54 protein-coding genes (1 of these 54 running past the window's edge) are annotated in these 57,671 nt (G+C 58.8%); 49 read left to right on the top strand and 5 right to left on the bottom strand.

What is annotated here, in order from left to right; all coding sequences use genetic code 11:
- The 23 genes from VFQ24_16475 to VFQ24_16365 all read left to right on the top strand — a co-directional run.
- Window positions 1-111, top strand: partial view of a dihydrodipicolinate reductase C-terminal domain-containing protein gene (locus VFQ24_16475; protein HET9179952.1) — the 3' portion only. Its footprint begins 618 nt before the window's first position; only the last 111 of its 729 coding nucleotides appear in the window; its start codon lies off the left edge, out of view; the stop codon is at window positions 109-111.
- A gap of 195 nt (window positions 112-306) precedes the next feature.
- The gene (dapA, locus tag VFQ24_16470; protein HET9179951.1) at window positions 307-1,206 is read left to right on the top strand and encodes a 4-hydroxy-tetrahydrodipicolinate synthase; all 900 of its coding nucleotides are present in this window, start codon (window positions 307-309) and stop codon (window positions 1,204-1,206) included.
- Window positions 1,203-1,439: a ChpI protein gene (locus tag VFQ24_16465; protein ID HET9179950.1), complete on the top strand. Its 237-nt coding sequence runs from the start codon at window positions 1,203-1,205 to the stop codon at window positions 1,437-1,439. The genes dapA and VFQ24_16465 overlap by 4 nt, the downstream gene beginning before the upstream one ends.
- On the top strand, window positions 1,439-2,311 hold the full coding sequence (locus tag VFQ24_16460) for a 2,3,4,5-tetrahydropyridine-2,6-dicarboxylate N-succinyltransferase (GenBank protein HET9179949.1): 873 nt from the start codon (window positions 1,439-1,441) through the stop codon (window positions 2,309-2,311). Before VFQ24_16465 ends, VFQ24_16460 begins: the two co-directional genes overlap by 1 nt.
- Window positions 2,312-2,479: 168 nt before the next feature.
- Window positions 2,480-3,454 carry a hypothetical protein gene (locus VFQ24_16455; GenBank protein HET9179948.1) on the top strand — a complete coding sequence of 325 codons (975 nt, stop codon included), beginning with the start codon at window positions 2,480-2,482 and terminating at the stop codon, window positions 3,452-3,454.
- Between the two features lie 157 nt (window positions 3,455-3,611).
- A complete protein-coding gene (locus VFQ24_16450; GenBank protein HET9179947.1) occupies window positions 3,612-4,250 on the top strand; it encodes a class I SAM-dependent methyltransferase in 639 nt (212 codons plus the stop codon).
- 194 nt (window positions 4,251-4,444) lie between these two features.
- On the top strand, window positions 4,445-6,382 hold the full coding sequence (gene thrS / locus VFQ24_16445) for a threonine--tRNA ligase (GenBank protein HET9179946.1): 1,938 nt from the start codon (window positions 4,445-4,447) through the stop codon (window positions 6,380-6,382).
- 71 nt (window positions 6,383-6,453) lie between these two features.
- The gene (infC, locus tag VFQ24_16440) at window positions 6,454-7,104 is read left to right on the top strand and encodes a translation initiation factor IF-3 (GenBank protein ID HET9179945.1); all 651 of its coding nucleotides are present in this window, start codon (window positions 6,454-6,456) and stop codon (window positions 7,102-7,104) included.
- A 2-nt stretch (window positions 7,105-7,106) separates the two neighbouring features.
- The gene (gene rpmI / locus VFQ24_16435; protein ID HET9179944.1) at window positions 7,107-7,313 is read left to right on the top strand and encodes a 50S ribosomal protein L35; all 207 of its coding nucleotides are present in this window, start codon (window positions 7,107-7,109) and stop codon (window positions 7,311-7,313) included.
- A gap of 230 nt (window positions 7,314-7,543) precedes the next feature.
- Window positions 7,544-7,906, top strand: coding sequence for a 50S ribosomal protein L20 (gene rplT / locus VFQ24_16430; GenBank protein ID HET9179943.1), 363 nt, complete (start codon window positions 7,544-7,546; stop codon window positions 7,904-7,906).
- 63 nt (window positions 7,907-7,969) lie between these two features.
- Window positions 7,970-9,115, top strand: a complete 1,146-nt coding sequence (pheS, locus tag VFQ24_16425) for a phenylalanine--tRNA ligase subunit alpha (GenBank protein HET9179942.1) — start codon at window positions 7,970-7,972, stop codon at window positions 9,113-9,115.
- A 62-nt stretch (window positions 9,116-9,177) separates the two neighbouring features.
- Window positions 9,178-11,238 carry a phenylalanine--tRNA ligase subunit beta gene (gene pheT, locus VFQ24_16420; protein ID HET9179941.1) on the top strand — a complete coding sequence of 687 codons (2,061 nt, stop codon included), beginning with the start codon at window positions 9,178-9,180 and terminating at the stop codon, window positions 11,236-11,238.
- A gap of 20 nt (window positions 11,239-11,258) precedes the next feature.
- The gene (locus tag VFQ24_16415) at window positions 11,259-11,525 is read left to right on the top strand and encodes a hypothetical protein (GenBank protein HET9179940.1); all 267 of its coding nucleotides are present in this window, start codon (window positions 11,259-11,261) and stop codon (window positions 11,523-11,525) included.
- A 58-nt stretch (window positions 11,526-11,583) separates the two neighbouring features.
- On the top strand, window positions 11,584-11,880 hold the full coding sequence (locus VFQ24_16410; protein HET9179939.1) for a cell division protein ZapA: 297 nt from the start codon (window positions 11,584-11,586) through the stop codon (window positions 11,878-11,880).
- A 92-nt stretch (window positions 11,881-11,972) separates the two neighbouring features.
- Window positions 11,973-12,800, top strand: a complete 828-nt coding sequence (locus VFQ24_16405) for a TIGR00282 family metallophosphoesterase (protein ID HET9179938.1) — start codon at window positions 11,973-11,975, stop codon at window positions 12,798-12,800.
- A gap of 68 nt (window positions 12,801-12,868) precedes the next feature.
- Window positions 12,869-13,621, top strand: a complete 753-nt coding sequence (locus VFQ24_16400; protein HET9179937.1) for an isoprenyl transferase — start codon at window positions 12,869-12,871, stop codon at window positions 13,619-13,621.
- Window positions 13,622-13,670: 49 nt separating this feature from the next.
- The gene (locus VFQ24_16395) at window positions 13,671-14,489 is read left to right on the top strand and encodes a phosphatidate cytidylyltransferase (protein ID HET9179936.1); all 819 of its coding nucleotides are present in this window, start codon (window positions 13,671-13,673) and stop codon (window positions 14,487-14,489) included.
- On the top strand, window positions 14,489-15,682 hold the full coding sequence (dxr, locus tag VFQ24_16390) for a 1-deoxy-D-xylulose-5-phosphate reductoisomerase (GenBank protein HET9179935.1): 1,194 nt from the start codon (window positions 14,489-14,491) through the stop codon (window positions 15,680-15,682). Before VFQ24_16395 ends, dxr begins: the two co-directional genes overlap by 1 nt.
- A gap of 19 nt (window positions 15,683-15,701) precedes the next feature.
- A complete protein-coding gene (gene rseP / locus VFQ24_16385; protein HET9179934.1) occupies window positions 15,702-17,030 on the top strand; it encodes an RIP metalloprotease RseP in 1,329 nt (442 codons plus the stop codon).
- Window positions 17,031-17,073: 43 nt separating this feature from the next.
- Window positions 17,074-18,243 carry a flavodoxin-dependent (E)-4-hydroxy-3-methylbut-2-enyl-diphosphate synthase gene (ispG, locus tag VFQ24_16380; GenBank protein HET9179933.1) on the top strand — a complete coding sequence of 390 codons (1,170 nt, stop codon included), beginning with the start codon at window positions 17,074-17,076 and terminating at the stop codon, window positions 18,241-18,243.
- A 113-nt stretch (window positions 18,244-18,356) separates the two neighbouring features.
- Window positions 18,357-18,839, top strand: a complete 483-nt coding sequence (locus VFQ24_16375) for a glycine/sarcosine/betaine reductase selenoprotein B family protein (GenBank protein HET9179932.1) — start codon at window positions 18,357-18,359, stop codon at window positions 18,837-18,839.
- A 3-nt stretch (window positions 18,840-18,842) separates the two neighbouring features.
- On the top strand, window positions 18,843-19,097 hold the full coding sequence (locus VFQ24_16370; protein ID HET9179931.1) for a hypothetical protein: 255 nt from the start codon (window positions 18,843-18,845) through the stop codon (window positions 19,095-19,097).
- A 140-nt stretch (window positions 19,098-19,237) separates the two neighbouring features.
- Window positions 19,238-20,671 carry an amidase gene (locus tag VFQ24_16365; protein ID HET9179930.1) on the top strand — a complete coding sequence of 478 codons (1,434 nt, stop codon included), beginning with the start codon at window positions 19,238-19,240 and terminating at the stop codon, window positions 20,669-20,671.
- Window positions 20,672-20,707: 36 nt separating this feature from the next.
- Here the strand turns inward: VFQ24_16365 and VFQ24_16360 are convergent, their stop codons facing one another.
- The 3 genes from VFQ24_16360 to VFQ24_16350 are packed head-to-tail and all read right to left on the bottom strand — an operon-like array spanning window position 20,708 to window position 22,893.
- Window positions 20,708-21,688 (bottom strand): bifunctional riboflavin kinase/FAD synthetase, encoded by a 981-nt coding sequence (locus VFQ24_16360; GenBank protein ID HET9179929.1) that lies wholly within the window; start codon window positions 21,686-21,688, stop codon window positions 20,708-20,710.
- Between the two features lie 3 nt (window positions 21,689-21,691).
- Entirely contained in the window at window positions 21,692-22,453 is a 762-nt protein-coding gene (locus VFQ24_16355) for an MBL fold metallo-hydrolase (protein HET9179928.1), read from the bottom strand.
- Window positions 22,450-22,893 carry a DUF1844 domain-containing protein gene (locus VFQ24_16350; protein ID HET9179927.1) on the bottom strand — a complete coding sequence of 148 codons (444 nt, stop codon included), beginning with the start codon at window positions 22,891-22,893 and terminating at the stop codon, window positions 22,450-22,452. The genes VFQ24_16355 and VFQ24_16350 overlap by 4 nt, the downstream gene beginning before the upstream one ends.
- Before the next feature lie 275 nt (window positions 22,894-23,168).
- On the opposite strand from VFQ24_16350, the gene mazG reads away from it, so the two are divergent.
- The 5 genes from mazG to VFQ24_16325 are packed head-to-tail and all read left to right on the top strand — an operon-like array spanning window position 23,169 to window position 26,756.
- A complete protein-coding gene (gene mazG / locus VFQ24_16345) occupies window positions 23,169-23,981 on the top strand; it encodes a nucleoside triphosphate pyrophosphohydrolase (protein ID HET9179926.1) in 813 nt (270 codons plus the stop codon).
- Window positions 23,978-24,712 (top strand): GNAT family N-acetyltransferase, encoded by a 735-nt coding sequence (locus VFQ24_16340; protein HET9179925.1) that lies wholly within the window; start codon window positions 23,978-23,980, stop codon window positions 24,710-24,712. Before mazG ends, VFQ24_16340 begins: the two co-directional genes overlap by 4 nt.
- Window positions 24,709-25,824 (top strand): o-succinylbenzoate synthase, encoded by a 1,116-nt coding sequence (menC, locus tag VFQ24_16335; protein ID HET9179924.1) that lies wholly within the window; start codon window positions 24,709-24,711, stop codon window positions 25,822-25,824. The genes VFQ24_16340 and menC overlap by 4 nt, the downstream gene beginning before the upstream one ends.
- Window positions 25,808-26,398, top strand: coding sequence for a DMT family transporter (locus VFQ24_16330; protein ID HET9179923.1), 591 nt, complete (start codon window positions 25,808-25,810; stop codon window positions 26,396-26,398). The genes menC and VFQ24_16330 overlap by 17 nt, the downstream gene beginning before the upstream one ends.
- Window positions 26,334-26,756, top strand: coding sequence for a DMT family transporter (locus tag VFQ24_16325; GenBank protein ID HET9179922.1), 423 nt, complete (start codon window positions 26,334-26,336; stop codon window positions 26,754-26,756). The genes VFQ24_16330 and VFQ24_16325 overlap by 65 nt, the downstream gene beginning before the upstream one ends.
- A gap of 83 nt (window positions 26,757-26,839) precedes the next feature.
- Here the strand turns inward: VFQ24_16325 and VFQ24_16320 are convergent, their stop codons facing one another.
- Window positions 26,840-27,550, bottom strand: coding sequence for a rhomboid family intramembrane serine protease (locus VFQ24_16320; GenBank protein ID HET9179921.1), 711 nt, complete (start codon window positions 27,548-27,550; stop codon window positions 26,840-26,842).
- Between the two features lie 238 nt (window positions 27,551-27,788).
- Between VFQ24_16320 and VFQ24_16315 the strand changes: the two genes are divergently transcribed.
- From VFQ24_16315 to hpnE, 21 genes are all read left to right on the top strand, one after another.
- Window positions 27,789-29,210, top strand: a complete 1,422-nt coding sequence (locus VFQ24_16315; GenBank protein ID HET9179920.1) for an FAD-linked oxidase C-terminal domain-containing protein — start codon at window positions 27,789-27,791, stop codon at window positions 29,208-29,210.
- A gap of 1 nt (window position 29,211) precedes the next feature.
- Entirely contained in the window at window positions 29,212-30,567 is a 1,356-nt protein-coding gene (locus tag VFQ24_16310) for an FAD-binding oxidoreductase (GenBank protein ID HET9179919.1), read from the top strand.
- A gap of 180 nt (window positions 30,568-30,747) precedes the next feature.
- Window positions 30,748-32,091: a (Fe-S)-binding protein gene (locus VFQ24_16305; protein ID HET9179918.1), complete on the top strand. Its 1,344-nt coding sequence runs from the start codon at window positions 30,748-30,750 to the stop codon at window positions 32,089-32,091.
- A 182-nt stretch (window positions 32,092-32,273) separates the two neighbouring features.
- Complete coding sequence (gene acs, locus VFQ24_16300) at window positions 32,274-34,241, top strand: acetate--CoA ligase (GenBank protein ID HET9179917.1); 1,968 nt, start codon at window positions 32,274-32,276, stop codon at window positions 34,239-34,241.
- A 21-nt stretch (window positions 34,242-34,262) separates the two neighbouring features.
- Complete coding sequence (locus VFQ24_16295) at window positions 34,263-35,033, top strand: class I SAM-dependent methyltransferase (GenBank protein HET9179916.1); 771 nt, start codon at window positions 34,263-34,265, stop codon at window positions 35,031-35,033.
- A gap of 342 nt (window positions 35,034-35,375) precedes the next feature.
- Complete coding sequence (locus VFQ24_16290) at window positions 35,376-35,816, top strand: division/cell wall cluster transcriptional repressor MraZ (GenBank protein HET9179915.1); 441 nt, start codon at window positions 35,376-35,378, stop codon at window positions 35,814-35,816.
- On the top strand, window positions 35,817-36,713 hold the full coding sequence (gene rsmH / locus VFQ24_16285) for a 16S rRNA (cytosine(1402)-N(4))-methyltransferase RsmH (protein HET9179914.1): 897 nt from the start codon (window positions 35,817-35,819) through the stop codon (window positions 36,711-36,713). It begins immediately after the preceding gene.
- Between the two features lie 76 nt (window positions 36,714-36,789).
- On the top strand, window positions 36,790-37,281 hold the full coding sequence (locus VFQ24_16280) for a septum formation initiator family protein (GenBank protein ID HET9179913.1): 492 nt from the start codon (window positions 36,790-36,792) through the stop codon (window positions 37,279-37,281).
- Entirely contained in the window at window positions 37,282-39,396 is a 2,115-nt protein-coding gene (locus tag VFQ24_16275) for a penicillin-binding protein (GenBank protein ID HET9179912.1), read from the top strand.
- A 327-nt stretch (window positions 39,397-39,723) separates the two neighbouring features.
- A complete protein-coding gene (locus VFQ24_16270) occupies window positions 39,724-41,202 on the top strand; it encodes a UDP-N-acetylmuramoyl-L-alanyl-D-glutamate--2,6-diaminopimelate ligase (GenBank protein HET9179911.1) in 1,479 nt (492 codons plus the stop codon).
- A gap of 71 nt (window positions 41,203-41,273) precedes the next feature.
- Window positions 41,274-42,710 carry a UDP-N-acetylmuramoyl-tripeptide--D-alanyl-D-alanine ligase gene (murF, locus tag VFQ24_16265; GenBank protein ID HET9179910.1) on the top strand — a complete coding sequence of 479 codons (1,437 nt, stop codon included), beginning with the start codon at window positions 41,274-41,276 and terminating at the stop codon, window positions 42,708-42,710.
- Between the two features lie 9 nt (window positions 42,711-42,719).
- Window positions 42,720-43,850: a phospho-N-acetylmuramoyl-pentapeptide-transferase gene (gene mraY, locus VFQ24_16260; protein HET9179909.1), complete on the top strand. Its 1,131-nt coding sequence runs from the start codon at window positions 42,720-42,722 to the stop codon at window positions 43,848-43,850.
- 239 nt (window positions 43,851-44,089) lie between these two features.
- Window positions 44,090-45,901, top strand: a complete 1,812-nt coding sequence (gene murD, locus VFQ24_16255) for a UDP-N-acetylmuramoyl-L-alanine--D-glutamate ligase (GenBank protein HET9179908.1) — start codon at window positions 44,090-44,092, stop codon at window positions 45,899-45,901.
- Window positions 45,902-45,907: 6 nt separating this feature from the next.
- Window positions 45,908-46,999 (top strand): putative lipid II flippase FtsW, encoded by a 1,092-nt coding sequence (gene ftsW, locus VFQ24_16250; protein ID HET9179907.1) that lies wholly within the window; start codon window positions 45,908-45,910, stop codon window positions 46,997-46,999.
- 30 nt (window positions 47,000-47,029) lie between these two features.
- On the top strand, window positions 47,030-48,229 hold the full coding sequence (gene murG, locus VFQ24_16245; GenBank protein HET9179906.1) for an undecaprenyldiphospho-muramoylpentapeptide beta-N-acetylglucosaminyltransferase: 1,200 nt from the start codon (window positions 47,030-47,032) through the stop codon (window positions 48,227-48,229).
- A gap of 2 nt (window positions 48,230-48,231) precedes the next feature.
- On the top strand, window positions 48,232-49,641 hold the full coding sequence (gene murC / locus VFQ24_16240) for a UDP-N-acetylmuramate--L-alanine ligase (protein ID HET9179905.1): 1,410 nt from the start codon (window positions 48,232-48,234) through the stop codon (window positions 49,639-49,641).
- A gap of 173 nt (window positions 49,642-49,814) precedes the next feature.
- Window positions 49,815-50,744 carry an FtsQ-type POTRA domain-containing protein gene (locus VFQ24_16235; protein HET9179904.1) on the top strand — a complete coding sequence of 310 codons (930 nt, stop codon included), beginning with the start codon at window positions 49,815-49,817 and terminating at the stop codon, window positions 50,742-50,744.
- A 6-nt stretch (window positions 50,745-50,750) separates the two neighbouring features.
- The gene (ftsA, locus tag VFQ24_16230) at window positions 50,751-51,974 is read left to right on the top strand and encodes a cell division protein FtsA (protein HET9179903.1); all 1,224 of its coding nucleotides are present in this window, start codon (window positions 50,751-50,753) and stop codon (window positions 51,972-51,974) included.
- A gap of 43 nt (window positions 51,975-52,017) precedes the next feature.
- Window positions 52,018-53,199: a cell division protein FtsZ gene (gene ftsZ / locus VFQ24_16225; GenBank protein ID HET9179902.1), complete on the top strand. Its 1,182-nt coding sequence runs from the start codon at window positions 52,018-52,020 to the stop codon at window positions 53,197-53,199.
- A 131-nt stretch (window positions 53,200-53,330) separates the two neighbouring features.
- The gene (hpnC, locus tag VFQ24_16220) at window positions 53,331-54,272 is read left to right on the top strand and encodes a squalene synthase HpnC (GenBank protein ID HET9179901.1); all 942 of its coding nucleotides are present in this window, start codon (window positions 53,331-53,333) and stop codon (window positions 54,270-54,272) included.
- A 66-nt stretch (window positions 54,273-54,338) separates the two neighbouring features.
- Window positions 54,339-55,682, top strand: coding sequence for a hydroxysqualene dehydroxylase HpnE (gene hpnE / locus VFQ24_16215; protein HET9179900.1), 1,344 nt, complete (start codon window positions 54,339-54,341; stop codon window positions 55,680-55,682).
- 2 nt (window positions 55,683-55,684) lie between these two features.
- Here hpnE and glyA read toward each other — a convergent pair whose 3' ends face one another.
- The gene (glyA, locus tag VFQ24_16210) at window positions 55,685-56,968 is read right to left on the bottom strand and encodes a serine hydroxymethyltransferase (protein ID HET9179899.1); all 1,284 of its coding nucleotides are present in this window, start codon (window positions 56,966-56,968) and stop codon (window positions 55,685-55,687) included.
- Window positions 56,969-57,671: the final 703 nt, after the last annotated feature.

Genomic DNA, 57,671 nt, shown 5'->3' with positions numbered 1-57,671 from the left:
GTCCGGCACGACGCGCGCAGCCGCCAGGGATTTGCCGAAGGCGCGCTCTATGCCGCCCGTTGGATGGCCGGCAAAAAGGGTATGTTTGGCTTCGACAAAGTTCTCGAATAGATGGCCGCTCAGTTGGGTTTGTGGGACGGGCGCCCCGCCCGTATTTCTATCAGTAGACACGGCCAAGATGGCCGTGCCACAAAATGGACACGAAACTGGGCCACCGCCCTCTAAGAACAGCAGTAGCCTCTGCCACCGTAGTCCTTTATAATCGTATTTTCCACAGAAAACGGTTTGGGGCTGGAGGAGGCCTTTATGAGATTCGACATTCGGGGCTGCGGCACCGCGCTGGTGACGCCCTTCTTACACGACGGCACTCTGGACGTTGATGCGCTGCGAGGACTGATTGATTTTCAGCTCAGCGAGGGCATCGACTTCCTCGTCCCTTGCGGGACCACCGGAGAAGCGCCGACGCTCGAGCACGAAGAATATCTCGGCGTGGTCCGCGTGGTTGTGGAGGAAGCGCGAGGCAAAGTTCCGGTGATCGCGGGCGCGGGCGGCAACAACACGAAAAAGGTTTGCAGCCTGGCACAGGACCTCCAGACGCTGGGCGTGGATGGGATCCTGTCCGTCGCGCCCTACTACAACCGGCCTACTCAGGAAGGCTTGTACCAGCATTTCGCTATGATTGCCGAATCCACCGACCTTCCGGTGGTCCTCTATAACGTGCCGTCACGCACGTCTTCAAACATCCTGCCGGACACAGTGGCGCGGCTGGCGGAGATTCCGAACATCGTGGGCATCAAGGAAGCGTCCGGGAGCATCACGCAGCAGATGGAAGTGTTCCGCCTTGTCCCCCCGAATTTCAGGGTCCTCTCGGGAGATGACGCGTTTACGTTTCCACTGATGGCATTGGGTGGGGCAGGAGTGATCTCCGTGATCTCGAACGAGGTCCCGCGGCAGATGACCGCCCTGACCCGCCTGATGCTGGAAGGAAATTACGACGAGGCGCGCAAGCTGAACGCGGGCCTCCTGCCGCTGATGCAGATCAACTTTATCGAAACGAATCCCATTCCGGTGAAGGCGGCGCTCGCCATGATGGGGAAGATCAAAGAGGTTTACCGGCTTCCCATGTGCGCGATGAAGCCGGAAAACCGCGCCAGGCTGGAAAAAGTTCTGGTGGAACAGGGGCTTCTCCAGACACAGAAGGTTTGAAAACGACAATCTCCATCCCCGATCCGCTCTTCCAGGCTGCTGAACGCGAAGCGGCGCGCCGAAGGATTTCACGGAGCCGCTTTTATTCCATGGCCCTTGCTTCCTATCTGAAATCGCAGCGCGCCAGGAATATCAAAAGGGCGCTCGATGCCGTTTACGCCGGGGAGGATTCGGCCCTCGATCCGGTTCTCGCGCGCCTGCAGAGCGAGGCGATCGACCGGGAGGAGTGGTGATGCGAGCCAGTGAAGCGATCGGAGCAAGAGCGCCTATGACACTACAGCAGCGCATTGAAGAACTTTTCGCGCGGCAGTCGGACCACTACGGCGAGGAATATTTCACTGCGTTTGAGGAATTCAAAAAGGCCTTGAACGAGGGCCATGTGCGCGCGGCCGAACCGGATGGGGAATCGCCCACCGGCTGGAAAGTGAACGCCTGGGTGAAGAAAGGCATTTTGCTGGGATTCAGGATTGGGCGCGCGGAGCAGATGCCGCCGGCGGGCTTGCAGTTTCGCGACAAGCAGACGTATCCGTTGAAGCAGATTCCCGCTGGGCAGAATGTTCGCGTGGTACCGGGCGGCTCATCCATCCGCGACGGCTGCTACATCGGCAGGAACGTTACCTGCATGCCGCCCATGTACGTGAACGCGGGCGCCTATGTGGACGACGGAACGATGATTGATTCTCACGCGTTGGTGGGCTCCTGCGCACAGATCGGCAAGCGGTGCCACCTGTCTGCGGCGGCGCAGATCGGTGGAGTGCTGGAGCCGGTGGGCGCGCTGCCAGTGATTATTGAAGACGACGTGCTCGTGGGAGGCAACTGCGGCGTCTACGAGGGCGCCGTGGTGGGCAGAGAAGCGGTGCTGGCCGCCGGAACCGTTCTGACAGGCTCGACGCCGGTTTATGATCTGGTGCGTGACGCGGTCTATCGCCGCGAAGGCGAGCGGCCGCTGATGATCCCTGCTGGTGCGGTGGTGGTCCCCGGGGCGCGCGCGGTGACGCACGGACGCGGAAAAGAATGGAACCTTTCGCTTTACACGCCGGTCATCATCAAGTACCGTGACGAAAAAACGGACCAGGCCGTAAGGCTCGAAGATCTGCTTCGCTGAGGAGCTGCGATGGCTGGGAGCAACCTGGTTGCTTGCACTTCGCGGGCGCGGACCACCCCTTCGCGCTTCTGGCCGCGGCGATAACTGAAAGCTATCCTGGCAATAAAAATTTGGAATTTCACTTTCAGGCGACTGGGACCCTATGCTTGGCGGATAAGGAGAAATCCCATGCAATCGCGATCCGTTCTGGTCAAGGCGCCAGCCACGGTGGGGAATTTTGCCGGCGCGATGAACTGCGCCGCGCTGACGCTGGATGCCATGTTTAACATGAAAGTCACTCCCAGGCTGGACGGCCATGTCGGCATTCGATACTTCGGTGAGAACGGTGATCGCGTACGGCGTGACCGAACCAACCTGGTGGTTCGGGCGATGGAAACAGCTCTCCATTTGAAAGGCTTGGAATTCAGCGGCGCGGATTTTGAAATTTACAGTTCCGTCCCGGTAGGAGTGGGAATGGGCTCGAGCACCGCGGCGGTGCTGGCCGGATTGATTGCGGCGGACAGGCTCTATGGGCTGGGAATGAACGAAAAGACGCTTTTTGAACTGGCGCAGATTTACGAAACGCGAATGGACAACTTGCACGCCGCCTGGCACGGCGGGTTTGTGGCCTGCGTGGGGGAAGGGCCGGTGCGGGTGGTTCGACGGACCTTTGTGCCTGGAGATGTTGTGCTGAGCGTTGTTACCCCGGAAATTGGGTCGCTCGTTGCGGCTGCCGAAGGCGGGAACACGCCGGAGGTCGCCGGGCAGGATGCGTCGTTCCACTTTGAGCGTGCCCGGGCGCTCGCAGACCTGTTTTCGCTGCCGGGGCGGCGCACCACAGCGGGACTGGATCCCGTGGGATCTCCAGCGAATCGGAAGACGGCGCCTGGATTGGAAGAAGCTCTCAAAGTGAGTATGGACGGAGTGATGGGAGTTTTCGTCTGCGGGTCTGGCCCCGGTGTGGGAATTTTGAGCCGGCAGAATGCGGACCGGGCCATCCAGGCTGTGCGGCAGTGCTTCCTGGAGAACGGGACCGCATCAACTTACGGGACGTTCAGGCCAACCAATCTGGGAGCACAGGAGCTGAATGGTGCAATGCCCCAGATCACCTTTCCTGCCTTACGCCGGGCCGAAACTGGCGCGACGAGCGAATCGCTGTCTTAATTCACGCCGATATCGAACAGCGCTCCGATTTCAGTATCCCAGAGTCCTGGCTGGGACGTAATGGCCGTGCAGGTTGCGGCCCGCCTTCGAAAACTTCGGCGACATAAGGGCGCTGTTCGGATGGTGTTTTGCGGCTTTGGCGAGGTAAAACATCGGAATGTCGAACCCGTGGCTGGCCGTGCCTCTCTCCGAGTACGAGCGACACATGATTTCTGTGCGCGTAGGTCAACTGGAGGTCCTTTCAGACCTGTTCTCAACAGTGGTGCGACGCTGCCGTCCAAAATCGGTTGCGATACTGGGAATTGCCGGTGGAAACGGACTCGACCACATAGACAGGGGCATCACCAGCCGGGTTGTTGGAATCGACCTGAACCCCGTATACCTCGAAGCTGTCCGTCGGCGCTATCCGGGTTTGCCAGGTCTTGATCTCCGCTGCGCCGATTTGTCTGAAAAGCTTGTTGACCTGGAACCTGTCCAGCTTGTTCATGCGGCTTTGATTTTTGAGCACGTGGGAATTGGACGCTGCCTGGAGAACGCCACATCGATAGCCGCTCCCGGCGGGAACTTATCCGTTGTGCTCCAGTTGCCGGCCGACGGCGGAGAACCAGAGGTTGCGAGCCGGTTTTCTTCCATCCGCGAGCTAAAGCCTCACTTTTCACTGGTCAGTCCCGCCTGTCTTTGCCAAGAACTCGATGAGCGTGGCTTCCACATGATTCACCGGACAACCCGTCTACTGCCCGGACGCAAAGGATTTTGGATGGGGATTTTCTCTGCTCCCATTTCGTCGCCTGTGTAGCGGCGAGTTTACCTCGCCATATGGCGGCGTAAAGCCGCCGCCACGCGTGCGGACCAGTGCCGAAACACAGGCTCGGCTCAAGTTGCCGAGTATTAGAGGCTCGCCCGCAATGACAGTGCGAATAGGTTTGACCGGTTGGAAATCTCTCTGTTATCGTATCGCTTTACTCTTTTATGGGAGAAGACTTCTAAGTAATGGGAAACGTTAAGGTTACCTTGCCAGACGGCACTCAAAAAGAATATCCACAGGGCACAACTGCTGGCGAAGTGGCGCAATCGATCGGAGCGGGGCTTGCGAAGGTGGCGCTGGCAGCCAAAGTGGATGATCGCCTTGTGGATCTGAGCGCGCCTCTCGAAGCCGATAGCGCTTTCCAGGTGATAACGCCTTCATCGCCGGAAGGATTGACGATCTACCGGCACTCCTCGGCTCATCTGCTGGCGGCTGCGGTACTCGAGCTTTTCCCGGACGCGCACCCCGGCATCGGACCGCCGACGGATACGGGATTCTTTTACGATTTCTACCGCGAAAAACCTTTTACCGAGGCTGACCTGGCCCGGATCGAAGCCAAAATGAAGGAGCTGGCGGACGCCGACATCCCGTACGAACGGGTCTATTTCCCCAAGGCGGAGGGGCTGAAGATTTTCGAGAAGATGGGCGAGTTCCTGAAGTGTGAGCTGATTGAGGAAAAGGCGGAGCCGGTCTTCTCGGCCTACAGGACGGGGAAGTTTCTGGATTTCTGCCGCGGCCCGCATATTCCTTCAACAGGCCGGATCAAGGCGTTCAAGCTGCTCAGCGTTGCCGGAGCGCACTGGAAGGGCGACGAGAAGTCGCACCCGATGCAGCGGATCTACGGCACGGCGTTTTTCTCCAGGAAAGATCTGGACGAGTTCATCAACAAGCTGGAAGAAGCGAAGAAACGCGACCACCGGCGCCTCGGCAAGGAACTGGACCTGTTCAGCATTCAGGAAGATGCTGGGCCGGGCCTGATTTTCTGGCATCCCAAGGGCGGCATCATCCGCAAGGAGATCGAAGACTGGCTGCGCGAGCAGCTTATCGCGCATGGCTACGATATGGTCTATACACCGCACGCCATGCGGCTCCATTTATGGGAAATCAGCGGCCACACCAATTTTTACCGCGAGAACATGTTCGGGCCGATGGAAGTGGAAAATGACCGCTATCAGCTCAAGCCGATGAACTGCCCGGGCCATATTCTTATCTATAAGGATCGCCGCCGCAGCTATCGTGAGCTGCCCATTCGTATGGCGGAGCTTGGGACGGTTTACCGCTACGAGCGTTCGGGCGTGATGCACGGGCTGCTGCGCGTGCGCGGGTTCACGCAGGATGACGCGCACATCTTCTGCATGCCGGAGCAGCTCGAAGGCGAAGTCCAGGATTGCATTGAATTCGCCCAGTTGGTCCTCCAGACATTTGGCTTCGACCGGTTTGAGGTGGAACTCTCCGCGCGTGATCCCGAGCATGCTGAGCACTACGCCGGGACAGTGGAGGAATGGAACCTGGCCGAAGGCGCGTTGATGAACACGCTCAAGAGGATGGAGATTCCCTACAAGTACATGCCGGGCGAAGCTGTGTTTTACGGTCCGAAAATCGACGTCAAGCTGGTGGACGCAATCGGACGGCCCTGGCAGTTGACGACGGTCCAGTTTGATTTCAACCTGCCGCGCCGGTTCGGACTGGAATACACGGCCGCGGACGGCAAGCCGCACACGCCTGTGATGGTCCATCGGGCGCTCCTGGGATCCATTGAAAGGTTTTTTGGCGTCCTGATTGAGCACTACGGGGGCGCGTTCCCGGTCTGGCTCGCGCCCGTGCAGGCGGTGGTGCTGCCCATCAGCGAAAAGCACATGGATTACGCCCGCCAAGTGGCCGCCGAGCTGCGCGCCGCCCGCATCCGCGTGGAGCTGGACGACCGGAACGAAAAACTGAACGCTCGCATCCGCGATGCGCAGCTCCAGCGCGTCCCCTTTATGCTGGTAGTGGGCGACCGCGAGGCGCAGGGCGAAGGGGTGGCCGTGCGGAGACGGGACACGGGCGACGCGGGTTTCCGCCCTCTTTCGGAGTTCAAATCTTACCTTCGCGAACTTATCGACACACGGGCCAATAAATGGTAAACTTTGGAAAGTGGACGATAAAATCAGGACTTACCTTAAGGCAAGAAGTACCAACATTGTTCTGAGCTAAAATGGTCCATGGGACCAGGAGGGCATTTATCAGTCGGAATTTCGTTCGAATCAACGATAGAATTCGCGCCCGGGAAATTCGTCTGATCGACGAGGATGGCAACCAGGTTGGAGTGATGCCGCCCTTTGAAGCCTTGAAGATTGCACGGGAACAAGGTCTCGACCTGGTGGAAGTGGCGCCTCAGGCAAATCCGCCCGTCTGCCGCATTATTAATTACGGCAAATACCTGTACCAACTGAGCAAAAGGCAGCATGAAGCCCGCAAGCACCAGAAGGCCGCCGGACTGAAAGAAGTGAAGATGCGTCCTCGCATCTCGGTCCATGACTATGAGACCAAGCGGAACCGCATCACTGAGTTTTTGAAGGAAGGAGCGAAGGTCAAGGCTGCCATCATGTTTCGTGGGCGCGAAAACGCGCACCGGGACCTGGGCTGGGAAATGATGCGGCGCCTGGCAGAAGACCTCAGCGAAATAGGACAACTGGAGATCGGCCCGCGGCAGGAGGGGCCGAACTTGTCGGCCATCTTTTCTCCAAGAAAGCCCACGGCTAAAGCGGGGAAGTCTCCCGCGCGCCCAGCCAGCCAACGCGCACAGCAGCCGCAGGAGCAGGAGCAGCCGAAACCTGCGCCCGTGCATGAAACCTCCGGAGGATAGTTTTGCCTAAGATGAAACTGAAGACGCATAAGGGCGCTGCCAAGCGGTTCAAGCTGACTGCCAGCGGAAAAGTGATGAGCGGCCACGCAGGAGCCCGCCACATTCTGACCTCAAAGACGCGGAAGCGCAAAAGGAAGCTCGGAGCGTCCTCCGTGATCGCGGGCGCTGATGTCCATCACGTGAAGGCCATGCTGCCGTACGGCCGCTAAGCTAATCTTTCTGAATACACGCTCAAGAGAATATCTGGACGGGTGCTGGTGTGGCACGCGGCGTGGAGGGGCATTCGAGCTTGCCGGCGGAGTCTCGTAAGTGCCACTACACCGGAACGGCACACCTGATCTATAATGCTTTACTTGCTGTAAGCGGTGTTTTGCGGGTGCGGAAGGGCTAAGGGCAGGGTGCCTTTGCTGCCCCGAAATTCTCTGAAAGGAGTAAACCCATGCCAAGAGTCAAGCGCGGAACTGTGCGCCGCGCCCAGCGCAAGAAGCTCGCCAAGCTCACCAAAGGCTATTTCCTCAAGAAGAGCAAGCTCTACAAATTCATGAAAGAGGCCGCGGACCGCGCGGGGCGCTTTGCCTATCGTGACCGCCGGCGCAAGAAGCGGGACTTTCGCCGTCTCTGGATCGTGCGGATTGGCGCGGCCGCGCGGCAGCACGAGCTGACCTACAGCCAGTTTATTCACGGGTTGAAAAAACTGGGCGTGGAGCTTGATCGCAAATCTCTCGCCGAGATGGCTGCCATGGACCAGCCGGCTTTTGCCGGGCTCGCAGCCCGGGTGAAGACGGCCTTGAAGGCAGGCTAAGATATGTCCGGATCCGAAATTGAAAATCGGATTCCCCCAAAGAAAGCTGGAACGCGGCCAAGGATGCTGATCGCTCACAAGGCCGCCAAGACACTGAAGGACCTCGGCATCAGTACTCCTGAGGCCATCAGCGAGTTGTTCGCCGAGGTTGCGGCGCATCTGGACGACGAGCGGCAGGCGCTGGTTGCGCAGGGCGCCTCCGATGAGCGGGAGCGCGGCCAGAAGGTCAAGGACCTGCGCGACCGCTGGCTGGCACGCAAGGGCGGCATCGTCTCGCTGATCGACGAAAACTGGCTGAAAACGGCCTCAAAAGAACTAAAGCCTGCGGTGGGCCGCGCATTCAATGAACTGCGCCGGCATGCGGCTTCCGTTGATGCTGAGGAACTTCTTCAGGAGGTCCCGGTCCGTGGCGGCGCGGCGCGGGCGCGCGGAGCTGCCGCCGATGCCGGTCCTGCCGCGAGCTGTTTCGACCTCACGCTGCCGGGTTACCGAAGACCGCTGGGCTCCGTCCATCCCGTTACTCAGGTGATGCGGGAGATCGAAGATATCTTTCTTGGGCTTGGGTTTTCCATCGAGTCGGGGCCGGAAATCGAATCGGTCTATTACAATTTTGATGCGCTCAATATTCCCGATAGCCATCCGGCGCGGGATGACTGGGACACGCTGTACGTGAATTCTGAAACCGTGTTGCGCACCCACACATCTCCGGTGCAGATTCGCGCCATGGAGAAGCACGGGGCGCCACTTTATATCCTTTGTCCTGGGAAGGCCTACCGGCACGACAACCCGGACTCCACACACGCCACCATGTTCCACCAGGTGGAGGGGTTGGCGGTTGATACCGACGTCACCTTTGCAGACTTGAAGGGAACGCTGGATTATTTTGCAAAAAAATTTTTCGGCGACCGGATCAAGACCAACTTTTCTCCCAGTTTCTTCCCCTTTACGGAGCCCAGCGGTGACCTGTCCATCAGTTGCGTCTTCTGCGGCGGGGAAGGCTGCCGGGTCTGCAAGGAGAGCGGCTGGGTTGAGGTGATGGGCTGCGGAATGGTGCACCCGGACGTGCTGCGGCACGGCGGCATCGATCCGGAGCGCTACTCCGGCTGGGCGTTCGGGCTGGGCGTTGAGCGCTTTGCGATGATGAAGTATGACATCAACGATATCCAGCTTTTCCACCAGGGTGACGTGCGGTTTCTGGAGCAATTCTGACAGCCCCATTTCCTGCCGCTGGCTTGCGCGGGTGATCGCAGTTCTTTTTTGAAGAATCGCAAATGAAGGTCTCCCTGAACTGGTTGAAAGAATTCGTGGAAATTCCGGTGGATGCCCGCCGCCTGAAGGCCGACCTCATTTCCATAGGTCTGAATGCGGAATCGTTCCGGGCGGTGGGTGAAGACGTCGTGTTTGAGGTGGAAGTCACCAGCAACCGGCCCGACTGCTTAAGCCATTACGGCATAGCGCGGGAAGTTGCGGCGCTCTATCGCAAGCGGCTGGCGACGCTCCAGTTCACTTGCAAGGAAATCAGCGCGCCGGCATCCACCGAGGCCTCCATCGAGATTCTGAATCCGGAGCTCTGCGCGCGCTATTGCGGCCGCGTGGTCCGCGGCGTTGAGGTTAAGCCTTCGCCGGAGTGGCTGGCGCGGCGCCTCGAGGCCATCGGCCAGCGCCCCATCAACAATGTTGCCGATGCTACCAACTACGTACTCATGGAGCTGGGCCATCCGCTCCACGCATTTGACCTGATGCGCCTTGAAGGGCACAAAGTGGTGGTCCGATCCGCCCGGCCGGGAGAACATTTGCGGACCCTGGACGGCGTAGACAGAACGCTTGCGGCCAGCGACCTGGTGATTGCGGACTCCAGTCGCCCGGTTGCTCTGGCGGGTGTCATGGGCGGTGAAGCATCCGAGATCTCCGGCCGCACTCATACGGTTTTGCTGGAGAGCGCCTGGTTCGATCCTGCGAGCGTCAGACGCACTTCGAAATCCCAGGGCCTGCACACGGAAGCTTCACACCGCTTCGAGCGCGGCGCCGACATTGAGATGGCCCCGGTAGCTCTTGACCGCGCGGCGATTCTGATTGCCCAGCTCGCAGGTGGCGAGGTCCTGCGCGGGGCGATCGATGTTTATCCCGTTCCCCGGTGGCGGACCCATATCGAACTACGGCGAAAGGAAATCCACCGCATTCTGGGGGAGGAAGTCCTTTGGGAGGAAGTCGAGCGAGTGCTTCGCGCGCTCGGCTTTAAGGTTGAGCGCCGGGGAACCGAGGGCTGGCGAGTGACGCCACCGCTGGCACGCCTGGACGTGGACCGGGAAGTCGACCTGATTGAGGAAGTGGCCCGCCACTACGGCTACAACCGGTTACCCGCTCGAGTGCGCCGCGCACCGCCTCGGCTCGCCACGGACGAGACTCGGGAGAAAGAACTCAGAATTAGTGGCACGCTGGTGGCGCTCGGATACCGTGAAATTATTCCCCCTGCCATGGTCGATCCAGAGGAGAACGCGAGATTCACGGACCGTCCTCCGGTGATTCTGGAGAATCCGCTCAGCCAGGATGCTTCCGTCATGCGGTCCTCCGCGATGCCGAGTATGATCCATACGGTGAAGTGGAACCTCGACCGTTACCGCAGCGACCTTCGCCTTTTTGAGATGGGAAAGGTCTACAGCGCGGAGGACAAGGGACTGCCCGATGAGCGCCGTGTGCTGGTGCTCGGTGCAACTGGGAGCCGCGAGCCCGGGACAGTAGACAGCAAAGGACCGGCGATCAGCTTTTTCGATTTGAAGGGTGAGGTCGAACAGGTGCTGGACGATTTTGATTTGCCCAGGCTCAGATTTGAGTCCTTTCAAATTGAATACCTCGAGGAAGGGCTTGCCGGCCGGTTCCTTGCGGCGGACGGAGCCATTGCCATGCTGGGTCGCCTGAATGAAGGCTTGGCGCGCGGCTACAAACTGCGGCAGGCCGTGTGGGTGGCGGAACTCGATCTGGACGCTTTGCTGCGGGCCCCCTTAAACCAGAAAAGTTTTAAGTCGATTTCAAAATTTCCGCCAGTCGAGCGCGACTTTTCGCTGGTGCTGCCCGGCAGCACCTCGTACGGGCGGCTGGAAGAAGCGATTCGAGGGCTGGGGATTGAGGACCTGCAATCCGTGAAGCCGGTTGAACGCCGTTCCAGTCACGAACTCCCGGAAGGCACGATTCCAGCGGGGCACGCGAGCCTGCTGTTGCGCATCACATTTCAAAGTCCGACGCGCACGCTGGCGGGCGATGAGGTTGAACTTCAAAGTCGTCGAATTATTGACGCCCTTGAGCCCTTGGGGATTCAAATTCGGGCGCAGGGATAAACGGAGGGAACGGGGCACCCATGGATCTGAACGAAAGTTTCCAGCAGTTGGAAGAGAAACTGGCCAGGGCCGGCGAGGTCCTCAAACGCGCTGTTGCAGAAAAGCGTGATCTTCAGAATACGGTTGAATCACTGAAGCGGGACAAGGGCGGCAGTCAGGAGCGTCTGGAGTCGCTGCAGAATGAGGTCAAGGTATTGAGGCGCGAACGGGAAGAAGTCCGTGCTCGCATTGAGAAGCTGCTGGGCCAGATCGAGCAATTGACGGGCGACGGCACGGCGGACCAATAATTCGCAGTTCACAGAGGCCCCGCTGCGCACAATCGGCAATGGGCAGAAAGGAGGGCGCTTGGATAATCCAACAGGTTCCGTCCGAATCGAAATTTACGATCAGGAGTATCACGTCAAGGGCCTGAATTCAGCTTATCTCGAAGAGCTGGCACAATATGTGGACGGCAAAATGCGCTCGATTGCGACGCGAAGTCACAATGTGGATTCGTTGCGGGTGGCGGTGCTCGCAGCGCTTAATATCGCAGATGAATACCATCAGATGAAGTCCAGGTACGAAGCGACCACGCGGCAAGTGGAGCAGAAGTTCGGCGAGTACAACGCGGCGCTGGACCGGCTGCTGAAGCCCGCTGTCTGACTACCCGCCACCGTTCCGCATGGCTGAATTGGTCCGATTTTTTCGTGCGCGGCGCCGATTCCTTCATCGCGCCGCTGTCTCCCAGGAGAGTTTTGCAAGACACTGTACGAATTCTTTACATCGGCGACATTTTCGGGAGGCCGGGGCGAAGCATCTTGAAAGAACGCCTGCCGGAGCTTTTGTCGCAATATGCGCCCGACCTGGTGCTAGCCAACGGCGAGAATGCAGCGGCGGGTTTCGGCATTACTCCGGGCCTGGTGGACGAGTTGCTGGGACTTGGCATCGCTGTCCTCACCACGGGAAACCACATCTGGGACAAAAAGGAAATCTTTCCCTATCTGGCGGAACACTCTGACGGCCCTCTGCTTCGTCCCGCGAACTATCCGCCGCAGGTGCCCGGGCGAGGTCTCTACGTAGGCAAAACCCGGGCGGGGCTTGAGTTCGCCGTGATCAATCTGCAAGGGCGCGTCTTCATGCCGGCGATTGATTGTCCTTTCCGGACTGTCGATAGCCTGCTGGAAAGCATTCCAGCATCGGTGAAACTGCGTTTTGTGGACATACATGCCGAGGCCACCTCAGAAAAGCTCGCCATGGGATGGCACCTGGATGGACGTGTCACCGCGGTGGTGGGAACGCACACTCACGTTCCCACAGCGGACGAGATGGTCTTGCCTGCCGGCACCGCCTACATCACTGACCTCGGAATGACGGGTCCCTATGAATCGGTGATCGGAATTGATAAGGATATCGCCATCCGGAAATTCCTGAGCCAGCTTCCCGAAAGGTTCGACGTTGCGAACGGGGACGTCCGGCTCTGCGGGGTGTTGGTGGAGGCCGATGCCGGGACGGGCCGCGCGGTTTCGATCGAGAGAGTGGTCCGGAAACAGGGCGGCAGCGAGCCACGGCCGTCCGCCAGTTGAAGTGAGTTCATGCCTGTGTTAGTGTGTTAACTCATGAGTGAACAGGCTGGCAGACGATGGGCCCCGCCGTGAAAACCAGAACGTCCAACCCTGATCTTTTATCACAAATCGACCTGGAACGGCTGCCCTGCCACATCGCTGTGATCATGGACGGCAATGGCCGATGGGCCCGGAAGCGGCATTTGCCCAGGATTGCGGGGCATCGGGCGGGCATTGGAGCGGTGCGGCAGGTGGTTGAAGCCTGTGCCCGTCTGGGGATTCCCTGCCTTACTCTTTACGCCTTTTCGGTGGAAAACTGGAAGCGGCCCAGAACGGAAGTGAAGCTTCTGATGGGTTTGCTCCGCGAGTTCCTGAAGAAGGAGATTGCGGAACTGAACCGGAATAACATCCGGTTCAACGCCATCGGAAGGGTTGAGAGCCTGCCGGCAACCGTGCAGCGCGACCTGAGCGAGACGGTCGATAAGACCAGGTCGAATACGGGCTTGAAACTGACTCTGGCCCTGAACTATGGCGGACGGGCCGAGCTGATTGACGCCGTCCGGAGCCTGGCGACCGACTTGAAAAGGAACGAAGCGCTTGATCCTGGGTCCATCACCGAGGAGAGTTTCAGCCGCCACCTCTACACCCGCGATCTGCCCGATCCGGACCTTCTGATTCGCACCAGCGGCGAGATGCGGTTGAGTAACTTTCTCCTTTGGCAGGTTGCCTATAGCGAGATATGGGTGACCAATATCCTGTGGCCGGATTTCACGGAGCGCGAACTTTTGCAAGCTGTCATCGATTTCCAGCGGCGGGAGCGCCGCTATGGCGGGCTACGCTGATGTTGCAGGCATTTCTTGGACCACTGCCTGACCCCTTCCCGTTGATCCCATGAAGCGACGGATTCTAACCGGGTTACCACTGGCTCTTGTTGCTGTGTACCTGATCGTTCAGGACCGTGAATGGTTGTTTACGCTCGCCGTGCTGGCCACCGTGATGATCAGCCTTCACGAGTATTTCCACATCAGCAGAGAGGCTGGCTTGGGGGGCTGGCCCTGGATGGGCTACCTGGGGGCAGGGCTGCTTTGCCTGTTCCAATACGCTGATCTCCAAGGGTTTGCGCTCAGCGAATCGACGCTGCTGCTGGTGCTGGTTCTGACAATCCCGATTGTTGGTCTAGCCAGGGTCTCTGACCTGAAAACGTACACGGGCGGGCTGGCTTCCACATTGTTGGGGGTTCTTTATATAGGGTTTGCTTTTTCATGGATTATTCCTCTACGTTTTGCCGAACCGGTTACCGGCCTGCGCCTCGTCATCTTGCTTTTCCTGGTGGTCTGGGCGGGAGACATCTTTGCGTACACCGTTGGGCGCGCGATGGGGCGAATACCCCTGGCAAAATCCATTTCTCCCAAAAAAACTGTTGAGGGGGCTGTCGCTGGGCTTGCCGGAGGCGTACTGGCTGCCTTGGGCTTTACATATTGGTTTTGGCAGACAGGCGACCAAAAAACAGTTATCCTGATAGCAGGCGTGGTTGCCCTGGCCGGACAGGCCGGCGACCTTGTGGAATCTGCCCTCAAACGGGCTGCCAGCCTGAAGGATTCGGGAACGATCCTTCCCGGGCACGGTGGATTGCTTGACCGAATTGACAGCCTCTTGTTTGCCGCCCCGACCTTATGGTTGGCTTGGCGCCTGAAGGACTTCTGGCATTGATGAAGGGACTGTGCATTCTGGGCTCGACCGGTTCGATCGGTCAAAACTGCCTCAACGTGGTCAGGGGGCGCGAGGACCGTTTTCGCGTGGCCGCGCTTTCTGCAGGCAAAAATCTGGAGGTCCTGGCCGCCCAGATTGCCGAGTTCCGCCCCTCTGTGGCCGTGGTGGCGGATACGGCCTCGATCTCCGCGTTGCACGGCCGCCTCCAGGCACTGGGCTTCTGTGAAAACGTCCAGATTCTGGCCGGGACCGAAGGCCAGCTTGAGGCGGTCCATCATCCCGATGTTAATTTCGTTGTTGCGGCGTCCCATGGCACCACCGGCCTTGTGGCTGTGTATCAGGCTATCTGCGCGGGTAAGGCGGTAGGACTGGCCAACAAGGAAGTCATGGTGGTGGCTGGCGAACTGGTTACCCGCACTGCGCGTGAGCGCGGCGTGGAGGTGCTTCCGATTGACAGCGAACACTGCGCCATCCACCAATGCCTGCGGTCGGGGGCCCATCGGGAAGTCCGACGGTTGATCCTGACGGGTTCCGGCGGCCCCTTTCTCAAGACCGCTCGAAGGCGCCTGGAGGATGTGACTCCTGAGCTGGCGCTCAAGCATCCGGTGTGGAAGATGGGAGGCCGGATCACCATCGATTCCGCCACCCTGATGAACAAGGGCCTTGAAATCATTGAGGCCCACTGGCTTTTTGGTTTTCCCTCGCAGCAGATTGACGTCATGATCCATCCCGAATCGATCATTCATTCCATGATCGAGTTCTGCGACGGTTCTGTGATGGCCCAGCTCTCCGTCGCCGACATGCGGCTTCCCATTCAATACGCGCTCACCTACCCCGCGCGTATGGATGCCGATGGGCACCTGCCTCTGCTGGACTTGATTGCGGCCGGAAGTCTCCACTTCAGGGAACCGGACGGGCGCCGCTTCCCGTGCCTGGACCTTGGAAGGGCCGCGCTTGAGCAGGGCGGGGTGGCGCCCTGCGCGCTGAATGCCGCCGATGAAGTCGCCGTGGAGGCGTTTCTGAGGGGTGAACTGCGTTTCCCCGATATACCCCGTGTGATTGAAAAGGTGATGCGCGAGACCCCTTCGGGTCATCCAAACACCATGGAAGACGTTTTGGAAAGCGACCGGCAAGCGCGGTTATATGCGCGCGAGTCAGTGGCTTCGATGGCGCATCCGTACACGGTTGTGTGAACTGAAGAAAGGTTAGCTCATGGTTTCAAGCTTTTTCACTGACGTCGTTGTCGTCATCCTGGTCTTGGGAGTGATGGTCTTTGTTCATGAGGCAGGCCATTTTCTGGCGGCCAAGGGATTTGGCGTACGCGTCGTAACGTTTTCGCTGGGCTTCGGCAAGCGAATTTTTGGATTCGAGCGAGGTGGGACCGATTACCGGGTCAGCGTCCTGCCGCTGGGCGGCTATGTCAAAATGGCAGGCGATGATCCCACGGCCGTCCTGACCGGTGATGCGGGCGAGTTTCTGAGCCGCCCGCGCTGGCAGCGATTCGTCATCATCCTGATGGGTCCGATGATGAACTTCGTCCTGGCCGTGGTGGTCCTTGCCGGGCTTTACATGTTCCATTTCGAGAGGCCGGCATATGAGGACCAGCCCGTCGTGATCGGCGCCGTCGAGCCAAGTTCAGCGGCAGCAGATGCCGGGCTCCAGGCCGGGGACAAGGTCGTACAGTTTGACAGCGTCAAGGATCCCCAGTGGCGCAACATTAAATTCAAGGTCCTGACGGGCGCAGATCATCCCATTCCTCTCACCGTTGACCGCAGCGGCCAGGTCCTGCACATGAGCCTCACTCCGCATACCGAAGGCCCGGATGGCGCGGGTGTCGCCGGATGGTATCCTTACGTCCCCCTGGTGATTGACAGCGCGGAGCCAGGCCAGCCAGCCAGCGAGGCAGGATTGGAATCAGGCGATATGATTGTCGGCCTGAACGGCAAACCGATTTATTACTGGGCGCTGATTGTCCAGGACCTCAGGGACAGTAAAGGCCAGCCTGCTGACCTTACGGTGCAACGCGGCGAAAGACAATTTCAGGTGCAGGTGAAGCCGGCATATACAGACGTGATGGGCCTGAAGACCTGGCGGATTGGAGTGACGATCCGCCAGACGGAGTTTGCAGTCCGCAGGTTGCCGCCCGTAACGGCTGTGGAATACGCCGTCACAGCGAATTACCGGTATTTTCTGGAAACATTCGACGTACTGGGAAAAATTGTGACCCGCCAGATGTCCACGAAGTCGCTTGCCGGGCCGATTGGAATTGCTCAGATTTCCGGTGAAGCCTACCGCCGGGGAATCGCTGACCTTTTGCTCTTCGTTTCCTTCATCAGCCTGCAGTTGGGAATCGTTAACCTGCTGCCAATTCCTGTGATGGACGGCGGGCATATCTTCATGCTGGCGATCGAGGGCTTGATGCGGCGCGATCTGAGCCTGGCCGTCAAGGAGCGGGTTATCCAGGTGGGGGTCGTGCTGATAGTCCTCCTCTTTGTGTTTGTGATGTATAACGATATTATGAAGACGCTGCGTCCTTCCTGACGGCGGGCGCACCGGTTCGAACTTCGAACAGGGACGGTTAACCGTGAACTTTAGCGATAAAGAGTTCTTTCCTGGCAGACGCAAAACCCGGCCGGTGAAAGTGGGTCGATACACGATTGGCGGGGATGCCCCGATTGTCGTGCAGTCCATGACCAAGACGGACACGCGCGATGTTGACAAGACGGTTGAGCAGGTCCAGCAACTGGAGGAGGCTGGATGCGAAGTCGTGCGTCTGGCTGTGCCTGATGTTGAAGCGGCAAAAGCCTTGAAGGACATTCGGAAGAGATGTCCCGATTCCGTGCTGGTCTCGGACATTCATTTCCAGTATAAGTTCGCACTGATGGCTCTGGATGCGGGAATTGACAAGCTGCGCATTAATCCCGGCAATATCGGTGACGCGGAGAAGGTCCGCACCGTGGTGCGGCGCGCGCAGGAGCAGAAGGTGCCGATCCGGATTGGAGTGAATGCGGGCTCGCTCGAGCGGCGGCTGCTGGAAAAATACGGGTTTCCGACTCCCGAAGCGATGGCCGAGAGCGCGGAATATCACATCCGAATCCTGGAAGATCTGGGCTTTGGTGACACCATCGTTTCTCTGAAATCCTCAAACGTTAAGCTCACAGTGGCAGCTTACCGGCTGCTGGCCCAACGCTGCGATTACCCGTTTCACCTTGGCATCACCGAGGCGGGGACGCAGTTTTCCGGTACGGTCAAGTCCTGCGTGGGTATGGGCATGCTGCTGGCCGAAGGCATTGGCGACACGATTCGGGTTTCGCTGGCCACCGATCCCCGGGAAGAAGTTCGAGTGGCGTATGAGCTGCTGAAATCGCTGGAGCTCCGCAGCCGCGGGCCGGTGGTGATTGCATGCCCCACCTGCGGTCGTCTGGAAGTTGACCTCTTCAAGATCGCGGGCGAAATCGAGCAGGCCACTTCTCACATCAAGATGCCGCTCTCGCTGGCGGTGATGGGTTGCGCCGTCAACGGCCCGGGTGAAGCGCGCGAAGCCGACCTGGGTGTAGCTGCAGGACGCGGCAATGGGATGATTTACCGCCAGGGGAAAGCGATCCGACGCGTGAGTGAAGATGAAATCGTTCCTGCGCTGCTCGAGGAGATTGAGCGTTTTGTGGCGGACAAGACCGCCGGCCGAGTGACGGACACCCACGAGTCTGTTGAAGAAGCTCCTGCTCCTTCAAGCCCCCTCGTCAGCCTCCAATAGGCCGGGGAATCTATGCCCTGTCCCATTCTCGCGGCTGCCGGAGAATTGTGGTCTGTTCCGCCGGCCCGCGCGACCGCTCGTGTCGAACTCGGCTTTGCGGGCCCTTTCCCAACATGGCGCGCCTTGAAGACCTTCCACTTACACACCGGCTTTTCGTTGAGACCTACCCCTTCCGAAAGGTGGATTGGTCGCCGGGCGCGCGGCTCGCAAAACCGCTAACACAGTGCAGGCTTGCCCTCATTACTTCTGCAGGTGTACACCTTCCCGGCCAGCCCCCATTTGACCTGGCTTTTCGCGGCGGTGATTTTTCCTTTCGCGAGTTGCCCAACACGCTTGACGTTCGTCACCTGAGGATCTCCCACAGGAGTTCTGATTTCGACCAGACGGGCGCCAGGTTGGACGCAAACCTGGTGTTTCCGCTTGACCGATTCCGGGAGCTTGAGGAGCGGGGCGAAATCGGAGGGTTGAACCACCGGCACTTTAGTTTTATGGGCTCGATTTCGGCGCCCGGTAAATTGCTTAAAGATTCCGCGCCGCGGGTCCGAGAGATGCTGCGCGAGGATCGGGTGGACGCTGCTTTCCTGGTGCCGACCTGACCCATGTGCAATCAGTCGGTCGGGCTGATCGCTGGTATCATTGAACAGGCCGGAATCGCCACCATCGGGTTGTCGCTTCTGAAGATGGTCACCAGGAAAGTGAGACCTCCGCGAAGCCTGCACGTGCCATTTCCGCTGGGCTACCCGCTGGGCGAGCCAAATGACGCAAGGCTTCAGCAGCAGGTTGTCCGGGCGGCGTTGAATTTGCTGCAAAGCACGGATGAACTTCCGATTCTGCAGGACTTTGTGTCGGGCTGAGCCCGCCGCGGTTTTGGTCTGGCACTTCAGAAGAGGTGAAAGACTTCCGCGCTTTTCATATCGATTCCATAGTTGGCGTTTGCTGTGGCGCCGGCCAGAATTTTCGAAATGTAGCTCCCTGGAGACGGAGGTGAGGGACGATGGCAAAGTTCCAGGAATTCGCCTTTATGGACGCAACCCGGCAGGCGGAACTGTTGCGGCGGAAGGAAGTCACGCCAGTCGAGCTGGTGGACGCTGCAATCGGACGAATCGAGCGAATGAATCCCGTTTTGAACGCGGTGGTCACACCGATGTATGAGCAGGCGAGGGAAGCTGCTCAGGGAGTTTTGCCTGAGGGCCGGTTCCGTGGGGTCCCTTTCCTTTTGAAAGACCTTGTGGCGTCTTATGCCGGTGTCCGGATGACGTGTGGCAGCGCGTTCTTGCGCGATTTCGTGCCGGACCACGACAGCGAACTCGTCCGCAGGCTAAAGCGGGCGGGATTGGTTATCGTTGGCAAAACGAACACTCCTGAACTCGGGATTGTTCCGACGACGGAGCCGCTGTCGTTCGGCCCGACGCGAAACCCCTGGGACCTTAAGCGTTCGACGGGCGGTTCGAGCGGTGGATCGGCGGCCGCTGTGGCGGCGGGCATCGTGCCTGTGGCACATGCGAATGACGGCGGTGGTTCCATTCGCATCCCGGCCTCCTGCTGTGGGGTTTTTGGACTCAAGCCCACCCGGGCACGCAACCCTCTGGGGCCGGAGCTGGGCGACATCATGGGGGGTCTAGTTGCCGAGCATGTGGTCTCGCGCTCCGTCAGGGACAGCGCCGCCCTGCTGGATTGCCTTGCTGGGCCCGAAGTCGGCGACCCGTACTGGGCGCCGCCTCCCGTTCGATCCTACGCTGAGGAAGTTGCAATCGATCCCGGTCGGCTCCGCATTGCCTTTTCAACCAGGGCGCCCACCGGGGCGAAGATTCATCCCGATTGTGTGGAGGCGGTCCGCGATGCTGCTGGTTTGTGCGTTGATCTTGGGCACGAGGTGAGCGAGGGATCTCCGGACATAAACGGCGCATTGCTGGTCCAGGCATTTACGTCTGTTTGGGCGGCAGGATGTGCCGCCGCCATCGATGGATTTGCGCTGTTGGCCGGGAGCACACCGAAGCCGGATTGCTTCGAGCCTCTGACGTGGGCGCTTTATGAAACGGGCCATCGCACGACAGGACCGGCGTATCTGATGTCCCAGGCGATTTTGCAGCAGATTGCACGCCAAATTGGCCGGTTCATGGAGAAATTCGATGTCTGGTTGACTCCCACGCTTGCCGAACCGCCCTTGCTGCTCGGCTCGTTCGACGCAACTCCGGATGATCCCATGCGGGGATTTCGCCGTGCGGTGGACTACGTTCCATTTACTCCCATTGCCAATGCCACGGGGCAGCCCGCGATGTCGGTCCCACTCTATTGGAACAAGGAAGGCTTGCCGGTGGGGGCGCACTTTTTTGGGCGCTTTGGGGAGGAGGGGACCCTGTTCCGGCTTGCGGCACAGCTTGAAGCCTCACGCCCCTGGGACCACCGCCGGCCGCCTGTTCAGGGCTGAGGCGGGTCGCGAGCAGATCCCTACATCCCTGATTGGTTATGTGTGGGCCGGGGTGGAACGGCGGGACTCGGGCAATGCCCCGCCCAACCTCTTCGTCAGCCGAAAGAATTTCAGTGATCTCTGGACATCCTGCTGTATCTGACGCTTGAGGCCCTCGGCATTTGGGAATTTGATTTCGTCGCGCAACCGATGTAGAAATTCAACCTGCATTTCTTCAGAAGCGATTTCCCCGCAAAAATCCAGGAGAAAGCTCTCGACCGTCAGGCGATGATGTCCGAAAGTGGGCTTGTGGCCGACGTTCGTCACCGAATCGTAAAGCGTGCCGTTCAGAAGGGTGCGCGTGACATAAACGCCGATTCGCGGTAGAAGCTGCTCCACCGGCCCGAGATTGAGCGTCGGTACTGTCTGCTTGCGGCCCACGCCTTCCCCTGCCGCGATTATCCCGCTCACCGCATACGGCCTGCCGAGCATCCGGCCGGCCATTACCACGCGGCCCTCGGAAAGAAACTGGCGAATCTGGCTGCTTGAGACTCGATGGCCGCGCACCTTGATCATAGGCAGGGTTTCGACGCGGAAACCACTTTTCCTGCCGAGTTCATCGAGCACAGTTGTATCTCCAGCGCGTTGATGGCCAAATCGAAAATTTGACCCCACGTGAACGATGGCGGCATGAAGCTTATCCATCAGAATACTGGCGGCAAATTCCGCCGGAGACAGCAAAGACAGTTCCCTCGTGAAACGCAAAACCATGAGCAGATCGATGTCTTCCCGCTCAATCAGACGGGCTTTCACAACAAGAGGAGTGAGGATTCTCGGCGCGTGCTCGGGAGCGAGGACTTGTGCCGGGTGCGGGTCGAATGTGACGACCACGGAAGTCGCATTAAGTTCTCGGGCCGAGTCCACCACACGGGCGAGCAACTCGCGGTGGCCCAGGTGAATTCCGTCAAAGCTGCCGATGGTCACAGCGCTCTTTTGAAGAGGCTCACGCAGTTCAGAAAGCTCACGGACAACTCGCATGGGTCAGTCCAGACTTACTTCCAGCCCGTCATAGGCCAGCCTAACGTTGGGCGGCAGGCTGGCGTTCGTTTCCTCATGGCCCAGTTCGTGGGCGATGTGAGTGAAATATGCCCGCGCCGGGTTGAGGCGGTTGACCAGGGCCAGAGAATTCTCAATGGTCGAATGCGTCGGATGAGGTTTATGGCGCAACGCATCGAGTATCAGCACGTCCAGGCCCTCCAGCATTTCCAGAGTCGGGTCTGGAATCGTGCTGAAATCGGTGACATAAGCCGCGTTGCCAAAACGGAAACCGAGAACTGGCAGGTTTCCGTGAAATACGGGCAGGGGAATCAATTGTGTTCCCCAGAGACTAAAAGGGCCATCGATCAGATGAGGATCAACTTTCAGAATCCCGCCATAGGGATAAGTCTGGTCAAAGATGTAGGTGAAGATCCGGCGCAAACTCTCCATGCAGCGATCGTCCGCGTAGAGCGGGATGGGATCTTTCTGCCGGAAATAATATGGACGAACGTCATCCAATCCCAGCACGTGGTCGGCGTGGGCGTGAGTGAAGACGATGGCGTCCACCCGCTCGATCTTCTGGCGCAGGGCCTGCGCGCGAAAGTCGGGGGTGGTGTCAATCACCAAAGTGCGGCCGGAGTATTCCAGCAACAGGGACGGACGGGTCCGCTTGTCGCGCTCGACCGTCGAGGTGCAGACGGCGCAACCGCAGCCGACGGTCGGAACTCCTGTGGATGTACCGGTACCCAGGAAAGTCAGTTTCATTTCTGCTTGCTTGCCTGCTTCTGCACTTCAAGATAGGTCATTCGAAGTTCGTAGAGGACATCCTCAAGGAGTTTGGATTCCTGACCGGTCAGATTCCCGCGTGTCTTTTCCTGCAATACTTCCAGGAGATCGATGGTCCGGCTGGCGTTGGCCAGGTCGGTCGGGATGTATTCTCCACCCGGCCCCGGAAGCAATCCGAGCTGGAACATTGCCGTGGTGCTCAGATACGACACCAGCACGGCGAACCGCTCCGAGGCTTCCTCCTCTTCGGGTTCAGGTTCGACCGGCGACGCCGGCTGGGGCCTGGGCGGAACGCGCGATTCGGGCTCCCGCTTCTTCTCCTCCTTCTCAAGCTGGCCCGGAATGCGGTTTCCCTCGCTGGTGAAAGTCCGGCGGTCAACGACCTTAAACCCCGATGATTCAGTATTTTCCTCTGGCATGGAAATCCTTTCGAGTGGTTAACACTCCTGACAGCAAGGGTAATTCCGCAGTTATGCTGAATAAATAGTTTAGCAACAAGCCCTCTTCCTGAACAAGCGCGCCCACTTGCCCTCGAACTATCAACGGCGTGAGAAAGGGGCTTACAGGGGACGGCATATCTCCAAATGTTAGCCTGAAAAAAATAGAACAGGCAAATTGTGGCGCTATTGCGCGTGATTTCGATGGCTTGGTACATTAGGGGATTCATTGACGAACCAAGAGTCTGGTGAAAACAATGGGCAAAACTGCGGGAGAAAAGCTTGCCAGCCTGGTGAACCTGATGGCGCACCTTCGAGGGCCGGATGGCTGCCCGTGGGACCGCGATCAGGACTATGACAGCATCAAGGGTATGCTGCTCGAAGAAGCCTATGAGGTTGTTGACGCTGTCAATCTGAAGGATTTTGCAGGGCTGGAAGAAGAGCTGGGCGATCTGCTCTTTCAGGTGGTGTTTTATTCGCGCCTCGCGGAAGAGGACGGAAAATTTGATATCGATGGCGTCATCCAGAACGTGTATGACAAGCTGGTCCGGCGGCATCCGCATGTTTTCGGTGAAACGCGAGTTGCAAATGCTGAGGAAGCCTTGAAGAGCTGGACGGCGGCAAAAGAAAAAGAAAAGAAGAGCCATACCGATTCTGAGAACGCATCCTTGTTGGATGGAATCGCCGCCGCGCTTCCTTCCACTTTGGAAGCTTACGAACTGGGCCTGCGGGCGGCTGAGGCCGGATTTGACTGGGAGAAAGTGGAAGACCTTCTTGACAAAATTGAGGAGGAAATACACGAAATACGCAAAGAACTCACGGCCCGCCCCGAGCCTGACCCGCATCACCTCGAAGAAGAAGCCGGTGACTTGATGTTTGCCGTGGCCAACCTCACCCGGATGATACGTTCTGACCCGGAAAGTTGCCTCCGCGAGGCAAACCAAAAGTTCCGAAGAAGGTTTCAGGAGCTTGAAGTTGAGGTGAAACGGCGTGGGAAGTCGGTGCGGAATTGTGCTCCGCAGGAACTGGACGCCATCTGGAAGCTGGTGAAGGCACGGGAGAAGAGATGACCTATACGATCCGCCATTGCGAAACGGTCGAAAATCTCGCCGATTGCGTTCTGCTGCAGAAGGAGATATGGGGCTATCCGGACCATGAGATTTATCCGGCGAGAATGTTCCTGAACATCACCCGGACAGGGGGGCATGTGCTGGGCGCCTTTACAGGTGAAGGTTCCATGGCGGGGTTTGTGGTTTCTGTTCCGGCCTGGCGCGAAGATCACCGGTACTTCTATTCACTACTGCTGGGCGTGTTACCGGCCTATGAAAACCAGGGGCTTGGCAGATTGCTCAAGATTGCCCAGCGTAAGGCGGCGCTCCGGGCGGGAATAGAATACATCGAGTGGACGTTTGATCCGCTGCGGGCAAAAAATGCCTACTTCAACATCGTTCGCCTGGGCGCCGTCGTCCGGCGATACTGTCCTGATTATTACGGTCCGATTCCCGGTAAGCTGCAGCGTGAGTTACCCTCAGACCGGTTGATAGCGGAGTGGCCCCTGAAATCTGATAGAGTAAAAAAAGCGCTGGCAGGAAAAAAGCCGCGTCCCGCAGGAAAGGCTGCATCGGCTATCGTTGCTATTCCGCCCGATCTTGACCTTCTCGTCTCGGGGAAATCCGCGCGCGCGCGCGAATGGCAAGCATCCGTCCGCGCACAACTACAGGAATGCTTCGAACGAGGACTTGTGATCACGGGCTTTGAGACGGCAGAGGCTGAGGCCCGGTACGTTTTGGACCGCCTATGAAAATCGAAAGGGTTGACCTGCTCGAAATTCGGATGCCTCTGGTCCATTTTTTTGAGACCAGTTTCGGGCGAACGACCGATCGCAGAATCGTTCTGCTCCACGCCCGCGCCGATGGCCTGGACGGTTGGGGCGAGGTTACCTGCGGCGAGATGCCTTTTTACAGCTATGAAACGCCGGAGACCGCCTGGCACATCCTGCGCGATTTGCTGATTCCGTGGGCGCTTGATAAAGCCTGGGATTCCCCCGCCGAGCTTGCCGATCGGTTTCGTCCCGTCCGCGGCCACAACATGGCCAAGGCGGCGCTCGAAAATGCGCTGTGGGACATTGAAGCGCAGAGCAAAGGACTTTCCCTGGCCGTGCTGCTCGGCGGAACAAGGGAGGAGGTCTCCTGCGGCGTATCCATAGGCATCCAGAACTCGCCGGAAGAATTGCTGGAAAAGATCCGAACTGAGGTCGTGGCTGGATACCAGCGCATCAAGGTGAAGATCAGGCCAGGCTGGGACGTCGAAGTCCTGGATCTGATCCGACAAGCGTTTCCAGACATCGAGCTGATGGCCGACGCCAACTCTGCGTATACTTTGGCCGATATCGGGCATCTCAAATTGCTGGACCGCTTCGGCCTGATGATGATCGAGCAGCCGCTGGGTTGGGACGATATGGTGGACCACGCGCAGCTCCAGCATGAGTTGAAGACGCCGATCTGCCTGGATGAATCGATCCACAGCGCTGAGGACGCCCGGAAGGCAATCGAACTCGGGGCCTGCAAGATAATTAACATCAAACTGGGACGGGTGGGCGGCCATTCGTCCGCTCGCAAGCTGCACGACCTGTGCCTTGACCGGCAGGTACCAGTTTGGTGCGGCGGAATGCTCGAGTCAGGCATCGGGCGGGCCCACAATATTGCCATGTCATCCCTGCCGGGCTTTGTGCTGCCCGGAGACGTCTCTGCCAGCCGCCGCTACTGGAAGCAGGACATTATCGACCCCGAAGTGACGGTTTCAGCGCAGGGAACGATCGCGGTGCCGCGACAGCCGGGACTTGGCTACGCGCCAAACCTCGATCGTATCGACAATGTGACCGTGCGGAAGGAGAGCTTTGAAAAGCGCAGTTGAACCGGTCGTCTTACCACAGAAAACTTCTTTTCCCGTCAGAACCCACCACTTGATGCATTTAGCCATGGTGATTGCCGTTTTTTGCTGGGCGGCCAACATGGTGGCAGTCAAGGAAGCTCTGTTCGGCTTCAGCCCGATGGCGCTGACTCTTGTACGTGCGATTGCTGTTGCCGCCACTTATGCAATTTTATTCCTTCTGTTAAGGAACAGGTCTCTGCTGCGGTTGACGCGCCAGCAGTGGCTGCATTTTGTGGTGATTGCCTTTTTCGGGGTCACCATCAATCAAATACTCTTCATCTTTGGTGTGGCATATACGAACATCCCACACGCGGCGCTCATCATCGCGGTTGAACCGGTGATGGTTCTCGTGCTTTCAGTGGTGATGCGACTTGAGGTGCTGACGGCGCTCAAATTTGCCGGCATGGCCATCTCTCTTACGGGTGTCGCGCTGCTGACCTACGGAAAGCCGGCCCAGGGTAGCCAGGCCTACTGGCTCGGTGATCTGATTGATGGTCGAAGTCGTGGTATTTGCTTACTACACGATTCTGATGAAAGAAGTCGTCAATCAGTATGACGCGGTGACTCTCAACACCGTGGTCTTTAGCCTGGGGGCGCTGATGATGGTGCCCTTCGGTGCCCGTGCGGTTTTGCACGTGGACTGGTCTCAGGTTCCTTTGCGTGCCGTGCTGGGCCTGGGGTTCATGACTTTCTTCTCCTGCGTGATTGGATACCTGCTGTTCACCTATGCCCTGAAAGGCCTGACCGCCTCGCGCGTAGCGGCCTTCAACTATATCGAACCGGTTATGGCCACGGCCCTCGGAATCTGGTTGCTTAATGATAAGGTGGGCCTGTGGGGGATGCTTGGCGGAGCGCTGATTCTCCTCGGCGTTTACTTCACCGAGTGGGAGCGAGACGAGCAGCAGGCAACTTGAAGGCGGTCTGGCAGACCCGGTCCGAATCGAAGGCACAGCCCTGAAGTCGATAGTGGCTGCCCGGCGCTCGGCCTATCGGCCCCTTATATTTCCCACGGCCACACTTCGGCTGCCCTCTGCTGCCGCTTCGGCATTGCGAGGGCAAGAAGCATCCCGAGAACAAACCCTCCCACGTGGGCCCACCACGCCACACCTCCCCTGGTCGCAGACTCGATGGCCATCGTTTGATAGCCTGTGGCGAATTGGATGACGAACCAATACACGAGTATCAGCAGGGCGGGAATTCGAATGGTCCAAAAGATGATAAACAGCGGGATCAGGGTGGTGATGCGAGCCGTCGGAAAGCTGACGAGGTAGGCGCCCAGGATCCCGGCGATGGCGCCGCTCGCTCCGATCGTGGGTACCCGCGAGCCCATGTTGAACAGGATCTCGAAAATGGCCGCTCCAATACCGCTGAGGAAATACAGTAACAGAAACTGGCCGTGTCCATAGCGGTCCTCGATGCTGCGTCCAAAAACGAAGAGGAAAAGCATGTTGCCAAGCAGGTGCAGCCATCCTCCGTGGATGAACATGGACGTGAATACGGGAACGATGAAAGCGGACAGGCTGGTGATGATGACAGCGCCGTGAGTCGTGGTGTATCGGGCCGGAATAAGGCCGAAGATGAGGATAAATTGGTTAAGCGATGGGCCCAGCGAGAGCTCATAGAAGAAAACCGCGGTGTTGAGGGCGATGAGCGTAAGGGTTGAAAGCCAGAAAGTCTGCCGTCGAACATTGTCGTTCAATGGGATCATGAGCGATGCATTTTAACCCGATCCCCCATTTTCATCCAAACAGCATCCGAACGGGAGATTTGCATGCCCGCGACTAGCGCCCACATGGTCCCGGTGAAATCCTCGTGCCGTTGACCTCGGTTCTGGCCGTTCGATATACTCCAGGCAGCGGGTGTTGAAGGAGTTCGAAGGGCTGTGGCTGTCGCGCTGTCGTTGAGCCATTCATCAAACCTGCTCCCAGCGGCCCGCACAGGTGTTTATGAAGCCTGAAACACTCATAAAAGAGTTAATAGGCATTATGGGACCGGGAGGCGTTCTCTCGAAGCCTGAAGACCTGATGCTTTACGAGTATGACGGCCTTTCTGCCCTGGAGACGCCTGAAGCCGTCGTTTTCCCGACCACCACAGACCAGGTGGTTCGAATGGCCAGGCTGGCCGCTGCCCGGAAGACGCCGATCGTCCCGCGTGGGGCAGGGACGGGGCTGAGCGGCGGAGCGGTGGTAACCCAGGGAGGCATTGTCGTCAGCTTCGCGCGCATGAAAAAAATCCTCGAAATCGATCTTGAGAGCCAGCGGGCGCGGGTGCAGCCCGGCGTGGTGAACACCGACTTGACCCTGGCCGTCGCCGATGCAGGATATTATTACGCCCCCGATCCTTCCAGCCAGAAAGCCTGCACGATTGGCGGCAACGTGGCAGAAAACTCCGGCGGCCCCCACACCCTTGCCTATGGAGTGACTACCAATCACGTTCTGGGCCTGGAGGTGGTACTGCCTGATGGGGAAGTGGTCCGGACCGGCGGAAAATGCTGGGACCTTCCGGGTTACGACCTGACCGGCCTCATGGTTGGCTCCGAAGGAACATTGGGGATTGTGACTGAAATCACGGTCAGGCTGATGCGCGCTACGGAAGCGGTGGAAACCATGCTTGCTGTTTATGACCGGGTGATTGATGCCACGCGCACCGTGGCTGCCATTACCGCTCGAGGCATTACTCCTGCGGCGCTCGAAATGATGGACGGTTTTACGTTGCGCGCCGTCGAGCAAGCAACGCACGCCGGGTATCCGATGGATTCGGCCGCGGTTCTGCTGATCGAAGTCGAGGGTTTGCGCGAGGCCGTGAAGGAACAGGCGGAGAAAATCGAGGCGGTGTGCGCCTGCAATCAGGTACGAAGCGTCCGCCGCGCCAAAAGCTCTGAGGAACGCGCCCTCCTCTGGAAAGGCCGCAAGAATGCGTTTGGCGCCCTGGGGCGGATCAGTCCAAATTATTATGTGCAGGACGGAGTGATCCCTCGCACCAAACTCCCCGAGATGCTTGAGTATGTCGAGGAGGTCGGACGGAAATACGGTTTGCAGATTGGAAATATTTTTCATGCCGGGGATGGCAACCTGCATCCCCTTCTCATGTTTGACGCCCGTGACCGCGAGCAGTCCAAAAGAGTGGTGAAGGCCGCGCAGGAAATCATGACGCGCTGTGCCGAACTGGGCGGTTCCATTACCGGCGAGCATGGCGTGGGCGTCGAAAAAAATGAATTGATGCCGCTGATTTTTTCCGATGATGACCTGGAAGTCCAGCGGCGGGTCAAGTCACTGATGAATCCAACGGGGTCGTTCAATCCCGGCAAGGTTTTGCCCAGCGGCAAGATGTGCGGAGAGATTCGTGTTCAGGTCAGCTACGGAGGCTGATATGGCAGACGTGGCTGAGGCTGTCCTGGCGGGCCTGGCCGGAATTGTCGGGGAATCGAAGTGCACTGCCGAAGCGTCCGCGTGTGAGTCCTTCACCGTGGACGGTCAAACACCGGACTGCGCCGTTTACCCGGGATCGGCTGAGGAGGTAGCCGAGACCCTGAAATGGGCGGCAGGCCATGACCTGGCAGTGATCGCCTGTGGCGGCGCCACCAAGCTCGGCATCGGGAACCCTCCGCGAAAATACGACATTGCGCTATGCACGCGGGACCTCACCAACGTCCGTTACTACGAGCCCTCAGACTTGACTGCCGGCGTCGGTGCTGGAGTGGTGTTGGCCGACCTCCAAACCCTCCTGAAGCCCGATGGACTTTGGCTGCCCCTGGACTCTTCAGGAGGCGGGAAAGCCACCCTGGGAGGCATCGTGGCAACCAATACATCGGGGCCGCTGCGACATTTTTATGGGGCGCCTCGTGACATGGTGGTAGGCATGCAGATTGCCACCACCGAAGGCAAACTGGTCAGGACGGGCGGTCGAGTGGTCAAGAACGTGGCGGGTTACGATCTCGGGAAGCTCATGATCGGGTCATGCGGCACGCTGGGAGTCATTACGGAAGTCAATCTGAAGCTCTTTCCTCTGCCAGCGGAGCGCCAGACGTTCGTCCTTCCCACCGGTACGCTGGGTGTTGCCCGCGACCTCCGTCGGCGCATCCTGGCCTCGCCTATTGACCTGTTACGGATGGCCTTGCTGGATGCTGAAGCCGCCGCGATTGTGCGTCCCGGCTCGCAAGTGGATGTGGCGGCCCGCGAGCCGGAAATATGGCTGGAAGTTGGCGGACCCCAATCCGTTGTTGATCGCACCCGAAAGGAGCTCGAAGCGGCGGGCGGCCCCGTGGGCGCTACGGTCCAGACTTGCGACCGAGTGGGCTCTGGACGGGCATGGCAGGCGATTTCCGATTTTAGCAACTGGATTGGAAAGATGTATCAGGGGACAGTTGTGCTGAAAGGCGCCCTGCCCATCGCTAATGGCGAGGAGTTTTTGAGGCTTGCCCAGCAGGAAGCGCACGGTGAGAATATAAAAATGGCTGGCGTCGCAATGCCGGGAGTTGGAATGCTTCACCTGGGTCTGCTGGACCTGCAGAATGCCACCGAGGCGGTCAGCCTCGTCAGGCGCCTCCGCAAGTCCGCTGAAAAATCAGGCGGTGCGCTAACCGTGGTTTCGGCCCCTGCAGAGGTGAAGGCCCAGGTGGATGCGTGGGGAGAACCCGGAACCGGCCTTGATCTGATGCGCAAACTGAAGACGGCGTGGGACCCAAAGGGCATTCTTGCGCCGGGCAGATTTGTGGGTTCAATCTAACATGGTAAAGGCGCTTCGCTAGCAGGTTGTTGAAAAAGGTTACCCGTCATGCTGAGCGAAGCGAAGCATCTGCTGTATCTCACTGAAATGACCAAAACAGATCCTTCGCTTCGCTCAGGATGACGTGGTACAGAGGGTTTTTCATCAACGTGCTAGACCGAAGATTGCCGATGGTCTGAAATGATCGAGACGCAGGGCAAAGCGGTTTCAATCCCCACGGCCAGCGGCTACGGGCCAGGTGAGGCTCCCGAGTGGGAGTACTATTCCAAGTGCATCCACTGCGGCCTCTGCCTGAACTCCTGCCCGACTTATCGCGAGCTTGGGCTGGAGATGGATTCTCCGCGCGGGCGAATCTACCAGATGGTCCAGGTGGAACGCGGCAGGCTGCCCCTGGGGGAGAGCTTCGTACGGCACATCGATTCGTGCCTGGACTGTCGCGCGTGTGAGACGGCATGCCCTTCCGGCGTGGAATATGGCCGCCTGGTGGAGTCTGCCCGGGCGCAGATCAACCGGTATTACTCGCGATCGGGCATCGCAAGGCATGTGCGCCACGTTTTCTTTCAGAAATTGCTTCCGGACCGCAAGATGCTAGACAGGGTTGGCACCCTGCTCTGGCTGTTTCAGCAATCCGGCCTCGAAACGGTTTTGCTGAAATCAGGAATCCCGCACCTTTTATCGAAGCGGCTGGGGCGTGTGGCAGCACTATCGCCGCGAATGGAAAAACCGTTCTTCACGAGGCGCCTCGGCCAGGTGGTCAAATCTGAGGGCGATGTGCGTTACCGCGTCGCGTTTTTTGCGGGATGCATTGCAAACCTGGCCTTTGCGCGGTTGAACGACGCAACCGTCCGGGTCCTGGTTCGCAACGGATGTGAGGTAGTGATTCCCGAGGCCCAGGGTTGCTGCGGCGCCTTGCATGTGCATGCGGGAATCCGTGACACGGCGCGAGAACTTGCAAAGCAAAATATCCGGACGTTCCTTGACGGGAATTTCGATTATTTCATCACCAATGCGGCGGGTTGCGGTTCGGTACTGAAAGAATATCCACTGCTCTTTGAGCATGAGGATCGTGAGTTCTATGATCGTGCACGGGAGTTCAGCTCCAGGGTTCGTGACGTGACGGAGTTTCTGGCCGGGATCGAATTCAACCGGAATTTCGGCGCCATCCGCTCACGAGCGACGTATCAGGATCCCTGCCACCTGGGACACGCGCAGCGCATCCGCAGCGCTCCGCGGCGGTTGATGGCAGCGATTCCCGGGCTTGAGCTCGTGGAACTGAAGGAATCCGAGGTTTGCTGTGGAAGCGCGGGCATTTATAATGTGGTTCAGAACGAAATGGCGGATCGGCTGCTGAAGGCCAAGATGCAGCGAGTGGACGAAACCGGCGCTGAGCTGATTGTGACTGCCAATCCGGGATGCCTTTTGCAGTTGCGGGCTGGGGTTTCCCGGTCCGGACAACAGCGGCGGGTGCTCCACGTGGTTGAGCTGCTTGATGAAGCTTACGGGTCCGGCGTTCAGGCCGGATGAGCATTTGCGCGACCGGTCTTCATTGGCGTCGTGCGCAGGGCCGGGCGGATGAAAGGCGTCATCGGGGCAATTCGCTTCCGGTTTTACAGTTCGCTGGGCCAGATGGCGGATTGATTTGCCTGCTCTTTCGCACTTTCTTGGCTTATGATTGAACAAAAATTTTCTGGGTGGGAGTGTCACAGATGAGCGACAAGACGGATGCTGCACAAGAAAGGCTTGTAGCCTTGCTCAACGAGGGGCGCACTTTCCCTCCGTCTGAGGAGTTTCGCCGGCAGGCCAACGTGTCTGACGCCAAAATCTATGATGATGCACGCCGGGACCTGGAAGGGTTCTGGGCCAAAGAGGCCGAACGGCTGGATTGGTTCGAGAAATGGAACAAGGTGCTTGAATGGAAGGCGCCGTGGGTGAAATGGTTTCTCGGGGGCAAACTGAACGCCACCTACAACTGCGTTGACAGGCACGTGAAAACTTCGCGCCGGACCAAGCGGGCGATCATCTGGGAAGGCGAACCCGGCGATACGCGCGTGCTGACGTTTGAAGACCTTGAAAAAGAAGTCAACCGGTTTGCCAATGGGCTCAAGTCGCTGGGAGTAAAAAAGGGCGACCGCGTGGCAATCTACCTCGGCATGGTTCCAGAACTGGCCATCGCCATGCTGGCTTGCGCGAAGATCGGCGCACCACACAGTATCGTGTTCGGAGGATTCTCAGCGGATTCGCTCCGGGAGCGCATCAACGATGCGCAGGCGAAAATCGTTATCACCGGAGATGGCGCATGGCGGCGAGGCAGCGTGGTTCCATTGAAAGCGAATGTCGATGAAGCTCTTGCCGGTACGCCCAGCATCGAAAAGGTGGTGGTAGTTAAGCGCGTGGGCAAGGCGACGGAAATCACCATGCAGACCGGGCGTGACCTGTGGTGGCATGATCTTGTGGCAAACGCTTCAGACCAGTGTGAAGCCGAGCCCGTGGACTCTGAAGACATTCTGTATATCCTCTACACCAGCGGCACTACAGGCAAACCCAAGGGCGTCGTCCACACAACCGGCGGTTATCTGCTGGGGACCTCGACGACCCACCGCATCATCTTTGACCTCAAGGAAGACGACGTCTACTGGTGCACGGCAGACATCGGCTGGGTTACCGGCCACTCCTACATTATTTACGGCCCGCTGGCCAACGGCTGCACCACCGTGATGTACGAGGGGAGCCCCGACTACCCCAATCGCGGCCGCTTCTGGGAAATTGTGCAGAAATATAAGGTCAGCATTTTTTATACGGCGCCGACCGCCATTCGCGCCTTCATGCGATGGGGAACGGAGTGGCCCGCCAAATATGACCTCTCGTCGCTTCGCTTGATTGGCTCGGTTGGCGAGCCGATCAATCCTGAAGCCTGGATCTGGTATCACCAGAACGTCGGCAGAGAGCGCTGCCCGATCGTCGATACCTGGTGGCAGACCGAAACCGGAATGATCCTGATTTCGCCCCTGCCGGGAATTACGGCCACCAAACCCGGCTCGGCAACGCAACCCTTCCCGGGCGTCGGGGCGGAAGTGCTGGACGATAGAGGCCGGCCGGTTGGCCCTGGCGCTGGCGGCTACCTGGTGTTGACCAAACCCTGGCCGGCAATGTTCCGGACGATTTACGGTGATCCTGACCGTTATGTCCGGACCTACTGGTCACGGTACGAAGACAACTACTTCACGGGCGACGGGGCCAAAGTGGATGAAGACGGCTACTTCTGGCTGCTGGGCCGAGTGGACGACGTGATGAATGTTGCCGGACATCGTATTTCAACTTACGAAGTGGAAAGCGCCCTGGTGGACCATCCTTCCGTAGCGGAGGCTGCCGTTATCGGGAAGACCCACGAACTAAAAGGCCAGGCCATTGCGGGATTCGTGACGCTGAAGGAAGGCATCGAACCCAGCGATAAACTGAAGAGCGAACTGAAGGAGCACGTCGTGAAGAAGATCGGTCCCATTGCCCGGCCTGACGACATCTTCTTTACGGCGGAATTGCCCAAGACTCGAAGCGCGAAAATCATGCGCCGCTTGTTGCGGGACATCGCCGAGGGCCGGATATTGGGCGACACCACGACCCTTGCCGATCCTGCCGTCACCGCGAGACTGAAACAGCAGTACGAACAGGAAGGTTAGTCCATCACGATCGAGAGGGACATGAGCGCAGCCGAGCCGGTGACACAGGAATGGAAAGCGGACCGTTACGCCGAACATGCTCCCTTCGTTCCAGTCCTTGGACTGCCTGTAGTTGAGTTGCTGAATCCGCAGCCCGGCGAACGCATATTGGATGTCGGCTGCGGTGACGGCGCACTGTCCGAAGTGCTCCTCAACAGGGGAGCAACAGTCGTAGGCGTTGACGGTTCGCCGGACATGGTGGCGGCAGCGAAGCAGCGTGGCATCGATGCGCGCCTCGCTAATGCTTTTGACCTGCCATTTGAGGCTGAGTTCGACGCAGCATTTTCCAACGCCGCACTCCATTGGATGAAACGCGATCCGGACGCTGTGCTGAGAAATATACGACGAGCGCTTAAGTCCGGCGGTCGCTTTGCCGGTGAATTTGGAGGGCACGGATGTGTTGCGGCTATCACGGTGGCGCTGCTCGCGGTCCTCGAAAGATATGGCGCCCAGAATGCCGCGTCGTTGATCCCCTGGTACTTTCCCACAAGTGACGAATACCGTGGGAAGCTCGAACGTGCAGGTTTTCGCGTGGACTCAATAGAATTGATTCCTCGCCCCACCATTCTGCCTACCAACATGCATGGCTGGCTTGAGACCTTCGCGGGGCCGTTTTTTAAGACCCTCGCCGAACGGCAACGCGCCAATGCAATCGACGAGGTTATCAACTTGCTGCACCCAGCGCTCTGCGATGCACAGGGCCGCTGGACGGTCGACTACGTCCGTCTGCGCTTCCTGGCACGTACGTCCTGAGGGCAGCAGCCAGTCGCCACTTCTGGTCTCTTCATCCCATACCCACTCTGCACACCTTCGACGCGGAGAGCCGCTGCAATTTTGTTGAATCGTCCAGTCTCAGTCCATGCGACTGCAAAGCATTGCCTTCCGCCCAGCAATACGGGTTGTGAGCGAAAGCCATTTTCGCCCCCACGGGCTGAGCAAAATCCGCGCCGCTCCTAAATCTTTCTAATCACTGAAATAGTTCTTGACATCGCTATGTGTCCCACTTATATTGAGTGGGCTGAAGTGGTCTAAAGTAGTAGAAAATGTATGAAAGTGGCCCAATTGGCGAGCTTTTGACAGGCTTTTGGAACTTCCATGCTGCGAGGAAATTACCCAGCTACGGTGGACGCGAAGGGAAGGGTGAAGATCCCAACCGCCTTCAAGTCACATCTGGAAGTGACCTTTGGCCACGATTTCTATGTGACCAGCCTCGACGGTCAGTCGGTCCGTATTTATCCGTTTTCTGTGTGGAGGGACATCGAGGAAAAGCTGGCGATACTGCCCTCGATGAACAAATCGAAGCGCAAGTTTCTGGACCGGGCCAACTACTGGGGGCAGGCGGTACAGATAGATGGGCAGGGAAGAATCCTGGTTCCGTCATTGCTGCGCGAATCCGCTGGGATGCAAGGTGAGGTTGCGGTGATCGGTTATCTGAACTATCTGGATGTTTGGAACATGGACCGGTTCCGGGCGCATCTTGACGGCAATCCGTTGACGGATGATGACATGCAGGCTTTGAGCGACCTCGGCATTTAGATGAATGAGTTCGATCTCCACTATCCCGTGATGCTGCGGGAAGCGATGGAGTTTTTGAAGGTTCGAGCTGATGGCAATTATATTGATGCAACCGCTGGGGCAGGGGGACACTCGGGGCAGATCTTGCGTGTGCTCGAAGGGGGACAGGGAAAACTGCTGGCCATAGACCGTGACCCCCAGGCGCTCAATGCTGTTCGTGAGCGTCTGGGGGTACACGGCGGAAAGCTGATGATGATGGAAGGCAATTTCGCTGATATTCGCGCCCTGCACGCCGCCAGTGGTTTGCCGCCGGTTGACGGCATTCTTGCCGACCTCGGGTTGAGTTCGATGCAGCTTAAAGATGCCGGCCGGGGATTCAGTTTCAGCATGCCGGGTCCCTTGGACATGAGAATGGGCGGGGGAGAGCTGACGGCTGGCGACATCGTCAACCGCACACCCGAACGCGAACTGGCAGATCTGATTTTCAAGTTTGGAGAAGAGCGCCACTCGCGCCGTATAGCGCGAGCGATTGTGAAGGCCCGTCCGATTCGATCGACCACCGAACTGGCGCAGGTGGTAATGCGAGCTATCCCCTCCCGGGCGGGCCTCCACCACATCCATCCGGCAACGCGCACGTTTATGGCGTTGCGTCTGGCCGTTAACCGGGAACTGGAAAATCTGGAGGAGTTCCTTGCCGGATTTCCTGAGGTCCTCGCGGAAGGCGGCCGGTCGGTCGTGATCAGCTTCCATTCGCTGGAGGACCGGCTGGTGAAACATGCGCTTGCCCGCCTCCATCGTGAAGGCCGGGTACGCGTCTTGACCCGGCATGTGGCGCGGCCGACTCCCGAAGAGATTCAGGAAAATCCGCGGTCACGCAGCGCAAAGTTGCGAGCGGCGGAGAAGCTGCAAAAAGAATAGCGCGGAAACGCTCGCGGTTTCTCGGGCTGCCAGCGGAGCGGACCCGATAGGAAATCGCGCTTGAGAGAAGAGGGCTATGGCTACTGTTGCAGTGAGTCTTCCCGGTTCGAATCGCCGTCCGCGCAACCAGCCCGTGGTGGGCCGTGCTCCGTACCCGGAAATTTATTTCGTTAAGCACATTGACAACTCCCGGCTGCAGCGTGAAGTGGATCACGAGAAACGCCGGGAGTGTTTCGGTCTGCTGGCGCTGGGGACGCTGGCCTTTTTTTGCATCATGCTTTTTGCCTGGCAGCATTTTGAGTGCGTGCGTTACGGCTATCTGATTCAACAGCTCAAACAGGAGCAGGCGGAAACGGTAGAACGGAACCACGCGCTGAAAGTCCAGTTTGCCTCCTTAAGCGACCCGCAGCGGATCGATACGCTTGCCCGTTCTGAATTGGGCCTTGCGCCTCCAAATCCAAGCCAGATCATCCAGATAGGCAATCCGGCGCGGGTCAATTCCGGGCCCGCGGCTACGGAGTTTGCAGGGAACATCGGAAACCAGATTGGAAATCCCGGCGTGAGGTAAATGGTACGGCGCCCAAAGCTGAATTCAACCTCGTCAGCGGCAAGGCCGGTGGGAGCCAGGAGAGGCGTGCTCCTGGCCGGGATATTCGTGGTGTGGGTGCTGGCCATCATCCTCCGTTTGTACGACCTCCAAATTATTCAGTACGTGGAATTGCTGGCACGCGCGGACCGGCAGCAGCAGCGGACCGTGGAAATTGCTCCTAAGCGGGGAGTCATCTTCGACCGGAAGATGCATCCGCTGGCCATGAGCCTGGCAGTGGATTCGGTGTATGCGGTCCCCTCAAACATACCCGATTCGTTGATGGAGGCCAAACTGCTCGCCCCAATTCTAAATCTCGACGCGAAAGACCTGGAGGCGCGCTTCAAGGCCCATAGCTCCTTTTGTTGGGTCAAGCGGAAGATCACACCGCAGGAATCGGCCCGTATTCGTGATCTTAACTTGCAAGGGATCTATTTCCAGAAAGAGATGAAGCGGTTCTATCCCGATGGCGACCTGGCCGCCACCGTTCTGGGCTATGTGGGGCTGGATGACAACGGGTTGGGCGGAGTGGAGTACCAATACAACAAGCAGATTCGCGGACTTTCGGGCAGGGTGCTGCTGAGCACAGATGCCAAGCACCGTTCATTCCGTTCGACCGAGTGGAGCGGAGAACCGGGCAGCAACCTGATCCTGACCATCGACGACGACGTTCAGTACATTGCGGAAAGGGCGCTGGCCCTGACCGTCAACAAATACCATGCAGCCGGGGGGACCGTGATCGTACAGAACCCTTACACCGGCGAAATTCTGGCGATGGCCAACGAGCCGACTTTCAATCCAAACGAGTATCAGAAGTTTCCTCCGGCGGACCGAATTAACAGGGCGATTGGGTGGATTTACGAGCCGGGGTCCACCTTCAAGTCGGTGACGATTTCATCAGCTATTGACGAAAAGCTGGCCAGGCCAACGGAACTGATCGATTGCCAGATGGGGCAGATCCGCTTGGGCGGGCGAATCATTCATGACGATCCCGAAGCCATCCGCCACGAGCAGGGCGGCCCGCTCACCCTGAACCAGGTTTTGATGTACTCGAGCGACGTTGGCTCGGTGAAGATGGCGCTGCGTCTGGGCGAAGATCGCTTTTACCACCGCATTCTCAATTACGGGTTTGACGCGGATACGGGTATCGGTTTACCCGGCGAAGAGAACGGCCTTCTCAGGCCCGTACAGAAGTGGTGGGATGTTTCGATTGGCCAGATCGCTATCGGGCAGGGAGTCGGTGTGACGCCGCTCCAGATGACCCGCTTTTATTCCGCGATCGCAAACTATGGAGTGATGCTCCAGCCGAAAATCGTGCGCGATCTCGGCACGGCGGGCGACGAAACCCCGACACCCAGTCTCGGCCGCCGCATCATGGGCGAGCGGACCGCCGACACCATGAAAAACATGCTTGCAGGCGTAGTCGAGCACGGCACCGGAGTGGCGGCGCAGCTTGCCGGATACACTTCGGCGGGGAAGACGGGCACGGCGCAGAAAGTGGATGCCACTGGCCATTATTCCCACACGAAAGAGGTAACTTCTTTTATCGGTTTTGCTCCCGTTGACAAGCCGGCGGTAACCATTCTGGTGGTTGTCGATACACCGGTAGGAGCAATCTACGGGGCAGAAGTGGCAGCTCCGGCGTGGAAATCGATCGCAGAACAAACACTGCGTTACCTGAACGTTCCGCAAGACAAACCTTCCGATAATATTCAGATAGCTTCCCGCCGCTCCGCTGAATTTCCGGGCCAGAAACGGAGAGGAAACGCGGACAACCCTCCAATCAACTCTGAATCCGTCGGAGCTGCCACGCGCCCTGTAGAACCTGTTTCTTTTCCTTCGCAACCGCCCAGATCTTCTCAAGGCACCGCCCTCCTGGATGAAAGCCCGCTGCTCGCAGTTCCAGATTTCACGGGCATGTCGGCGCGCCGCGTGACGCAGGAGTGCCAGTCCCTGGGACTCGAGATGCAAATGTCGGGTTCCGGGCTTGCCGTCCAGCAGGACCCGCCTGCCGGCAGCAGCATACATGCCGGCAGCAGAGTATGGATTCGATTTGCTCAACAGGTTTGCTGCAGTATTTCGGGGATGTCGCATTAGCGAGGAGATAAAAAATGCCGACGCTTAATATCAGTGCCGTAGCTAACACACTGCTCGGTGGGCTTGCTGTTATTCTGGCGGTACTCTGGCTGTTTATCCATCTGACTGCTGTGCGCGACCTTCGCAAGAGCTCTCCTGGAGGGGTGCATTAGCGTGAATTGAAGGTCTCCTGGATGCTCGCCTCTGGGGCTTACGCCTGGGTCGTGGAGGACCGGCCCTCGAAAAGGCGGTCAGCTCTTTCGGAATGGTTTCGATATCGCGCGCGCGGCAAGGATGATTGGCCGAGGGCCGGCTGAGGAAACGCCGGTGCTATAATGCGAGTGAAGCATGAAATTGGGCGAGCTCCTCGAAAGAGTCCAGCCTGTCGAAACAGGGGTGGATCAGAATACCGAAGTCACCTCTCTCGCTTACGATTCGCGCCGGGTGGAGCAGGGTTCCGTTTTCTTTGCCATCGCAGGCGAAAAGGCAGACGGCCACCTGTTCATCGAGGACGCGGTCCGGCGGGGTGCGATCGCAATTGTCAGTGAGCGGGTGCCTCCTGCCGGTTTCGGCCCCAGATGGGTGCGAGTCGGGAAAATTCGGAGGGCCCTTTCGGAAGCCGCCAGAAGATTTTACGACGATCCTGACCTTAGGCTGCGGTTAATAGGCATCACGGGCACCAACGGAAAGACTACCACCGCGTATCTGCTCCACAGCATACTTGAAGCTGCGGGGACTCGGACCGGTTTGTTTGGCACCGTCGAATACCGCCTGGGTACCCGCGTCATTTCTGCTTCCAACACGACGCCTGAGTCTCTCGACCTCGCGGCTTATTTTCACGAGCTGGCCGCGGAAGGCGCGGGAGCAGCGGTCCTGGAAGTGTCATCACATGCTCTCGCCCAGGAACGGGTTTGGGGGATGCACTTTTCCGCCGCAGTATTCACCAACCTCACGCGCGATCATCTTGATTACCACCACGATTTTGAGCACTACTTTGCGGCAAAACAGAGGCTGTTTGAAGGCCTGGGAATTCCACCGCCTGAACTGGCGGTTATCAATGTGGATGACCCGTGGGGCCGCCGCCTGCTTGACATCCCGAACCCACGCCAACTGACTTACGGGCTGGAATCAAAGGCAGACGTGGGCGTCAAACGCTATTCGCAGGACCTCTCCGGGCTATCGGCAACCTTGACCACGCCGCAGGGTCAAATCGAAATTGAATCGGGATTGCTGGGCCGGGCCAATCTCAAGAATATTCTGGCCGCCACCGCAACGGCAACCGGCGTGGGAATCCCGGCTGACCAGATTCAGTCGGGCATAAGGCGTTTGGCCGCGGTGCCCGGCCGCTTTGAGAAGGTGGATGAAGGGCAGCCCTTTCTCGTGATCGTTGATTATGCCCATACCGATGACGCTCTGAAGAATGTTCTTGAGGCGGCGCGTGAGCTGACCCGAAACCGCCTGGTGGTGGTCTTTGGCTGCGGGGGAGAACGTGACCGCAGCAAGCGGCCTCTAATGGGTGAAGTTGCCGGACAACTGGCTGACCTCGCGATCCTGACCTCGGACAACCCGCGCAGCGAGGATCCCATCCTGATTATGAACGATGCCCTGGTGGGGCTGCAAAGGACCAGCGTGCCTTACATCGCCGAGGTTGACCGTGAGGCGGCCATCCAGAGGGCCCTGGCGGAGGCCCGCGAGGGTGACCTTGTGCTCCTGACGGGGAAAGGTCATGAGAAATATCAGGTTTTGAAGGACGGGGCGATTCCGTTCGACGATCGTGAAGTGGCGCGGCGGATTCTGCGCGCGATGGGCTTCCGTAAAAAGGCATAGGGCAGCCAGGAACAACAAGTCAGCCCGCCGGCACAGGTCCTGATTTTCGTGGGGCATAAGGACTGGGAACAATGTTTTTGCCGCTGGCAAAAGTGGCGGAAATCCTGGGTTCAGAGGAGCCTGTCTCTGACCATGTCATTACAGGCTGCGAGATCGATTCGCGCCGCATTAAACCAGGCCAGTTGTTTTTTGCCGTCCGCGGCCAGCGCTTTGATGGCCACGATTTCGTTGCCGCCGCCTTGGAACGCGGTGCCGCGGGCGCCGTGGTGAAGAAGGAGTTCAGGGACCAGGCGTCGTCATCGGTCCGCTCACAACTCGTTCCCGTGGCGGACCCAATCCTGGCTCTGCAAGCCCTTGCCTGCCATGTTCGACAGCAATGGGGCGGCCGCGTGATTGCCGTCACGGGAAGCATGGGCAAATCGACGACCAAGGAAATGGTTGCTGCGCTTCTGGCTACGCGGTTCCGAGTCCACAAGTCTGAAGGGAACTTCAACAATCATTTTGGAGTCCCTCTGACGTTGCTGGGATTGGAGGTTGCGCACGAAGTGGCTGTGGTGGAACTTGCGATGTCAGCACCCGGCGAGATCGCTCGCCTGGCGCAAATATCCATGCCGGACGTAGGGGTGGTGACGAACGTCGCTCCCGTCCATCTGGAGTTTTTCGACTCGATCGATTCCATCGCGAAGGCCAAAAGGGAACTGATCGAGAACCTGAGCGACCACAATGGGAGGCCCACTGCCGTTCTGAACTTCGATGATGCCCGGGTCCGGAAATTTGCCGATGACTTTGACGGCCGGGTGGTGACCTTTGGCTTGAGCGAAGGTTCCCTGTTCAGAGGAACGAGCGTCCGTCCGCATGAAGGAGGAAGCCGTTTCGTTCTCTCTGGTCCGAAGGGCGAGAGCGACTTCACCCTTCCGTTGCCCGGCGCCCACAATGTGGAGAACGCCCTCGCAGCCTTGGCAACGGCAGGCTCTTGCGGGCTGGACGTCAGCGCCCTTGGACCGGCGCTCTCGGCCTTCAAGAATTTAGCGCGGCGAAGTGAAATATTTACACTGCCCGGAAACATAACCATCCTGAACGACTGCTATAACTCCAACCCTCGTGCCATGGAACGCATGGTGGAAACACTCGCTGGATGGCAAGGCGCCGCACGCCGGATTGTGGTGGCGGGGGAAATGCTGGAGTTGGGTCCAACCTCGCCGGAATGGCACCGGCAAATCGGCAGAAAGCTCGCGGAGAGCCGTATTGACGGCCTTGTCGCCGTCCATGGAGATGCCCGATTCATCCGCGAAGGCGCGCTTGAAGCGGGATTGGATCCAGCCAGAGCGGTGTTTTTCCCAAGCGCGCAGGAGGCCGCCCCATACTGTCGCGGCCTGCTCAAGCCGGGTGATGTAGTGCTCATTAAGGGCTCCCGTGGAGTCAATCTGGAAAAGGTTACCGAATTGCTGGCGAAGTCACTTGACTTGCCTTCCGGCAATTGCCGCCAGGTTCCGGAGAGAACGGTCTGAACGAGACTCATGTTTTATTACCTTTACTCCAAATTTCATGCCCAATATCACCTGTTAAATCTTTTTCACTACATCACCTTTCGGACCGCATACGCCAGTCTGACCGCGCTGTTCCTTTCAATGTTCCTGGGCCCGTACGTCATCCGGAAGCTGAAGCAGTTCCAGATCGGGCAGTACATTCGGGAGGATGGGCCAAAAGCACATCAGGCCAAGGCCGGAACGCCTACGATGGGCGGTGTCCTCATCAACCTGTGCATCGTGATTCCTACCCTGCTTTGGGCCGATCTCAGCAATCCGTTCGTTTGGCTGGCGCTTGGAGTGACTGCGGCGTTTGCGGGTATCGGCTTCTGGGACGACTATCAAAAGCTTCGAAAACGGAACAATCTGGGGTTGACGGCCCGGACGAAATTCATGCTGCAAATTCTGATCAGTTTCATTTTTGGCATGATCCTGGTGGCGATGACGGCGTGGGGGCTTTATTCCACAGCCATCGTGTTTCCTTTCTTCAAGCGTATTCATCCCAGTTTCACCATTCAGGCCCTGCTGCACAATTCGTGGAGTTATCCTCTTGCCTTTCTGCCTTTCGTTGCCTTCGCCGTCATCATACTGGTGGGGTCGTCCAACGCCGTCAATTTGACGGACGGCCTCGACGGCCTGGCCATCGGCTGCATTGTTGTGGCTGCCTCGGCCCTGACGGTCCTGACCTACGTGTCCAGCCACGCTGTATGGTCGGCCTACCTTGACATCGAGCACTTGCCGCAGACCGCAGAATTGACGATTTTTTGCGGCGCGATGGTCGGCTCCAGCCTTGGCTTCCTCTGGTACAACGCGTACCCAGCCGAGATCTTTATGGGCGATGTTGGCTCGCTCTCGCTGGGAGGTGCGGTGGCCGCAGTGGCCGTCATCATTAAACAGGAACTTCTGCTGCCGTTTATCGGCGGCATCTTCGTGATTGAGGCCCTTTCGGTCATTCTACAAGTGGGATCGTATAAGCTCCGCCGGAAGCGAGTGTTCAGGATGGCGCCCTTGCACCACCACTTTGAGCTACAGGGCTGGAAAGAGTCGAAAATTATTGCGCGTTTCTGGATCGCAGCGCTTATCTGCGCCCTGTTTGCGCTGACAACTCTGAAGCTCCGGTAGTCTGCAAAAACCGTTGACGCAAGGAGTTTATGCGCATAAAATGCGCGTAAATAATCGATGGGAAGACCAAAGTCGTTCCGCAATCCGACACGAGTGAGCCTGACGCTGGACCGTAAAACGCTGCAAACCGCCCGGCGCCTGGCGCGTCAGCGGCGAAGGTCCCTTTCGGTTGTGGTATCCGAAATACTTGACACTCACTTCCGCTCGAACGGTCATGGGCGGCCAGAGAGACGTTCCTGATGGACATTCGGGGTAAGAGTGTACTGGTGGTGGGGTTGGCCCGCAGCGGGGTGGCAGCCGCACACTGGCTGAGCGACCACGGAGCGGTGGTCACCGGGACTGACCTGCGTGGCCCTGAGGCATTTCCAACAGTTGTTCCGGAACTGCTTAACCGGCACATCGGCCTCGAACTTGGACCGCCTCGGGAATCGACTTTTCTCCGGCAGGACCTTATCGTCGTAAGCCCCGGCGTGCCGGCTGACCTTCCGGTCCTGAACCTGGCGAGGCAGAAGGGAATCCCGGTGGTTCCCGAAATTGAACTGGCTGGTTGGTTTCTCAAAGGTCGCCTGGCGGGCATTACGGGTACCAACGGCAAGACCACCACCGCGACGTTGCTCGGAAGGATGCTGGAAGCGTCGGGCCTTTCCACTTTTGTAGGCGGAAACATTGGCGTGCCCCTGCTTTCGGCAGTTGATCTTGACCCTCCACCATCCATAATAGTGTCAGAATTGAGCAGCTTTCAGCTTGAAACCATCAGCTCGTTTCGGCCGCACGTCGCCGCGCTGCTGAACTTAAGCCCGAATCATCTGGACCGACATCCGAGCTTTGAGGCGTACATCGCTGCGAAAGCCCGAATTTTCAGGAACCAGAAGCACGAAGATTACGCAATCCTGAACGCGGACGACGAAAACGTGATGAAACTGGTTCCGTCAATTCAAAGCCAGAAGGTGCTCTTCAGCCGGTGCAGGGAGCTTGCCAGCGGTGTTTTCATTTCGGCAGGGACAGTCCTTTACCGGGTGCAGAACCTGGAAGTGGGCTTGATGCGGACGAGCGACGTCCGGCTGCTAGGCGCCTTCAATTTGGAAAATGTGCTGGCTGCGTCCGCCGCCGCCTGCGTTCTGGGAGCAGAGTTCAGTTCTATCCGGAAGGCCGTCCGCGAGTTCAGCGGAGTGGAACACCGGCTGGAGTTCGTGCGCGAAATTCGGGGCGTGGACTTCTATAACGATTCCAAGGCGACGAGTGTGGATGCGGCCGCGAAGGCGCTATCAAGCTTTGAGAGAGGGGTACACCTGATTTTGGGAGGCAAGGACAAGGGTGCGCCCTATGGGCCGCTCCGGAGCTTGTTGAAGGACCGGGTCCGTGAAATTCTCGTGATTGGAGCTGCCCGGAAACAAATCGTAAGCGACCTGGCCGGCGCAGTGGAGATTGTTGAAGCCGGCGATCTGGAAACGGCAGTGAGGACGGCGGCTGAGCGCGCAAGGCCCGGTGACGTTGTGCTGCTGGCTCCCGCCTGTTCCAGCTTCGATCAGTTTGAGAATTTCGAACATCGCGGGCGGGTATTCAAGGAACTGGTCCAACGGCTGGCAGAGGAGAGCTCAAGGAGAAGCAGCGCCCGTGCAGTGCTTCAGGCGCAGGTCATTCCCGATCGCGCCGTTCCGCGTCCCGCGGCGTCTGCAGCGCTGCCGGCAGACCCGCTTGTGGCGAAGGCATTCGAAAAACCTGTGGCCGAGCAGGAGCCGATTCGCGACCAGGAAGCTCCCGTTTCCGCCCAGCCTGAGCGCCTGGTGCTGACCTCCCCTCGAGAACTGGAATACGTTTTCGAAGTGAGTGCTGAGGAAGGGTCCGCGCGAAGCTCAAGGGACCCAGAAGAAGCGATGGATGATTTCGTGCTGAGTGCGGACGACCTGACGCAGCTCGAGGCGGTCGAAGACGAGGCGTTTGCATATGAGGTCCGCCCCGAAGCCGCGATGGGTGGCGGAAGTTCGAATAACACGCAAGAAGCATCCGCCAGGGTCAATCGTGCCAGGCGATCGCGGCCTAAGGAGAGCTAGCGGCTGATGGCGAAGCAACTCCAGACTGACAAGGTGCTGTTCGGGACGGTGGTGGTCCTGCTCCTGTTCGGGCTCGTTATGGTGTTCAGCGCTTCTGCAGTGATTGCGCAGGAAGGCTTTGGCTCAAGCTACCACTTTCTTTCCCGCCAGGCGTTCTGTGCGATTGTCGGACTGGTTCTGATGGTGGTCATGATGAATTTCGATTATCGGCGTCTGGCCAATCCCGCCGTCATCTTCCCCGCGCTTGCCATCCAGGTCCTGTTGCTTTTGGCGGCGATGTTCCAGTCGCCGGTGCATAACACCCACCGGTGGGTACACCTGGGCTCAGCGATGGTCCAGCCTTCCGAATTGTCAAAAATCATCATCATCATTTTCCTCGCGTATTTCCTCGAGATGCGTAAGGGTGAGATTGAGGACTGGCAGCGCACCTTGCTGCCGATCGGTCTGGTGGTAGGCACCACTGCTCTGCTGATCCTGAAGGAACCCGATTTTGGGACCACCCTGGCGCTTTGCATGGTTGTGGCCGCCATGCTTTTCGTCGCGGGGCTGCGTCTGGTTTATTTCGGTTATGCCATGCTGGCAGCGTTCCCCATGCTGATTCTGCTGATTTTCGATACCAGTTACCGGGCGAAACGAATCACCGCGTTCCTGCATCCCTACTCCGACCCGCTGGGTACGGGCTTTCAGATCATCCAATCTTACATTGCAGTGGGGACAGGCGGAATTTCCGGCATGGGCCTGATGGAAGGCAAGGAGAAACTCTTTTTCCTGCCGGAGCCGCAAAATGACTTTATTTTCGCCGTCATCAGCGAAGAGCTTGGCTTTATCGGGGCCGTGTTGGTTATCGCGTTATTCTGCGTGATCTTGTGGCGGGGGTTGCGGGCGGCCGCGCGCTGTTCAAACGATTTTGGGCGACTGCTGGCCGTGGGAATCACCGTGATGGTTGTTGGCCAGGCGCTCGTGAACATCAGCGTCGTGGTTGGGCTTCTTCCCACCAAGGGAATTCCTCTGCCGTTGATCAGTTACGGAGGATCGTCGTTGGTAATGACTCTTTTGGCCATCGGGATCCTTCTGAACATATCGCAAAACACGAGCTAGTAGAGCAGGTTTTCAGGAACAGGACCTTGAATGCACGCCCAGAGTGAATTAATGCTCGATGAGGAGCAGCCACGGGAACCAGCAACCAGGCCGGCGCCGCGTCGCCAGATACGTGTGCTCATGGCAGCGGGCGGGACCGGCGGTCACATTTTCCCGGCGCTGGCGGTGGCCGATGAACTGCGTCGGCGGTCGGAGTCTGCGGGTCCCAGGCCCGTATGTTACGAGACCGTGTTTTTGGGGACAGGCCGGGGACTCGAATTGCACATCATTCCTCGGGCAGGCTATCGGCTGGAAAAGGTCTATGCCGCCGGCCTGAAGGGTATTTCAGGGCGGAAGCGGCTTCTGAATGCGGCCAGGCTTCCGCGAAGCGCTTTTGAAACTGCAAGGCTGCTCTACCGGCTCCGGCCTGGCGTGGTGGTAGGGATTGGCGGTTACGTTTCCGGCCCGGTGATGGTGGAGTCGGCGCTCGCTGGAATTCCAACGCTTCTGTACGAGCCGAATGTGGTCCCAGGATTTACAAACCGGGTTTTGGCGCCCGTGGTGCGGCTGGCTGCCGTGGGTTTTGAACAGTCTCTTGCCACCTACGGTTCGAAAGGACGGGTGACTGGGCATCCTGTTCGCCAGGAGTTTTATAGGGTTGCGCCGAAGCTTCACAAGCCTCCCTACACGGTGCTGATTGTGGGGGGAAGCCAGGGAGCCAGGGCGTTGAACCAGTGCATGATGGAGAGTCTGCCTTTATTCAGGTCGAAAGCCGAGCCCCCCAGTTTTATTCATCAGACAGGCGAGGCAGATTATAATGCTGTGGAGGCTGCTTACGGCGATCATTGGGCGGGGTCCTATGTATGTGCCTTTATTGATAATATTGCGGGAGCTTTTTCGCGGGCTGACCTGGTTGTTTGCCGCGCCGGCGCGGCCACAGTGGCTGAACTGGCTGCCGCCGGAAAGGCGTCCATTTTGGTTCCTTACCCCTCCGCCACAGACCAGCACCAGTTGCACAACGCCATGGCCCTTGAACATGCCGGAGCCGCCTGCGTGATCGAGCAGAAAGACCTGGACCCCGTCCGGCTGGTGGATTGCGTCATGAGTTTGCTCGGCGACCCGGGCAAGCTGGCCCGAATGGAACAGCGGGCGAAGACCCTGGCAAATCCCCAGGCAGCGTCTCGTATCGCAGATTTAATCGAAGAGCTGTGCCGCAAACCTCAGGCCGGCGGGACGAAATCAGGGAGCTAGCGATGCTTGGAAAGGTCCGAAAAATCCACTTTGTTGGCGTTGGCGGCATTGGAATGAGCGGGCTTGCCGAAGTGCTGCTCAATCTGGGCTTTGATGTGTCAGGCTCAGACATTAAGCAGAGCCCTGTAACAGACCGCCTGGCCCAACTCGGAGCGCGCATATCGAACCGGCACGCTGCAGAGAATATTGGCGATGCTGAAGTGGTGGTGGTTTCGTCCGCCGTGCCGGTGATGAACCCCGAGATCATCGAGGCGGCCCACCGGAAGGTCCCCGTGATTCCCCGCGCTGAGATGCTGGCGGAATTGATGCGCCTGAAGTTTTGTGTGGCAGTTGCCGGCTCGCACGGAAAGACCACGGTGACTTCCATGGTGGCCGTGATGCTGTCAGAGAACGGATTGGATCCCACGGCCGTCATTGGCGGAAGGCTGGATGTGTTCGGTTCCAGCGCACGGCTGGGGAAAAGCGAGTTGATGGTGGTGGAGGCTGATGAAAGTGACCGCTCCTTTCTCTACCTGCTGCCGACCATTGCCGTCGTCACCAACATCGACCGTGAGCACCTGGACCATTACGGCGACCTGGGAGAGATCCAGGAGTCGTTTGTGTCTTTCATGAACAAGGTCCCCTTTTACGGAGCGGTGATTGCGTGTGTGGACCCGCCCTGGCGCACATCCATGCAGGCGGTGCTGCCCCGGTTGCGAAGGCGCGTGGTGACTTATGGCATACAGTCGGGCGCTGACGTCACGGCTCGCGACCTGGAATTGAGGGCGGGCGGGTCAAACTTTGAGGTTGCGGTGGACGGGCAGTCGATCGGGCCCTTCAGTGTCAATATCCCCGGCCGTCACAACGTGCAGAATGCGCTTGCTGCCATTGCAGTGGGGCGGGAGCTTGATCTTGATCCGAAACAAATTCAGGCAGGGTTGCATTCTTTTCACGGGGCTGACCGCCGCTTCCAGGTCAAAGCGGAAGCAAATGGAATCACGATTGTTGACGACTACGGCCATCATCCGACAGAAATCAGCGCCACGCTTGAGGCCGCCCGGCTGCGCGGGGCGCGCCGGATCCGGGTGGTCTTCCAGCCTCATCGGTTTTCCCGAACGAAATTCCTGATGGACGATTTTGCCCGCTGCTTCGATGGCTGTGATCGCGTCTACTTTCTGGACATCTATCCTGCGAGCGAGGCGCCGATTCCCGGCATCACTTCGCAGCGCCTGGTGGACAGAATGTCCGAGCTTGGCTATACGCGCGCTCGTTACGTCGCCTCGGAATCTGCTGTGACCAGTGAGATCCTTGCGGACCTCCACCCAGGCGACCTGGTGCTGACGATCGGGGCCGGCACTGTGTGGCGGATTGCAGAAGCGCTGTCGAAGGCGGTCAACGAGGGTGTCGAGCATCCCGGCACGGTGAAGACATAGTGTCTCCGAGAGGCTGAAGCCCGTGGGTAATATGCTCAATCAGGAACCAGGCTGACGCGGCAGCGTCCCTGTTATTTTCCAGGACCTGTTTTCCGCGGCAGATGGCGGGACCAGTGGATTTGCTCCTTATTCTGTGATCGGTCGACCAGGCCCAGAGCTTTGGGAAATGGGCCGTGATAAAAAGGTTGACCCTGTTGGGGATGGACCGCGACGAGGTGTCCGGCAAAATGGAACCTTCTTCCGAAGCGCCTTACATGCGCCGCTCCCGCGCTGTAGCGGTGCGGCAAACCAGGGTCCCTCGTGGTATCCGCCGGCTGGTGTGGTGGTCCGGGGTCATCCTCTTTGTCCTTATGCCGGTAGGGATTGGTGGATATTTGCTTGGAACCTATCTTCTGAACTCCCCGCGCTTCCAGTTGAGATCGGGCGCAGACGTAGTGGTTAGAGGCAACCACTATGTCTCCAGGGAGGAGGTCCTGGCGGCGCTGGACATTCAGGCCGACGCCGGCAGCAGGAGTAATGTTTTCAGAAGTTCGCTGGCACGCCGGGAAAAACAGGTCGAATCGATTCCATGGGTGCGCTCTGCGACGGTAGTTCGTTCTTATCCTCACGGCCTGGCGGTCTACGTTGCTGAGCGCGTCCCAGTCGCTTTTGTCAATGTGGGTGGCCAGATCAAGATGGTTGACCAGCAGGGGGTGCTGCTGGAAGCCCCCGAAAAGGGCCGCTTTGACTTTCCCATTGTCAAAGGCCTGGACTTCCGCGGGGATGCGGCCGACCGCATCGAGCGACTGGACCTTTACAGCCATTTCATGGGCGAAACCTCCGGAAAGGTGTCGAGTTTCGGATGGGCCATCTCTGAAGTCGATTTAAGCGATGCAAGCAATCTCAAGGCGCTTCTGGTTCAAGGCGGCCAGACGCTTCTGGTGTATTTCGGAAACGCCGGCTTTCTGGAGCGGTTTAAGAACCTGATGGCGGTGCTCCCGCAGCTTCGCAGGACGAACGCAGGAATTGATTCTGTTGACTTGCGTTTTCGAGATCAGGTGGTCGTGAACCCTGCGGGGCGGGATTCCGGGGGTAACGCTTCCAGTAATTCGAAGGGAATCTAAAGACGCTTGGCGCACAAAGAACAGGCATTGATTGGCCTTGATCTCGGAAGCAGCAAGACCTGTGCCATGGTTTGTTACCCCACTGACACCGGGAAACTTGAGGTGACGGGCCTGGGGATAGCAGAGTCCAAAGGCTGGCACAAAGGCCTGATTGTTAATCTGGACGCGGCCGTTCTGTCGATCAAGAAAGCCGTAGATGCGGCGGAATCGGCCGCAGGTGTCCCCGTCGATATCGCCTACGTCGGTGTCGGCGGATCGCACATTCGAGGCGTCAATTCGCGCGGCGGAGTCACCATTGCCAATCGCGGGCATGGCGTTGGACGGGAAGACATCCGCCAGGTGATTCGCGCGGCGCAGGGCATTGCCATCCCGGCGGACCGCGAGCTGCTGCACGTTTTGCCGCAGGAGTTCCTGCTGGATTCCCAGGACGGCATCCGGGACCCGCTGGGAATGGTGGGTTCGCATCTGGAGGCCAATGTCCATGTGGTGACGGCTTCCACGCTGGCCTGGCAAAACGTGGTGACTGCGGTGAACCGCGCGGGCATTGAAGTTCCCGACAGCGGGACAGTTTTTGAGCCGCTGGCCTGCGCTGAAACCTGCCTGACCACTGACGACCGCGAACTGGGAGTCGCGCTGGTTGACCTGGGCGCGGGTTCTTCGGACCTGATCGTCTACCATCATGGCAGCGTCCGGCTGACGGCGTCGATTCCGGTTGGCGGCGAGCACTTCACGAACGACATTGCCGTGGGCCTCAGGACCCCGGTGCCTGAGGCGGAGAAAATCAAGCGGCTGTGGGGCAGGCAAAACTCGGGAATGGGAGAATCCGCAGCCCTGGAAGTTCCGGGCGTGGGCGACCGTCCTGCCCGGATTGTAAACTACGCGCGCCTGCGAGAGATCATCGAGCCGCGCGCTATCGAGTTGCTGGAGTTGATCAAGGCCGAGATTGAACCGGTTGACCGTGAGAACCAGCTTGGCGCCGGCGTCGTGTTGACCGGTGGCGGAGCCAAACTGGGCGGGTTTGTTTCGCTCGCTGAAGGCATACTGGAGTTGCCGGTCCGTGTGGGGCATCCGATGAATATGGAGAGTTCGGAGGAAGTGCTGCCTGATCCGTCCTATGCAACGGTCGTAGGGCTTGTCAGTTACGGCAAGCGGATGCGGCTGCTGCAGGACCGCCAAAACAAGGGCTTGATGGGAAAGCTTTGGGGAGTTTTGCGGGGCCCGGGAAATTGACAAATTTTCGTGAATGCCTGATCGTTTAGCTTTGGGAGAGATTATGGCAAACAATACACCTGCCGAAGAATTGCGGGTCGATTTTTCCGACAACATGCAGCGCGGCGCCAAAATCAAGGTGCTGGGCGTGGGCGGCGGCGGCGGTAATGCCGTCAATCGAATGATCGCCGCCAACGTCGAAGGCGTCGAGTTCATGGTGGCGAACACCGATCTCCAGGCCCTCGAGCTGTCGAAGGCGCCGCTCAAAATCCAGCTCGGCGCAAAACTGACCAAGGGCCTGGGGGCCGGCGCCAATCCTGACGTTGGCCGGGCTGCAGCGCTCGAAGACAGCGACAAGATTGTGGAAGCCCTCGAGGGAGCAGATATGGTGTTTGTGACGGCTGGCCTCGGAGGCGGCACGGGCACGGGTGGCGCTCCCATCGTGGCCAGCCTGGCTCGCGAGCTCGGCGCGCTCACCGTCGGCGTCGTCACAAAGCCTTTTGCCTTTGAAGGCCGGCGCAGAATGGCCCAGGCTGAATATGGGCTTTCGGAATTAGGCCAGGCGGTGGACACCGTCATCTGCATCCCGAATGAGCGGTTGATGGAATTCGTGGACAAAGGGACGAGCTTCTTTGAGGCATTCCGCATCGCGGATGACATCCTTCGCCAGGGCGTCCAGGGCATTTCAGACATCATCACCATCACCGGCATCATCAACCGCGACTTTGCCGACATCAAGACGATCATGGAAGGCATGGGATACGCGGTGATGGGCACGGCTGTCGGGCGGGGCCACAATCGTGCCATCGACGCCACGAACATGGCGATTGCCAGTCCTCTGCTGGAGGACGCCTCCATCAACGGCGCGCATGGCATTCTGCTGAACATCACGGGCTCGAGCGCGCTGACGCTGCACGAGGTGCATGAGGCTTCCAGCATCGTCCAGCAGGCTGCTGCCGACAATGCGAACATCATCTTTGGGGCGGTCCTTGACGAATCCATGGAAGACGCCGTCAAGGTGACCGTGATTGCCACCGGCATCAAATCAGAGGCGATGGGCATCAAGCCGATGGCAGGCGTTTCGCCCGCGGTGCGGAGCGCGCAGGAAAGCGTGAAGTTGCGGCGCGAGAGGATTGCGGCCGGCCCGGAGGAACAGCCGGAGGGAAAACCGCGCTCGGAGATTTCGCCGGACGACCTTGACGTTCCGGCCTTCATGCGCCGCCCGCTGAAAACTGAGAGGCAGTAGCGCCAGACTGGCTTGCGGCCTGAGAATATCGGCCCGCCGGCAGGCAGGCTGGGGCATCCTTCCACTTTCCTGCTACACTGCAATCTTAACTGCTCCGGCAGTCCAGCGGCTGGTTCAGGCGCCGTATTCGCATGAAACCTTCCCCTTCTGATCTTGAGGCGGCCTACTCGGCGTGCCGCAGGCTGGCGCGCCGCCACTATGAGAATTTCCCCGTCGCCTCGCTGCTGGTTCCCAGGGACAAGAGAGATGCGCTGGCTGCCATTTATGCTTTTGCGCGCTCGGCCGACGACTTTGCCGATGAGCCGGGCATTGAAGGGCGCCTGGAGAAGCTGGCAGACTGGCGCGGCAGGCTGTACGCGTGCGTCGAGGGCGGACCCGACCATCCGACATTCCTGGCGCTCGGCGACACGATCCGCAGGTATCGCTTGAGCGTGAGCAGCCTTGACAATCTGATTCGGGCGTTCGAATTGGACGTTACCACCAGCCGCCACCAGAACTTTGAGTCGCTTCTGCATTACAGCTCATACTCCGCCAATCCTGTGGGACGGCTGATGCTGGAGCTGTTCGACCATCGCGACGCCGAAATTTTTGCCCTTTCGGACAACATCTGCACCGCGCTGCAACTGACGAATTTCTGGCAGGACGTACGGACCGATCTCGAGCGCGACCGCGTGTACCTTCCGCTGGATGATCTCGCCCGCTATGAACTTTCCGTGGACATCCTCAAGCGATGGAAGCTGGAAACCGGCGCGCAGCCGGACTCCGGACTCGAGGAACGATGGCGCGGCGTGATGGCGCTTGAAGCCCAACGCACCTGGCAACTGTTCGTGAACGGCAAGCCGCTGCCCGAACGCGTGGTTCCGCAGCTTCGGCGGCAGCTTCGCCTCACCTGGCTTACGGGCACTACAATCCTGGAGAGAGTTGAGGCCGTTGACTATGACGTTTTTCGCCGCCGGCCCAAACTGAAACTCCTCGATTTCGTCCGGCTTTACTTTAAGGCCCGGCGCCCCTTCACGCCTGAAGCTGCGGCAGGCCGTATGGGCGTTGCCGCCGGGCCGGGACGGCAACGATGATGCGCCTCGCAGCCGGCGCATTGAATCGGGCTGGCAGAAAGCTTCGAGCGAATCTCGTGACGGTTTATGCCTGAAGACGTTCTGATCATCGGTGGCGGCCTGGCGGGTCTGGCCGCGGGAGTGGCGCTGGCTGAGGCCGGCTGCCGCGTCCGCCTGCTCGAGCAGAAGCCGTATCTCGGCGGGCGTGCGCGCTCCTTCCGTGACGCGGCCACGGGTTCCGTTGTTGATAACGGCCAGCACCTCTTCATGGGCTGCTATCACGCCACGCTGAGGTTTCTTGACGCCATCGGCACTGCCCATACGGTCACCTTTGATCCGCAACTCCGCGTCCGCTTTCTGGATTCGAACCAGAAGCTCACCGAGCTCCGCTGCCCCGCGTTTTCCGCTCCCTGGCATCTGCTGACCGGCGTGTGTCTCTCCGACAGTTTCACCTTCGGCGAAAAGATGGACGTTTTGCGGCTGGGCAGGGCGCTTCGCTCCGCCAAAGACAAGGCGGAGAGCACCGGCGTTCTGGAACACATGACGGTTGAAGAATGGCTGTCGGCGCTGGGGCAGCGGGAAACTTTGCGCCGCAACTTTTGGGACCTGCTGTGCATTGCCGCCATGAATGAAGATCCGGAAATCACCTCGGCTCTCCTGTTCCGACGTGTTTTGCGGCTGGCGTTGTTCAGCTCGCCGCTCGACTCGCGCCTGGGAGTTCCGCGCAAGGGACTGAGCGATTGTTATACCGACGCGGCGGCGGGCGCGATCGCCAGCCGCGGAGGCAGCGTTGAGTTGCGGCGCGACGTGCGGGCGCTGCTGATTTCAGACGGCGTGTGTCATGGCGTCAAGCTGGCTGACGGCGACGCCATCGAGGCGCCCACTGTACTCAGCGCGGTGCCGTGGCATGTCCTGCCCGGCCTGCTTCCGGCAGAAACGGTGAAATCCGAGCCTGTCTTTTCACGCATCCTCGATCTGCGTCCCGCTCCCATCATCTCCATTTATCTCTGGTTCGATCGCGCCGTGACCGACCTGGAGTTTGTGGGCTTGCGCGGCACAACCATCCAGTGGCTCTTCAACAAGGGCCGCATCCTGGGGAGCGGCGAAAACTACGTGTCGCTGGTTTTGAGCGGCGCGCACGATCATGTTGCGCGGTCGAAAGAAAACCTGCTGAGCACGGCCCTCAGTGAACTCCGGAACCTGCTGCCGGGCGCGCGTGACGCCAGACTGACGCATTCCCTGGTGATCAAGGAGCGATTTGCAACCTTCTCGCCTTGCGTGAGAGTGGACGGGTTGCGGCCACCGGCGGTAACGCCGGTTCGCGGGCTTTATCTTGCCGGGGACTGGACAGACACCGGTCTGCCCGCCACCATCGAGGGGGCCGTCCAAAGCGGCTATACTGCCGCCGAAGCTATTCTGCATTCCAACTGAGGTTACACCTTGCCAGCCACCGCGGCCCGGCGGTTTTCGTACAGCGGGAACTCCTCGGTGAGCGCGTGCACTTCCTTTCGGACGCGCGCCAGCAGAGCTTCATTTTCCAGGTCGGCCAGCACGTCGGCAATCCAGCCGCCGATCTTGCGCATCTCCGCTTCCTTCATGCCGCGCGTGGTGACGGCGGGCGTTCCCACGCGGATGCCGCTGGCCACCATGGGCGGATTGGGATCAAACGGAATGGCGTTCTTGTTGACGGTGATGCCGGCCTGCTCGAGCGCCTTTTCCGCCTGCTTGCCGGTGACGTTCTTTGAAAAAACGTCCACCAGCATCAGGTGATTGTCCGTGCCGCCGGAGACAATGCGGAATCCCCTGGCAGCGATGGCCTCGCACAGCACGCGGGCGTTATCCACAATCTGCTTCTGATATTCGCGGAAGGCGGGCTGCAACGCTTCCTCGAAGCAGACGGCCTTGGCGGCGATCACGTGCATGAGCGGGCCTCCCTGGATGCCGGGAAAGATGGTCTTGTCGAGCGCCTTGGCAAACTCGGCCTTGCAGAACGTGGCGCCGCCGCGCGGGCCGCGAAGCGTCTTGTGGGTGGTGGTGGTGACAAAGTCAGCGTGCGGAAAGGGACTGGGATGCAGGCCCGCCGCGATGAGGCCGGCGATGTGGGCCATGTCCACCATCAGCAGCGCGCCGGATTTTTTGGCAATTCCACTGAAGCGCGCGAAATCAATAATGCGCGGATAGGCGCTGGCGCCGGCTACAATCAGTTTTGGCTTGTGCTCCATGGCGAGCTGTTCAAGCTCTTCATAGTCGATGGTCTCCGTGTCCTTCCTCACACCGTAAGGGATGATGTTGTACATCTTGCCGGAGAAGTTCAGCGGATGGCCGTGCGTCAGGTGCCCTCCGTGCGCGAGATTCATACCCAGCAGCGTGTCTCCAGGATTCAGCACCGTCATGTAAACAGCCTGATTGGCCTGCGCGCCGGAATGCGGCTGCACGTTCACGTGGTCAGCGTTGAACAGCTTCCTGGCGCGCTCAATCGCCAGCGTCTCGGCCACGTCCACAAACTCGCAGCCGCCGTAGTAGCGCTTGCCTGGCAGACCCTCGGCGTACTTGTTGGTCAGCACGGAGCCGAGCGCCTCGAGCACCGCCTCGCTCACAAAATTCTCGGAGGCAATCAGCTCCAGCGTGGCGGCCTGCCGGCCGACCTCGTGGTCAATGGCCCGCGCAACTTCCGGGTCGACCTCGCTGAGGGGACGGGTGCGATCATTCTGGGTCATGATTTTTCTCCAGCCTTTAAGGATGTGGTTTGCGAGGCTTCTTCAGAATGCACTGGGAGCGAACTTCCCTGAACCAACATTCTATCGGAGGAGCGCAGGCTTGGCAATTACCCTCCCGCTCCAATTGGACGTTTGAAGCCGCAGCGGTGTTGCCGCTGAAGGCGCATTCTCGCAAAAGCGCAAAGCCGCGGAGGCCACAGTGATTATCGAATAAATTCCCTGATGGGCAACCGTGCGCCTGGCGAGACGATTACGCCTTTACGACCTGCTGGGCCGTCTGGCTTCGCGTTGCCCTGCGCCCTGAGAAAGACCCACGCCGGACGCCATCCTGAGTGGAAAAAGGACCCGCTTTGATTGTTGGGCGGGTGGAGTGCGCCAGCGAGCCAGAAAAAAATTTGACGTGCATTTTTCCGGCCGGCTGTGTTCGAGTAAAATGGCCCACTGCGTTTTCGGTCCGTTTTTTGACCCTCTAATGTTTTCAATGAGATCGGTAGCTTCGTTTTCCGGTTCGTTCCGGTTTGTTTTTTCCACAGCTACGTGTTTTCAACAACTTCTCCGCTTCGTTTTAGGTTCGTTTCCGGTTCGTTTTTTGGCAATTTCCCTTTGTTTTCAACAACCTCTCCGGTTCGTTTTTCAAAAAACGTGTTTTTTGTCCCATTTGCCTCAAAACCAGCGCGAAAAATGGCTTTTTGAGGACTGCAAA

This window comes from Terriglobia bacterium, from assembly GCA_035712365.1.
Lineage (GTDB): Bacteria > Acidobacteriota > Terriglobia > UBA7540 > UBA7540 > SCRD01.
This window is presented reverse-complemented; position numbering and strand designations above follow the sequence as displayed.

Excerpts from the sequence above, each read along its gene's own strand:
- VFQ24_16340 (HET9179925.1), top strand. The coding sequence starts at position 23,978 with ATGACCTATACGATCCGCCATTGCGAAACGGTCGAAAATCTCGCCGAT.
- VFQ24_16270 (HET9179911.1), top strand. The coding sequence starts at position 39,724 with ATGAAATTGGGCGAGCTCCTCGAAAGAGTCCAGCCTGTCGAAACAGGG.
- thrS (HET9179946.1), top strand. The coding sequence starts at position 4,445 with ATGGGAAACGTTAAGGTTACCTTGCCAGACGGCACTCAAAAAGAATAT.
- VFQ24_16365 (HET9179930.1), top strand. The coding sequence starts at position 19,238 with ATGGCAAAGTTCCAGGAATTCGCCTTTATGGACGCAACCCGGCAGGCG.
- VFQ24_16320 (HET9179921.1), bottom strand. The coding sequence starts at position 27,550 with ATGATCCCATTGAACGACAATGTTCGACGGCAGACTTTCTGGCTTTCA.
- VFQ24_16460 (HET9179949.1), top strand. The coding sequence starts at position 1,439 with ATGCGAGCCAGTGAAGCGATCGGAGCAAGAGCGCCTATGACACTACAG.
- hpnC (HET9179901.1), top strand. The coding sequence starts at position 53,331 with ATGAAACCTTCCCCTTCTGATCTTGAGGCGGCCTACTCGGCGTGCCGC.
- VFQ24_16415 (HET9179940.1), top strand. The coding sequence starts at position 11,259 with ATGGATCTGAACGAAAGTTTCCAGCAGTTGGAAGAGAAACTGGCCAGG.
- VFQ24_16395 (HET9179936.1), top strand. The coding sequence starts at position 13,671 with ATGAAGCGACGGATTCTAACCGGGTTACCACTGGCTCTTGTTGCTGTG.
- mazG (HET9179926.1), top strand. The coding sequence starts at position 23,169 with ATGGGCAAAACTGCGGGAGAAAAGCTTGCCAGCCTGGTGAACCTGATG.
- VFQ24_16455 (HET9179948.1), top strand. The coding sequence starts at position 2,480 with ATGCAATCGCGATCCGTTCTGGTCAAGGCGCCAGCCACGGTGGGGAAT.
- VFQ24_16280 (HET9179913.1), top strand. The coding sequence starts at position 36,790 with ATGGCTACTGTTGCAGTGAGTCTTCCCGGTTCGAATCGCCGTCCGCGC.
- VFQ24_16295 (HET9179916.1), top strand. The coding sequence starts at position 34,263 with ATGAGCGCAGCCGAGCCGGTGACACAGGAATGGAAAGCGGACCGTTAC.
- dapA (HET9179951.1), top strand. The coding sequence starts at position 307 with ATGAGATTCGACATTCGGGGCTGCGGCACCGCGCTGGTGACGCCCTTC.
- mraY (HET9179909.1), top strand. The coding sequence starts at position 42,720 with ATGTTTTATTACCTTTACTCCAAATTTCATGCCCAATATCACCTGTTA.
- VFQ24_16355 (HET9179928.1), bottom strand. The coding sequence starts at position 22,453 with ATGAAACTGACTTTCCTGGGTACCGGTACATCCACAGGAGTTCCGACC.
- ftsZ (HET9179902.1), top strand. The coding sequence starts at position 52,018 with ATGGCAAACAATACACCTGCCGAAGAATTGCGGGTCGATTTTTCCGAC.
- infC (HET9179945.1), top strand. The coding sequence starts at position 6,454 with ATGGTCCATGGGACCAGGAGGGCATTTATCAGTCGGAATTTCGTTCGA.
- VFQ24_16375 (HET9179932.1), top strand. The coding sequence starts at position 18,357 with ATGGCGCGCCTTGAAGACCTTCCACTTACACACCGGCTTTTCGTTGAG.
- VFQ24_16370 (HET9179931.1), top strand. The coding sequence starts at position 18,843 with ATGTGCAATCAGTCGGTCGGGCTGATCGCTGGTATCATTGAACAGGCC.
- VFQ24_16315 (HET9179920.1), top strand. The coding sequence starts at position 27,789 with ATGAAGCCTGAAACACTCATAAAAGAGTTAATAGGCATTATGGGACCG.
- murF (HET9179910.1), top strand. The coding sequence starts at position 41,274 with ATGTTTTTGCCGCTGGCAAAAGTGGCGGAAATCCTGGGTTCAGAGGAG.
- VFQ24_16325 (HET9179922.1), top strand. The coding sequence starts at position 26,334 with ATGGTCGAAGTCGTGGTATTTGCTTACTACACGATTCTGATGAAAGAA.
- glyA (HET9179899.1), bottom strand. The coding sequence starts at position 56,968 with ATGACCCAGAATGATCGCACCCGTCCCCTCAGCGAGGTCGACCCGGAA.
- murC (HET9179905.1), top strand. The coding sequence starts at position 48,232 with ATGCTTGGAAAGGTCCGAAAAATCCACTTTGTTGGCGTTGGCGGCATT.
- VFQ24_16310 (HET9179919.1), top strand. The coding sequence starts at position 29,212 with ATGGCAGACGTGGCTGAGGCTGTCCTGGCGGGCCTGGCCGGAATTGTC.
- VFQ24_16290 (HET9179915.1), top strand. The coding sequence starts at position 35,376 with ATGCTGCGAGGAAATTACCCAGCTACGGTGGACGCGAAGGGAAGGGTG.
- murD (HET9179908.1), top strand. The coding sequence starts at position 44,090 with ATGGACATTCGGGGTAAGAGTGTACTGGTGGTGGGGTTGGCCCGCAGC.
- hpnE (HET9179900.1), top strand. The coding sequence starts at position 54,339 with ATGCCTGAAGACGTTCTGATCATCGGTGGCGGCCTGGCGGGTCTGGCC.
- murG (HET9179906.1), top strand. The coding sequence starts at position 47,030 with ATGCACGCCCAGAGTGAATTAATGCTCGATGAGGAGCAGCCACGGGAA.
- rplT (HET9179943.1), top strand. The coding sequence starts at position 7,544 with ATGCCAAGAGTCAAGCGCGGAACTGTGCGCCGCGCCCAGCGCAAGAAG.
- acs (HET9179917.1), top strand. The coding sequence starts at position 32,274 with ATGAGCGACAAGACGGATGCTGCACAAGAAAGGCTTGTAGCCTTGCTC.
- VFQ24_16275 (HET9179912.1), top strand. The coding sequence starts at position 37,282 with ATGGTACGGCGCCCAAAGCTGAATTCAACCTCGTCAGCGGCAAGGCCG.
- VFQ24_16450 (HET9179947.1), top strand. The coding sequence starts at position 3,612 with ATGTCGAACCCGTGGCTGGCCGTGCCTCTCTCCGAGTACGAGCGACAC.
- VFQ24_16350 (HET9179927.1), bottom strand. The coding sequence starts at position 22,893 with ATGCCAGAGGAAAATACTGAATCATCGGGGTTTAAGGTCGTTGACCGC.
- VFQ24_16360 (HET9179929.1), bottom strand. The coding sequence starts at position 21,688 with ATGCGAGTTGTCCGTGAGCTTTCTGAACTGCGTGAGCCTCTTCAAAAG.
- VFQ24_16305 (HET9179918.1), top strand. The coding sequence starts at position 30,748 with ATGATCGAGACGCAGGGCAAAGCGGTTTCAATCCCCACGGCCAGCGGC.
- rseP (HET9179934.1), top strand. The coding sequence starts at position 15,702 with ATGGTTTCAAGCTTTTTCACTGACGTCGTTGTCGTCATCCTGGTCTTG.
- pheT (HET9179941.1), top strand. The coding sequence starts at position 9,178 with ATGAAGGTCTCCCTGAACTGGTTGAAAGAATTCGTGGAAATTCCGGTG.
- ftsW (HET9179907.1), top strand. The coding sequence starts at position 45,908 with ATGGCGAAGCAACTCCAGACTGACAAGGTGCTGTTCGGGACGGTGGTG.
- menC (HET9179924.1), top strand. The coding sequence starts at position 24,709 with ATGAAAATCGAAAGGGTTGACCTGCTCGAAATTCGGATGCCTCTGGTC.
- rsmH (HET9179914.1), top strand. The coding sequence starts at position 35,817 with ATGAATGAGTTCGATCTCCACTATCCCGTGATGCTGCGGGAAGCGATG.
- dxr (HET9179935.1), top strand. The coding sequence starts at position 14,489 with ATGAAGGGACTGTGCATTCTGGGCTCGACCGGTTCGATCGGTCAAAAC.
- pheS (HET9179942.1), top strand. The coding sequence starts at position 7,970 with ATGCTGATCGCTCACAAGGCCGCCAAGACACTGAAGGACCTCGGCATC.